Annotated in this window: 54 protein-coding genes (2 of these 54 cut by a window edge); 23 read left to right on the forward strand and 31 right to left on the reverse strand. The window is 68.7% G+C overall.

Annotated features, from left to right (window positions below; genetic code table 11):
• Window positions 1-39 carry the 3' end of a DEAD/DEAH box helicase gene (locus LGM42_RS12150; RefSeq protein WP_226232304.1) on the forward strand. 1,533 nt of this gene lie to the left of the window's left edge, so only the last 39 of its 1,572 coding nucleotides appear in the window; the start codon falls outside the window, past its left edge; its stop codon occupies window positions 37-39.
• Between the two features lie 268 nt (window positions 40-307).
• Here LGM42_RS12150 and gluQRS read toward each other — a convergent pair whose 3' ends face one another.
• Together gluQRS and LGM42_RS12160 are read right to left on the reverse strand one after the other, a co-directional pair.
• Window positions 308-1,204, reverse strand: a complete 897-nt coding sequence (gene gluQRS / locus LGM42_RS12155) for a tRNA glutamyl-Q(34) synthetase GluQRS (protein WP_060312142.1) — start codon at window positions 1,202-1,204, stop codon at window positions 308-310.
• A 40-nt stretch (window positions 1,205-1,244) separates the two neighbouring features.
• Window positions 1,245-2,099 carry a sulfurtransferase gene (locus LGM42_RS12160; RefSeq protein WP_104011986.1) on the reverse strand — a complete coding sequence of 285 codons (855 nt, stop codon included), beginning with the start codon at window positions 2,097-2,099 and terminating at the stop codon, window positions 1,245-1,247.
• A 215-nt stretch (window positions 2,100-2,314) separates the two neighbouring features.
• On the opposite strand from LGM42_RS12160, the gene dnaE reads away from it, so the two are divergent.
• The 3 genes from dnaE to LGM42_RS12175 all read left to right on the forward strand — a co-directional run bounded on the left by dnaE (window position 2,315) and on the right by LGM42_RS12175 (window position 8,573).
• Window positions 2,315-5,848: a DNA polymerase III subunit alpha gene (gene dnaE / locus LGM42_RS12165; protein WP_226232305.1), complete on the forward strand. Its 3,534-nt coding sequence runs from the start codon at window positions 2,315-2,317 to the stop codon at window positions 5,846-5,848.
• Between the two features lie 309 nt (window positions 5,849-6,157).
• Window positions 6,158-7,243, forward strand: coding sequence for a glycosyltransferase family 9 protein (locus LGM42_RS12170; protein WP_060312002.1), 1,086 nt, complete (start codon window positions 6,158-6,160; stop codon window positions 7,241-7,243).
• 151 nt (window positions 7,244-7,394) lie between these two features.
• Window positions 7,395-8,573: a glycosyltransferase family 9 protein gene (locus LGM42_RS12175; RefSeq protein WP_226232306.1), complete on the forward strand. Its 1,179-nt coding sequence runs from the start codon at window positions 7,395-7,397 to the stop codon at window positions 8,571-8,573.
• A 127-nt stretch (window positions 8,574-8,700) separates the two neighbouring features.
• On the opposite strand, the gene LGM42_RS12180 is transcribed toward LGM42_RS12175, so the two are convergent.
• The 3 genes from LGM42_RS12180 to LGM42_RS12190 all read right to left on the reverse strand — a co-directional run bounded on the left by LGM42_RS12180 (window position 8,701) and on the right by LGM42_RS12190 (window position 11,830).
• Window positions 8,701-9,981 (reverse strand): O-antigen ligase family protein, encoded by a 1,281-nt coding sequence (locus LGM42_RS12180; RefSeq protein WP_089465021.1) that lies wholly within the window; start codon window positions 9,979-9,981, stop codon window positions 8,701-8,703.
• 133 nt (window positions 9,982-10,114) lie between these two features.
• Window positions 10,115-10,957 (reverse strand): glycosyltransferase family 2 protein, encoded by an 843-nt coding sequence (locus LGM42_RS12185; RefSeq protein WP_060312008.1) that lies wholly within the window; start codon window positions 10,955-10,957, stop codon window positions 10,115-10,117.
• 120 nt (window positions 10,958-11,077) lie between these two features.
• Window positions 11,078-11,830 carry a glycosyltransferase family 2 protein gene (locus LGM42_RS12190; RefSeq protein ID WP_226232307.1) on the reverse strand — a complete coding sequence of 251 codons (753 nt, stop codon included), beginning with the start codon at window positions 11,828-11,830 and terminating at the stop codon, window positions 11,078-11,080.
• Window positions 11,831-12,054: 224 nt separating this feature from the next.
• Here LGM42_RS12190 and msbA point away from each other — a divergent pair, with 224 nt between their 5' ends.
• Window positions 12,055-13,806 carry a lipid A export permease/ATP-binding protein MsbA gene (gene msbA, locus LGM42_RS12195; protein ID WP_059646519.1) on the forward strand — a complete coding sequence of 584 codons (1,752 nt, stop codon included), beginning with the start codon at window positions 12,055-12,057 and terminating at the stop codon, window positions 13,804-13,806.
• 94 nt (window positions 13,807-13,900) lie between these two features.
• Window positions 13,901-14,290, forward strand: coding sequence for an RcnB family protein (locus tag LGM42_RS12200; protein ID WP_059583685.1), 390 nt, complete (start codon window positions 13,901-13,903; stop codon window positions 14,288-14,290).
• An 80-nt stretch (window positions 14,291-14,370) separates the two neighbouring features.
• On the opposite strand, the gene LGM42_RS12205 is transcribed toward LGM42_RS12200, so the two are convergent.
• From LGM42_RS12205 to upp, 13 genes are all read right to left on the reverse strand, one after another.
• A complete protein-coding gene (locus LGM42_RS12205; RefSeq protein ID WP_060312012.1) occupies window positions 14,371-14,937 on the reverse strand; it encodes an FUSC family protein in 567 nt (188 codons plus the stop codon).
• 41 nt (window positions 14,938-14,978) lie between these two features.
• Window positions 14,979-16,238 (reverse strand): MFS transporter, encoded by a 1,260-nt coding sequence (locus tag LGM42_RS12210; RefSeq protein ID WP_059583682.1) that lies wholly within the window; start codon window positions 16,236-16,238, stop codon window positions 14,979-14,981.
• Window positions 16,235-17,200 carry a PRC-barrel domain-containing protein gene (locus LGM42_RS12215; RefSeq protein WP_059583680.1) on the reverse strand — a complete coding sequence of 322 codons (966 nt, stop codon included), beginning with the start codon at window positions 17,198-17,200 and terminating at the stop codon, window positions 16,235-16,237. The genes LGM42_RS12210 and LGM42_RS12215 overlap by 4 nt, the downstream gene beginning before the upstream one ends.
• 383 nt (window positions 17,201-17,583) lie before the next feature.
• Window positions 17,584-17,919 (reverse strand): YggL family protein, encoded by a 336-nt coding sequence (locus LGM42_RS12220; RefSeq protein WP_059583676.1) that lies wholly within the window; start codon window positions 17,917-17,919, stop codon window positions 17,584-17,586.
• Between the two features lie 125 nt (window positions 17,920-18,044).
• Window positions 18,045-19,514 carry a ribonuclease G gene (rng, locus tag LGM42_RS12225; RefSeq protein WP_059583675.1) on the reverse strand — a complete coding sequence of 490 codons (1,470 nt, stop codon included), beginning with the start codon at window positions 19,512-19,514 and terminating at the stop codon, window positions 18,045-18,047.
• 8 nt (window positions 19,515-19,522) lie between these two features.
• Entirely contained in the window at window positions 19,523-20,170 is a 648-nt protein-coding gene (locus tag LGM42_RS12230; protein WP_226232308.1) for a Maf family protein, read from the reverse strand.
• A 51-nt stretch (window positions 20,171-20,221) separates the two neighbouring features.
• A complete protein-coding gene (gene rlmH, locus LGM42_RS12235; RefSeq protein ID WP_048249282.1) occupies window positions 20,222-20,692 on the reverse strand; it encodes a 23S rRNA (pseudouridine(1915)-N(3))-methyltransferase RlmH in 471 nt (156 codons plus the stop codon).
• Between the two features lie 19 nt (window positions 20,693-20,711).
• Window positions 20,712-21,155 (reverse strand): ribosome silencing factor, encoded by a 444-nt coding sequence (gene rsfS / locus LGM42_RS12240; protein WP_006484266.1) that lies wholly within the window; start codon window positions 21,153-21,155, stop codon window positions 20,712-20,714.
• Window positions 21,156-21,159: 4 nt separating this feature from the next.
• Entirely contained in the window at window positions 21,160-21,936 is a 777-nt protein-coding gene (locus LGM42_RS12245; RefSeq protein ID WP_373453012.1) for a nicotinate-nucleotide adenylyltransferase, read from the reverse strand.
• Entirely contained in the window at window positions 21,902-22,825 is a 924-nt protein-coding gene (hemF, locus tag LGM42_RS12250; RefSeq protein WP_226232309.1) for an oxygen-dependent coproporphyrinogen oxidase, read from the reverse strand. Before hemF ends, LGM42_RS12245 begins: the two co-directional genes overlap by 35 nt.
• A 118-nt stretch (window positions 22,826-22,943) precedes the next feature.
• Window positions 22,944-24,224 carry a phosphoribosylamine--glycine ligase gene (purD, locus tag LGM42_RS12255; RefSeq protein ID WP_060312050.1) on the reverse strand — a complete coding sequence of 427 codons (1,281 nt, stop codon included), beginning with the start codon at window positions 24,222-24,224 and terminating at the stop codon, window positions 22,944-22,946.
• Between the two features lie 104 nt (window positions 24,225-24,328).
• Window positions 24,329-25,057, reverse strand: coding sequence for a YebC/PmpR family DNA-binding transcriptional regulator (locus LGM42_RS12260; protein WP_059583669.1), 729 nt, complete (start codon window positions 25,055-25,057; stop codon window positions 24,329-24,331).
• Window positions 25,058-25,284: 227 nt separating this feature from the next.
• On the reverse strand, window positions 25,285-25,935 hold the full coding sequence (upp, locus tag LGM42_RS12265; RefSeq protein WP_006481871.1) for a uracil phosphoribosyltransferase: 651 nt from the start codon (window positions 25,933-25,935) through the stop codon (window positions 25,285-25,287).
• Between the two features lie 209 nt (window positions 25,936-26,144).
• Between upp and LGM42_RS12270 the strand changes: the two genes are divergently transcribed.
• Both LGM42_RS12270 and LGM42_RS12275 read left to right on the forward strand, forming a co-directional pair.
• On the forward strand, window positions 26,145-26,924 hold the full coding sequence (locus LGM42_RS12270; protein WP_059583667.1) for an SDR family oxidoreductase: 780 nt from the start codon (window positions 26,145-26,147) through the stop codon (window positions 26,922-26,924).
• Window positions 26,925-26,976: 52 nt separating this feature from the next.
• Window positions 26,977-27,369 carry a methylglyoxal synthase gene (locus LGM42_RS12275; protein ID WP_060312056.1) on the forward strand — a complete coding sequence of 131 codons (393 nt, stop codon included), beginning with the start codon at window positions 26,977-26,979 and terminating at the stop codon, window positions 27,367-27,369.
• A gap of 287 nt (window positions 27,370-27,656) precedes the next feature.
• On the opposite strand, the gene LGM42_RS12280 is transcribed toward LGM42_RS12275, so the two are convergent.
• Both LGM42_RS12280 and LGM42_RS12285 read right to left on the reverse strand, forming a co-directional pair.
• A complete protein-coding gene (locus LGM42_RS12280) occupies window positions 27,657-28,088 on the reverse strand; it encodes a hypothetical protein (protein ID WP_226232310.1) in 432 nt (143 codons plus the stop codon).
• Between the two features lie 105 nt (window positions 28,089-28,193).
• On the reverse strand, window positions 28,194-28,547 hold the full coding sequence (locus tag LGM42_RS12285; protein ID WP_059583664.1) for a Rap1a/Tai family immunity protein: 354 nt from the start codon (window positions 28,545-28,547) through the stop codon (window positions 28,194-28,196).
• A 502-nt stretch (window positions 28,548-29,049) separates the two neighbouring features.
• Between LGM42_RS12285 and LGM42_RS12290 the strand changes: the two genes are divergently transcribed.
• From LGM42_RS12290 to LGM42_RS12355, 14 genes are all read left to right on the forward strand, one after another.
• On the forward strand, window positions 29,050-30,024 hold the full coding sequence (locus LGM42_RS12290) for a quinone oxidoreductase family protein (RefSeq protein WP_226232311.1): 975 nt from the start codon (window positions 29,050-29,052) through the stop codon (window positions 30,022-30,024).
• A 306-nt stretch (window positions 30,025-30,330) separates the two neighbouring features.
• Complete coding sequence (gene kdpF / locus LGM42_RS12295) at window positions 30,331-30,423, forward strand: K(+)-transporting ATPase subunit F (protein WP_006752209.1); 93 nt, start codon at window positions 30,331-30,333, stop codon at window positions 30,421-30,423.
• The gene (gene kdpA, locus LGM42_RS12300; RefSeq protein ID WP_060312062.1) at window positions 30,420-32,225 is read left to right on the forward strand and encodes a potassium-transporting ATPase subunit KdpA; all 1,806 of its coding nucleotides are present in this window, start codon (window positions 30,420-30,422) and stop codon (window positions 32,223-32,225) included. The genes kdpF and kdpA overlap by 4 nt, the downstream gene beginning before the upstream one ends.
• Before the next feature lie 61 nt (window positions 32,226-32,286).
• Entirely contained in the window at window positions 32,287-34,371 is a 2,085-nt protein-coding gene (gene kdpB, locus LGM42_RS12305) for a potassium-transporting ATPase subunit KdpB (RefSeq protein ID WP_060312065.1), read from the forward strand.
• A gap of 25 nt (window positions 34,372-34,396) precedes the next feature.
• A complete protein-coding gene (gene kdpC / locus LGM42_RS12310) occupies window positions 34,397-34,978 on the forward strand; it encodes a potassium-transporting ATPase subunit KdpC (RefSeq protein ID WP_226232312.1) in 582 nt (193 codons plus the stop codon).
• 152 nt (window positions 34,979-35,130) lie between these two features.
• Window positions 35,131-37,974 (forward strand): DUF4118 domain-containing protein, encoded by a 2,844-nt coding sequence (locus LGM42_RS12315; protein WP_226232313.1) that lies wholly within the window; start codon window positions 35,131-35,133, stop codon window positions 37,972-37,974.
• Window positions 37,967-38,665: a two-component system response regulator KdpE gene (gene kdpE / locus LGM42_RS12320; RefSeq protein WP_059583654.1), complete on the forward strand. Its 699-nt coding sequence runs from the start codon at window positions 37,967-37,969 to the stop codon at window positions 38,663-38,665. The genes LGM42_RS12315 and kdpE overlap by 8 nt, the downstream gene beginning before the upstream one ends.
• Window positions 38,666-38,797: 132 nt before the next feature.
• The gene (locus LGM42_RS12325) at window positions 38,798-39,079 is read left to right on the forward strand and encodes a DUF333 domain-containing protein (protein ID WP_059583653.1); all 282 of its coding nucleotides are present in this window, start codon (window positions 38,798-38,800) and stop codon (window positions 39,077-39,079) included.
• 136 nt (window positions 39,080-39,215) lie between these two features.
• Window positions 39,216-39,536 (forward strand): quaternary ammonium compound efflux SMR transporter SugE, encoded by a 321-nt coding sequence (gene sugE / locus LGM42_RS12330; protein WP_034190777.1) that lies wholly within the window; start codon window positions 39,216-39,218, stop codon window positions 39,534-39,536.
• Between the two features lie 217 nt (window positions 39,537-39,753).
• On the forward strand, window positions 39,754-40,371 hold the full coding sequence (locus LGM42_RS12335; RefSeq protein ID WP_059583651.1) for a DUF4126 domain-containing protein: 618 nt from the start codon (window positions 39,754-39,756) through the stop codon (window positions 40,369-40,371).
• On the forward strand, window positions 40,368-42,983 hold the full coding sequence (locus tag LGM42_RS12340) for an ABC transporter permease (RefSeq protein WP_226232314.1): 2,616 nt from the start codon (window positions 40,368-40,370) through the stop codon (window positions 42,981-42,983). Before LGM42_RS12335 ends, LGM42_RS12340 begins: the two co-directional genes overlap by 4 nt.
• Window positions 42,984-43,026: 43 nt before the next feature.
• A complete protein-coding gene (locus LGM42_RS12345) occupies window positions 43,027-43,437 on the forward strand; it encodes a group II truncated hemoglobin (RefSeq protein WP_059583648.1) in 411 nt (136 codons plus the stop codon).
• A gap of 104 nt (window positions 43,438-43,541) precedes the next feature.
• Window positions 43,542-44,273 carry an alanyl-tRNA editing protein gene (locus tag LGM42_RS12350; protein ID WP_226232315.1) on the forward strand — a complete coding sequence of 244 codons (732 nt, stop codon included), beginning with the start codon at window positions 43,542-43,544 and terminating at the stop codon, window positions 44,271-44,273.
• Window positions 44,270-44,887, forward strand: coding sequence for a DUF924 family protein (locus LGM42_RS12355; protein WP_226232316.1), 618 nt, complete (start codon window positions 44,270-44,272; stop codon window positions 44,885-44,887). The genes LGM42_RS12350 and LGM42_RS12355 overlap by 4 nt, the downstream gene beginning before the upstream one ends.
• Window positions 44,888-45,058: 171 nt before the next feature.
• Here LGM42_RS12355 and LGM42_RS12360 read toward each other — a convergent pair whose 3' ends face one another.
• The 11 genes from LGM42_RS12360 to LGM42_RS12410 all read right to left on the reverse strand — a co-directional run bounded on the left by LGM42_RS12360 (window position 45,059) and on the right by LGM42_RS12410 (window position 54,544).
• Window positions 45,059-46,951, reverse strand: a complete 1,893-nt coding sequence (locus tag LGM42_RS12360) for an ArnT family glycosyltransferase (RefSeq protein ID WP_226232317.1) — start codon at window positions 46,949-46,951, stop codon at window positions 45,059-45,061.
• A gap of 226 nt (window positions 46,952-47,177) precedes the next feature.
• Window positions 47,178-47,939: an SDR family oxidoreductase gene (locus LGM42_RS12365; protein ID WP_226232318.1), complete on the reverse strand. Its 762-nt coding sequence runs from the start codon at window positions 47,937-47,939 to the stop codon at window positions 47,178-47,180.
• Window positions 47,940-47,961: 22 nt separating this feature from the next.
• Window positions 47,962-48,543, reverse strand: coding sequence for a TIGR00730 family Rossman fold protein (locus tag LGM42_RS12370; protein ID WP_006497020.1), 582 nt, complete (start codon window positions 48,541-48,543; stop codon window positions 47,962-47,964).
• Window positions 48,540-49,298, reverse strand: coding sequence for a TetR/AcrR family transcriptional regulator (locus LGM42_RS12375; RefSeq protein WP_060312084.1), 759 nt, complete (start codon window positions 49,296-49,298; stop codon window positions 48,540-48,542). Before LGM42_RS12375 ends, LGM42_RS12370 begins: the two co-directional genes overlap by 4 nt.
• A gap of 201 nt (window positions 49,299-49,499) precedes the next feature.
• Window positions 49,500-50,036, reverse strand: coding sequence for a diacylglycerol kinase (locus LGM42_RS12380; protein ID WP_059583636.1), 537 nt, complete (start codon window positions 50,034-50,036; stop codon window positions 49,500-49,502).
• Complete coding sequence (locus tag LGM42_RS12385; protein ID WP_059583634.1) at window positions 50,033-51,067, reverse strand: glycosyltransferase family 4 protein; 1,035 nt, start codon at window positions 51,065-51,067, stop codon at window positions 50,033-50,035. Before LGM42_RS12385 ends, LGM42_RS12380 begins: the two co-directional genes overlap by 4 nt.
• Window positions 51,068-51,095: 28 nt before the next feature.
• Window positions 51,096-52,034 (reverse strand): UDP-2,3-diacylglucosamine diphosphatase, encoded by a 939-nt coding sequence (locus tag LGM42_RS12390; protein WP_060312086.1) that lies wholly within the window; start codon window positions 52,032-52,034, stop codon window positions 51,096-51,098.
• Window positions 52,035-52,248: 214 nt separating this feature from the next.
• On the reverse strand, window positions 52,249-52,755 hold the full coding sequence (locus LGM42_RS12395) for an RDD family protein (protein WP_226232319.1): 507 nt from the start codon (window positions 52,753-52,755) through the stop codon (window positions 52,249-52,251).
• Window positions 52,756-52,761: 6 nt separating this feature from the next.
• Window positions 52,762-53,523 (reverse strand): DUF3106 domain-containing protein, encoded by a 762-nt coding sequence (locus tag LGM42_RS12400; RefSeq protein WP_060312088.1) that lies wholly within the window; start codon window positions 53,521-53,523, stop codon window positions 52,762-52,764.
• 26 nt (window positions 53,524-53,549) lie between these two features.
• Complete coding sequence (locus tag LGM42_RS12405; RefSeq protein ID WP_226232320.1) at window positions 53,550-53,984, reverse strand: DUF3619 family protein; 435 nt, start codon at window positions 53,982-53,984, stop codon at window positions 53,550-53,552.
• Window positions 53,981-54,544 (reverse strand): RNA polymerase sigma factor, encoded by a 564-nt coding sequence (locus tag LGM42_RS12410; protein ID WP_059583625.1) that lies wholly within the window; start codon window positions 54,542-54,544, stop codon window positions 53,981-53,983. Before LGM42_RS12410 ends, LGM42_RS12405 begins: the two co-directional genes overlap by 4 nt.
• Window positions 54,545-54,899: 355 nt before the next feature.
• On the opposite strand from LGM42_RS12410, the gene LGM42_RS12415 reads away from it, so the two are divergent.
• Window positions 54,900-56,410, forward strand: the 5' portion of a protein-coding gene (locus LGM42_RS12415) for an acetolactate synthase 3 catalytic subunit (RefSeq protein ID WP_059583623.1). 253 nt of this gene lie beyond the right edge of the window; only the first 1,511 of its 1,764 coding nucleotides appear in the window; the start codon lies at window positions 54,900-54,902; its stop codon lies off the right edge, out of view.

Below are 56,410 nucleotides of genomic sequence, written 5' to 3' on the forward strand. Positions count from 1 at the left end.
CTCGGCGGGTTCGGGATGCCGCGCAAGCCGTCGGCGTAAGCCGGGCGGAGCGGCGGGGGCGGCGCGTGAGCGCTGCCGGCAAGCGGGCACATGCGACGAGCATGTGCCCGTTTTTCATTGGGTGACGCGATCGGGGCGGGGGGAGCGTGCGAGGCGGGGCTATTGCTTGCCGCGCGGGGCGGATCTTTTGATGCCGTGTCGCCGCCAGGCGTGACGGTCACGCTTCCGTCACGTCGTCACGCGATCGGATTAGCGGCCGACGGACGCACGAGCGTAGTCGGGCACGCGCCGGTGTCCCGCAGGCGACTCAACCCGCGCGCGGGCCGAAGCGACGCGCCCACGCATCGGTCGCGGCCGCGTAGAAGGACGCCATCGTATTGCCCGGTAGATCGCCATCGTCCGCCAAACCGAGATGCGCGGCCGCGGCCCGCAGCGCCGGAAGCGGATCGTTGCGTTCGAGCGCCGTCGCGCCTGTCTGCTTGCTGAGCTTTTCGCCGTTCGCATCGACCACGACGGGCACGTGCAGATACGCGGGAGTCGGCACGCCGAGGCAGCGCTGCAGGTAGATCTGGCGCGCGGTCGAATCGAGCAGATCGGCGCCGCGCACGACATGCGTGATGCCGGCATCGGCATCGTCGACGACGACCGCGAGTTGATACGCCCATTGGCCGTCCGCGCGTTTGAGCACGAAATCGCCGACGTCGGTCGCGAGGTTCTGCGCTTGCGTGTGCTGCCAGCGATCGTCGAACGTGACGAGCGCGTCGCTGCCGTCGGGCACGCGCAGCCGCCATGCGCGCGCGGGCTTGCCGTGCAGGCCGGTGCGGCAGGTGCCCGGATAGGCGAGCGTCGTGTGGCGTTCGTGGGCCGCGCGCAGCGAATCGGCGATCTCCTTGCGCGTGCAGCCGCACGGATAGACGAGCCCCGCCGCGACGAGCCGCTCGAGCGCGGCCGTGTAGGCCGCATCGCGCGTGCTCTGCCAGACGGGCGGCGCGTCAGGCGTCATGCCGAAATGGGCGAGGGTCGCGAGGATGTCGTCGGCCGCGCCGGGCACCGTGCGCGGGCCGTCGAGATCCTCGATGCGCACGAGCCACGTGCCGCCGTGCGCGCGCGCGTCGAGCCAGCTCGCGAGCGCGCCGACCAGCGAGCCGAAGTGCAGCGGGCCGGTGGGCGACGGCGCGAAGCGGCCGCGATAGCCGTGATTCATCGGCGGGGCGCGACGAGACGTGGCGAGGCGAGGCGCGCCGTTACGCGGCGCTGGCTGCCTGCACGCAGGCCGGGCACGACTTGCCGGGCACGTAGCTCGGCGACTGTTGCGCTTGCGGCGTGACGACCGCGCGGCACGCGAAGCACGTGACGTTCGCGGTGGGCTGGAGCTGCGGATTCAGCGCGGTGCGGTAGTCGAACACGAAGCAGTCGCCGTGATAGTGCGCGCCGCCGACTTCCTCGAAGTACTTCAGGATCCCGCCTTCGAGCTGGTACACGTTCTCGATGCCGATTTCCTTCATGTGGATCGCGGCCTTCTCGCAGCGGATGCCGCCGGTGCAGAACGACACGACCGTCTTGCCTTCGAGGTCGGCGCGGTTCGCGTCGATCACTTCCGGGAATTCGCTGAACTTGTCGATCCGGTAGTCGAGCGCGTTGTCGAACGTGCCGACGTCGACTTCGAACGCGTTGCGCGTGTCGAGCATCACGACCGGGCGGCCCGCATCATCGTGGCCGCGGTCGAGCCACGCCTTGAGCGTGCGCGCGTCGACGAACGGCGCGCGGCCGAGTTCCGGCTTGATCGCGGGCTTCTTCATCGTGATGATCTCGCGCTTCAGGCGCACGAGCATGCGGCGAAACGGCTGCGAGTCGGACAGGCTTTCCTTGAACTGCAGCGTCGCGAACTTGCCTTCGAACAGCGGATCGTGGCGAATGTATGCGATGAATGCGTCGGTGGCTTCGCGCGTGCCGGCGATGAACAGGTTGATGCCTTCCGGCGCGAGCAGGATCGTGCCGCGCAGGCCCAGTTCGTTGCAGCGCGCGGTGACGAGCGGGCGCCATTGCTCGTTCGCGTCGAGCGATACGAAGTGGTAGGCGGCGAGGTTGACGATGGTCATGATGGTCCGACGGGAAAACGGCCGCACGCGGCCCGCAAAAAAGGGTGCGAAGCCGGGGCGTTGATTCGAAAAGCCGTATTATCCCGCAAACGACGCCGGCATCGGTATCTGGCCGAACGGCCGGCCGCGCGACGCGTCGCCGCGTGCATCGGCCGAACGGCCAACGCGGGCATTTTTTGGGCAGCCCGCGCGGCGGGGCGGCTACAATAGCGCCCATGTCAGATCCTCGCTTCGTCCATCTTCGCGTTCACTCCGAGTTCTCGATCGCCGACGGCATCGTGCGCATTGACGACATCGTCAAGGCGGCGGCCGCGGACGGTCAGGGCGCGCTCGCGCTCACCGATCTCGGCAACGCATTCGGTCTCGTCCGTTTCTACCAGGAAGCCCGCGGCAAGGGCATCAAGCCGATCGCCGGCTGCGACGTCTGGATTGCCAATCCGGACGACCGCGACAAGCCGTCGCGGCTGCTGCTGCTGGTCAAGGACAAGGTCGGTTACCTGAATCTCTGCGAGCTGCTGTCGAAGGCGTGGCTCACGAACCAGTACCGCGGCCGCGCGGAACTCGACGCGAGCTGGCTCGACGGCGAGTTCGCGCAGGGGCTGCTCGCGCTGTCGGGCGCGCAGCAGGGCGACATCGGGCTCGCGCTGGCCGCCGGCAACGAAGAAGCCGCGCGCCGTCACGCCGCGCGCTGGGCGAGCGTATTCCCGGGCGCTTTCTACATCGAGCTGCAGCGTTACGGCCAGCCGGGCGCCGAGGCGTACATCCAGCAGGCCGCGACGCTCGCCGCGTCGCTGAAGCTGCCGGTCGTCGCGACGCACCCGACGCAGTTCATGACCGACGACGATTTCACCGCGCACGAGGCGCGCGTGTGCATCTCGGAAGGCGACATCCTCGCGAACCCGCGGCGGCAGAAGCGTTTCACGACCGACCAGTATTTCCGCACGCAGGACGACATGGTCGCGCTGTTCGCTGACCTCCCGTCGGCGATCGCGAACACGGTCGAGATCGCGAAGCGCTGCAACCTGAAGCTCGAGCTCGGCAAGCCGAAACTGCCGCTGTTCCCGACGCCGGACGGCATGTCGCTCGACGACTACCTGGTCCAGCTGTCGAAGGAAGGGCTCGAGACCCGCCTCGCGCAGTTGTATCCGGTCGAAGCCGAGCGCGACGCGCAGCGCGACACGTACTACAAGCGCCTCGAATTCGAGTGCGGGACCATCACGAAGATGGGCTTCCCCGGCTACTTCCTGATCGTTGCGGACTTCATCAACTGGGCGAAGAACAACGGCGTGCCGGTGGGGCCGGGCCGCGGCTCGGGCGCCGGCTCGCTGGTCGCGTACGCGCTCGGCATCACCGACCTCGATCCGCTGCGCTACAACCTGCTGTTCGAGCGCTTCCTGAACCCGGAGCGCGTGTCGATGCCCGACTTCGACATCGACTTCTGCCAGCACGGCCGCGATCGCGTGATCCAGTACGTGAAGGAGAAATACGGCGCGGACGCCGTGTCGCAGATCGCCACGTTCGGCACGATGGCCGCGAAGGCGGCCGTGCGCGACATCGGCCGCGTGCTCGACCTCGGCTACATGTTCACCGACGGTGTCGCGAAGCTGATTCCGTTCAAGCCCGGCAAGCACGTGACGATTGCCGACGCGATGAAGGAAGAGCCGCAACTGCAGGAGCGCTACGACCACGAGGACGAAGTCCATCAGTTGCTCGATCTCGCGCAGCGCGTCGAGGGCCTCACGCGTAACGTCGGGATGCACGCGGGCGGCGTGCTGATCGCGCCCGGCAAGCTGACCGATTTCTGCCCGCTGTACACGCAGGGCGACGACGGCGGCGTGGTCAGCCAGTACGACAAGGACGACGTCGAAGCCGTCGGCCTCGTGAAGTTCGACTTTCTGGGGCTCACGACGCTGACGATCCTCGACTGGGCCGAGCGCTACATCCGCCGCCTCGATCCGTCGAAGGCCGACTGGTCGCTCGCGCAGGTACCGCTCGACGATCCGGCCTCGTTCCAGATCCTGAAGAAGGCCAACACGGTCGCGGTGTTCCAGCTGGAAAGCCGCGGGATGCAGGGCATGCTGAAGGATGCGCAGCCCGACCGCTTCGAGGACATCATCGCGCTCGTGTCGTTGTACCGTCCGGGCCCGATGGACCTGATCCCGAGCTTCTGCGCACGGAAGCACGGGCGCGAGAAGGTCGACTATCCGGATCCGCGCGTCGAACCCGTCCTGAAAGAGACCTACGGCATCATGGTCTATCAGGAGCAAGTGATGCAGATGGCGCAGATCATCGGCGGCTACTCGCTCGGTGGCGCCGACTTGCTGCGTCGCGCGATGGGCAAGAAGAAGCCCGAGGAGATGGCCAAGCATCGCGAGATCTTCGCCGAGGGTGCGGCGAAGAACGGCCTCACGCGCGAGAAGTCCGACGAGATCTTCGACTTGATGGAGAAGTTCGCGGGCTACGGCTTCAACAAGTCGCACGCGGCCGCGTATGCGCTGCTCGCGTATTACACCGCGTGGCTGAAGGCGCACCATCCGGCCGAATTCATGGCGGCCAACATGACGCTCGCGATGGACGACACCGACAAGGTGAAGATCCTGTTCGACGATTGCGTGTTGAACAACCTCGTCGTGCTGCCGCCGGACATCAACGCATCGCATTACCGGTTCGAGCCGGTCGCGGAAGCCGACGGCAAGCGCTCGCGCACGATCCGCTACGGCCTTGGCGCGGTGAAGGGCAGCGGCCAGAACGCGATCGAGGAAATCCTGCGGGCCCGCGAGGAAAAGGCGTTTACCGACCTGTTCGACTTCTGCGAACGGATCGACCGGCGCGTCGTCAACCGCCGCACGGTCGAGGCGCTGATCCGCGCCGGCGCGTTCGATTCGCTGAACCCGAACCGAGCGCAATTGATCGCGTCGGTGCCGCTCGCGATGGAAGCGGCCGACCAGGCCGAGGCGAACGCGATGCAGGCCGGCCTGTTCGACATGGGCGCCGAGTCGCCGCATGCGCACGCGCTCGTCGACGAACCCGCGTGGGACGACAAGCGCCGTCTGCAGGAAGAAAAGGGCGCGCTCGGCTTCTACCTGTCCGGCCACCTGTTCGACGCGTATCGCGACGAAGTGCGCCGCTTCGTGCGGCAGAAGGTCGGCGACCTGAAGGAAGGTCGCGACAAGCTCGTCGCGGGCATCATCGCGTCGCTGCGCACGCAGATGACGCAGCGCGGCAAGATGCTGATCGCGCTGCTCGACGACGGCTCGGGCCAATGCGAGATCACGATCTTCAACGAACAGTTCGAGGCGAACAAGGCGCTGTTCAAGGAAGACGAGCTGCTGATCGTGCAGGGGCAGGCGCGCAACGACGCGTTCACCGGCGGCATTCGCTTCACGGCCGATACCGTGATGGATCTCGAGCGCGCGCGCAGCCGCTATGCGCAGGCCGTGCGGCTGACGATGAACGGCAACGCCGACGCGCTTGCGCTGCGCCGCGTGCTCGAGCCGCATGTGGCGAAGGACGAGCCGGCTGCCGCGAACGCGGTCGAAGCGCCCGCGCCGCGCGGTGGCGGACGCGATGGCGGTCGCCGCCCGCAGGCGCCGCTGCCGAACGGGCTGGCGGTGCAGATTCACTACAGCAATGCGCGCGCGCAAGGCGAAATGCGTCTGGGCGACGCATGGCGCGTGAAGCCGAGCGACGTGCTGCTGGCGGAGTTGCGAGCGGCGTTCGACGGCAGCGTCGTCGAAATCACGTACTGATCGCGTTCCACTTCGACGGCTGTCGCCTATGCACGGCCCGTCGCATCGCCATCGTGCGGTGCGGCGGGCCGTTTTGACGAGCGCGGGCAGGCGGGTCTTGGGCTGCCCATCCGGACGCTATACAATCCCGCGCTGACCGGATGAACTCGGCGCTGGCGCAGGTGTGCGCGGCGGCGAAGCCGGCAGCATGCGCGCAAACGGGGGCGAATTCACGCGCCGTGCGGCAGTGCGCGACAGGGCCGCTCTGGGCAGGATGCCGGGGCAGGGCTCGTCGCGACGATAAAAACTGATTGTCACCACCACAAGACCATGGCCAATGGGAACCCGATGCAGCGGATCCTCGTGATCCGGATTGATTTTCTGGGCGACATGCTGTGCACGACGGCGTTTCTCCGCGCGCTGAAGGCGCGCTGGCCGGGCGCGGAGCTGCATGTGGTCGCGAACCGATACAACGCGGCCGCGCTGGCCGGCAACCCGGACGTGCACGCCATCCACACCTACGTGTACAGCCGCCAGTGCGAGCGCAACGACCGTCCCGGACGGATGCGCGCATTCTTCGACCGGCTGCGCCTCGTGCGCCGTCTGCGCCGCTTGCGGTTCGACCTCGTGATCGTGCCGAACGGCGGCATGCACCGCAGCAGCATGCAGTTCGCGCGCCAGCTTCGCGCGAAGGATTGCCGCTGGCACGATGCCGAGACGGAATTCGACGATCGCAAGCCCGAGCATGTCGCGCAGCGGCCGATGTGCCACGAGGCGTTGTCGGGTTTTCGCCTGGTGCCCGAACTCGGCTGCGCCGATCTCGACCGTCTCGAGCTGTCGGTTCATCCCGACCGCGCGCTGCAGGAAGTGTGGCATCGCCTGCTCGGCGCGCGCACGAAGCCGCGCGTCGGGCTATTCGTGTCGAACAAGGCGGTCGAGCGCCGCTGGCCCGCCGAGCGCTGGCGCGACCTCGGCGAGCGGCTCGCCCCCGTCGCGGATGTCATCGTGTTTCGCGATCCGGCCATCGGCCATGCTGCCGAAGGCGACCTGTGGCGCGACGTGAATGCACGGCATGTCGCGCCGGCCTCGGTCGCCGAGCTGGTGGCGGCCGCGAGCCTGCTCGATGCGATCGTCTCGGCCGACAGCGCGCCCGTCCACCTTGCGTCGGCGCTCGGCGTACCGGTGGCTGCCCTGTTCGAGGACCGTCCCGAGAAATACCTGCGCTGGCATCCGCTCGGTGTGCCGCACGTGGTCCTGCGCGCGGGCCCGACCGTCGATGCGATCGGCGTCGATGCGGTCGAGCGCGCGGTGCGCCACCTGCTGCCGCAGGCGAGCCACCGCGACGAAGCGCCGGCCGGCACGGCGCGCGCGCGGCCGGCCGCGGCGGCGCCTGCGACCGTGACGATCGCTTCGTAGCGCCCGGCGGGCCGTACCAGCCGCACATACTGCCATGCCCGGCTGCGCAGGGACGTATCGCGGCCGCCCGCACGACCGGTGTGCGGCGCCGCGCCGGCGGCTGGAAAATCCTGTACATTGCCAGCCTTGTTCAGCCAGCCAGACGATTGCCGTGGCCCTGTTTTCTTCCGCCCGTCCGCCCAGAACCATCCTCGTCGCCGCGCCTCGCCGTATCGGCGATGTACTGTTGACGACACCGCTCGTACGGTCGCTGAAGGCCCGCTGGCCGGACGCGCAGATCGACATGCTGGTGTTTCGCGGCACCGAGGGCGTGCTCGAGCACAATCCGGACGTGCGGCGCGTGATCGTCGTCGCGCAGCGCGCGGGATTGGGCGAGCGGCTGCGCGACGCGCTGTCGATATGGCGTCGCTACGATCTCGCGTGCGCGGCGCTGAGTTCCGACCGGCCGCGTTTCTATAGCTGGTTCGCCGGCCGCAAGCGGGTCGGTCTCGTCGATCCGGATCGCGTCACGTGGCTCACGCGGATGATGCTGCACGGAATCGCGATCAATCACCACGAATCGGCGCATACGGTCGTCAGTACGCTGGCGCTCGCGCCGGTGATCGGCATCGAGCCGGTGTCCGAGGTCGTCGCGCCCGGCATCGGCGACGATCCCGCGCGGCGCGCGCGTTTCGACGCGTGCCTCGCCGAGTCGCCGGCGATCCGCGCCGGCAAGCCACTGGTCGTGCTGCATCCGTATCCGATGTTCCGTTACAAGCAATGGCGGCTCGACGGTTGGGTCGAAATGATCGGCTGGCTGCGCGAGCAGGGCTTCGCGGTGGCGTTGTCGGGCGGCCCGGCCGACCGCGAGCGCGAATATGCGGAGCAGGTCGCGACCGAGGCGGGCGGTGACGTGCTGAACCTGGTCGGCCGCCTGACGTTCGGCGAGAGCGCGGAACTCGTGCGGCGCGCGCGGCTCTTCATCGGCCCCGACACCGGCGCGACCCACGTCGCGGCCGCGACGGGCACCGACACGATCGCACTGTTCGGGCCGTCCGACCCCGTGCGCTGGGGGCCGTGGCCGCAGCACTGGCCGGCGACCGAGAATCCGTGGGCGCTGCGCGGCTCGGGCCGGCATGGGAACGTGTGGCTGTTGCAGGGGGACGGGGATTGCGTGCCGTGCCGGCACGAAGGCTGCGAGCGTCACGTCGACAGCCGCAGCGACTGCCTCGCCCATCTTGGCGCGCAGCGCGTGAAGGCCGCGGCGGCCGAGATGCTCGGGCTGACTCCGCCGGGCCCGGCCGACATCGTCGTCGACACGTCACGGCTGCGCCGCACCGGATCCGACTGAGGCGTGCCTTTTTTCGTTCGCGGAAGGGTTGTTTCGCGAAGCGCCACGCGGCGCGACCGCATCGATGGCGGACATCCGCTGCCGCCGTCGCTGGTCGGCAGGGCAGCGGAACGTATGCCGGCGTGCGTTACACGCTGCGTCGGATCGCCGACGTTTCGCGCGGCAGCGCTTCGCTGCGTTCGCCGCAGCCGAGCAGAATGCCGGCCAGCAGCACGATCAGGTGCCCTTCGGCGAAATCCAGCAGCAGCGAATTCGCGAGACTGCCGATCGCGAAGATCGCGAGCCACGCGAGCAGCAGGTGCCGCGAGCGCGGATCGAGCGCACGGCTGCCGCGCGCGATCTGCACGATCAGGTTGACGAACAGCAGCAGGCCGAGCGTGCCGAGCTGCACGGCCATCAGCAGATATTCGTTGTGCGGATTCGACGTGAGCTGGCCTTCGGCGGCCGTCTTGCCGGCCGTGAGCTTCTCGAATTCGGATTCGAGGCCGCCCGCGCCGTAGCCGATCACAGGGCGCTGGCGATACAGCTCGAGCCCCTTCTTGTACCACTCGAGGCGCAGCCCGGTCGACGTGGCTGCATCGCTCTGCCGATATTGCTGCACTTCCGTCACGACCTTCGTCAGACGGCCGTTGTGAACCGTGCATGCAGCGACCACGAGCGCGACGCCCGCCAATACGAGCACGCCGGCGGCGAGCCCCGCGCGCAGCGCGGACTGCCGGCGCAGCAACAGCACGAAACGCACCGCGACGACGAGGATCAGCAACAGCGCGATGACCTGCCCGGTGCGCCCCTGCAGCATCACGAACACGTTGACGAGCGCCAATGCCGCGACGAACGCATAGGCGGCGCGCGACAGCGTCGTGCGGGCCGCCAGCGCGAGATCGGCCGCCTGGTAGAAGAGCAGTGCGCCGAACATGCCGGCGGCGATGTGGTTCTTGAACACCCACGCGCGCGACAGCGGCAACTGGGTCGCATACGCCGGCCCAATTGAGGTCAACCCGAGATAGTTGGTCGTCGACAGCAGCAGGACCACGCACAGCGTGCCGAACCAGCAGCGCCGCACGATCGGCGCCCAGTTCGAATGACGGAACGCGAGCACGGCGAACGGCAGCAGCAGCAGCTTGTCGTACTTCGCGACCCAGTTCCACGCCTTGTTGTGCGGCGCGACCGTATAGGCGACGCTCGCGGCCAGCGCGGCCAGGATCAGCAACGCCGCGAGCGAAGCCGGATCGGTGACGAACGAGCGCAGGTCACGCCAGAATTCGGGGGAGATCACGAGCGCGGCGGCGAACAGCCCGCAGAACACGTTGGTCAGCGCGGTCGAGACGGGCACCATGCACAGCGCGGCGACGGCGAATGCACGGGCGGCGGTCAGGCGCCGCGTGGCGGGAGTGGAAAACGAAAGCATTGGAACCTGTCGTATGGACGAATGCGGCTCGCGGACATCGCGCCCCGCGCCGCGTATCCCGGCGAGCGATCCGGGACGAACGGCGCAGTATACGCGAAGCACGACAGGTTTCTGCGCGGTTTTCGGGGTCCGATCAGCTGAACGCGCGCTTGATTCGCGAGCGCAACAGCGCGCGCTTGAGGCGACCTTCCACGACCGGCGTGTCTAGCGCGATCTGCGTGCCGACCGGCTCGCCGCGATGCAGGTAGTAGCGGTCGAACGTCGCCTGGGTCATGCCCCATTTGTTCAGGAACTGGCGACGGCCGTCGTTCTTGACGATCTTGCCGGTGCTCTTTTGCTGGAAGTGGTACACGAGGCTGTCGCCGACGCCGATGAAGATCCGGCAGCCCGCATCCCAGAATTTCATCGAGAAGTCGTTGTCGCTGCTCATGCCCGGCGACAACTCGCTGCTGTAGCCGCCGATGCGGTTCCACCAGTCGCGGTGCACGAGCGTCGGCGGCCACGTCGAGCCGAGCCAGTCCGCGCGCGCGAGCTTCGGCGACGCGGCGATCAGGGCGGCGGCGTCGAACTGTTCGGCGTCGCGGCCGAAATTGCTGACGACGACGCACGGGTTGCGCGTGTCGACCGGCTCGATCATCGTGCCCGACAGCATGAACAGGTCGGTCGGCATCCGTTCGATGCGGCGCACGAGCGCCGTATCCCAGCCCGGGCAGCAGAACATGTCGTCGTTCATGTAGACGACGTAGTCGCGCGTGGCGCGCGCGGCGGCCAGGTTGACCGCATGGCAGATGCCGATGTTGGCCGGCGACGCGGTGTGCTCGATCCCTTCGTTGCGCACCCAGTCGAGCGTGCCGTCCGAGCCGTCGTTCACGTGCACGATGATCTGGTGGTCGTACGCGGAATGCCGGCGCAGGCTGTCGACGACGAGCTTGAGGTACGGCAGATTGTTCCAGGTCGGGATGATGATGGAGAACATGGCGGTCGGATTCGGTAGTCGTCGTGGCGGGCGGCGCGTGGCGCCGCCGGTCGGACGGGCACGCGCGGCGCGGGCAGGCCGGCATTGTAACGCCGGGCCGGCTGCATGCCGGGCGGGCGCTCAGCGGGCCCGTTCGTGACCGAGCTTCAGGAAGCGGTAATACACGGTTTCCGCGTTGAACACGGCGATCATGAAGCCCGCGCGACCGTCGAGGAAGCCGCGCCGCAGCACGTAGGTGCGCACGAACGCCCACGCGCCGCGGCCGAGCGCCTTGCCGAAGCCGCCGCGCTGGCCAGCCGCGCGGCGCTGGCGCGCGCCGGCCGTCGAATACGCGTCGAGCTTGCGCACGACCGTTTCGAAATCCTCGTACGAGTAGTGCATCAGCTTGCCGGCCAGGCGCTGTGCGGCGGTATCGAATACGAGGCGCTCGTGCACGAGATCGTCCGAGAACCGCGCGGCGCCGCGCCGGAACAGCCGCGGCACCCAGTCCGGATACCAGCCGCTGTGATGGATCCACTGGCCGCAGAAGCTGGACAGCCGGTCGAGCGCATAGACCTGCGCGGCCGGCGCGCGGATTGCGTCGCGGATCGACCGCGCGAGTTCCGGCGTGACGATTTCGTCGGTATCGAGCGACAGGATCCAGTCGGTGTCGAGCGCGTCGACCGCACGATTCTTCTGCGGGCCGAAGCCCGGCCAGTCGCGCTCGACGAGCACGCGCGCGCCGTGCGCCTGCGCGATCGCGACGGTATCGTCGGTGCTGCCGCCGTCGATCACGACGACGTCGTCGGCGAACGACAGCGCATCGAGGCACTGCGCGAGCCGCGCGGATGCGTTGAGGGCGATGAGGGCGACGCCGAGGGTGGGTTCTGCCATGAAATCGTCGAAAAGGCGGAGAAAACGGTGAGCGGCAGTATACCCGCGCGCCGGTCGGCGGCCGCTGCGGCCACGGCCGTGCCGGCGGGGGCGGTACGGCTATAATGTTGGGCCTTTTTCGGCACCCGCCGGACGGGGGCGAATCCCGGGCAGCCACGCTCCGGGCGCCGCGTCGCGGCTCAAGAAGGATTGCCTTGGAAACCCAGAACACTCTTCGCAAACCGATGGACGGCACCGGTACGTCGCCGATCACGGTTCTCAAACGCCTGTGGCCGTACATCCGGCCGCTCATCGGCATCGTGGTGCTCGCGGTGATGACGATGGGCGTCGTCGCGGCTACCGAGGCCGGGATTCCGGCGCTGCTCAAGCCGCTGCTCGACCACGGCTTCGGCGCGCACGGCAGCGACCGCGCGAAATGGTACGTGCCGATCGCGGTGATCGGCCTCGCGCTCGTGCGCGGCGTGTCGCAGTACACGTCCAACTACCTGCTCAACTACGTATCGAACCGCATCCTGCTGCAACTGCGGCTCGAGATGTTCCAGCGGATGATCCATACCGGCGCGTCGTTCTTCCAGCGCGAAACCGCGAGCACGGTGATCAACGCGATCGTGTTCGAGGTCAACCAGATCCTGTCGGTGCTGACGGGCGTGATGGTCACGCTCGTGCGCGATTCGCTGACGGTGATCTTCCTGCTCGGCTACCTGTTCTACCTGAACTGGCGGCTCACGCTGATCGTCGCGGTGATCCTGCCGGGCATCGGCTGGCTCGTCAGCAAGATCAATCGCCGGCTGCGTCGCCTGAACCGCGAACACCAGACGCTCACCAACGAGCTGTCGTACATCGTCGAGGAGACGGTCGGCGGCTACAAGGTCGTCAAGGTGCACAACGGCGAAGCGTACGAGATGGACCGCTTCACGACGATGAGCAAGCGCCTGCGCGGCTACGCGATGCGCATGACGATCTCGGGCGGCCTCGCGCAGCCGCTCACGCAGTTTCTCGCGTCGATCGCGCTCGCGGTCGTGATCACGATCGCGGTCGTGCAGTCGTCGAACGACCAGACGACGGTCGGCGGGTTCGTCGCGTTCGTCACGTCGATGCTGCTCGTGATCTCGCCGCTCAAGCACCTGATCGACGTCAACCAGCCGCTGCAGCGGGGGATGACGGCCGCCGAGCTGATCTTCGGGCTGATCGACGAGCCGGCCGAGCCGCAGGGCGGCGGGCGGCCGCTGTCGCAGGCGCGCGGCGAGATCGAGTTCCGCGCCGTGTCGTTCGACTACGGCGCGGCCGAGCGGCCGACGCTCGACCGCATCTCGTTCAAGGTCGCGCCGGGCGAAATGATCGCGCTGGCCGGCCCGTCCGGCAGCGGCAAGACGACGCTCGTGAACCTGCTGCCGCGCTTCTTCGACCCGACGGACGGCACGATCCTGGTCGACGGCGTGTCGGTATCCGACTACGACCTCCACGCACTGCGCAGCCAGATGGCGATGGTCAGCCAGGACGTCGTGCTGTTCAACGACACGATCGCCGCGAACGTCGCCTACGGGCAGACGCCCGACCGTGCGCGCGTGCAGGCCGCGCTCGAGGCCGCGAACCTCGCCGACGCGGTCGCCGCGATGCCCGACGGGCTCGACACGCTGGTCGGCGGCAACGGGATGCGGCTGTCCGGCGGCCAGCGCCAGCGGCTCGCGATTGCGCGCGCGATCTACAAGGACGCGCCGATCCTGATCCTCGACGAAGCGACGTCGGCGCTCGATTCCGAGTCGGAGCGCCACGTGCAGGCCGCGCTCGAACGGCTGATGGAAGGTCGTACGACGCTGGTGATCGCGCACCGGCTGTCGACGATCGAGCGCGCGGACCGCATCCTCGTGCTCGAGGCCGGCAAGATCGTCGAAGAGGGCAGCCACGACGAACTGCTGCGCCACGGCGGCCTCTACGCGCATCTGCACCGGATCCAGTACCAGCAGCAGGCGGCGTGACCCAGGGTCATGCGGCCACGCGATGCCGTGTGCTATCTTCATCGGGCAGTCCTGGTCGTTTCTTGTTCGACGTGACACCACGGAGGGAAGGACAATGAAGAGGATGCACGGCATGATGCTGGCCGCACTGATCGCGGCGGGCTGCGCCGCGACGGCGGCGATGGCGCAGGATCACGGCAACCACGGCGATCGCGATGACCGCGGCGGCCCCGGCATGCATCGCGGGCATGGCCCGAAACACGTGCCGCCCGGCCACGCGATGCATCGCGACGACGTACCGCCGCGCTGGGCCGACGGGCCGCGCCGCGACTGGCACAAGGGCGACCGGCTGCCGGACGAATTCCGCGATCGTCAGTACGTGGTCGACGACTGGCGCGGCTACCACCTGAGCGCGCCGCCGCGCGGCTATCACTGGGTCGGTGTCGGCGGCGACTACCTGCTCGTGCAGATCGGCTCGGGCATCGTGCTGCGGGTCGGTCCGTAACCACCCGGTCCGTCACCCGTCACCGTCACGCAGCGTTCCGATCGTTCATCCGGCTGCCGGGCGCGTCGCCCGGCGCCGCATCACCTTGCCGCCGCGCGGCGGAACCAGCGCCGCTCGATTCTCGACATCACCCAGCACACGCCGAGCGCGCACACCGTGCCGAGCGTCACTTCGCCGAGCCGGATCAGCGGAACGTCCCACAGCGGGCCGTTGCCCGGGAACAGCAGCACGATCGTCGCGGTCACGCCGCCGAGCCGTGCCGCGCTGCCGATGTTCAGGCACCAGCAGCAGACGATCACGACCGCGACCGTGATCGCGTACGCGACGAGGCGATCGCCGCCCAGCGCCGCACCGGCGAAACCGAGTACGCCGCCGACCATCGCGCCGATGAACTGGTCGCGCGACAGCGACATCGTGTCCGAGTAGTTGTGCTGCGTGACCGCGATCGCGGTGATCGCCGCCCATACGGCCTGCTCGGTATGCATCGCGCGGCCGATCGCATACGCGAGGCACGCGCCGCACACCGCCTGCAGCGCCATCAGTCCGCCTTGCGCGAGCCGCTCGCTGAATGACAGCCCCTTGAACAGATCGAAGATCGACTGCTGGATCTGCTGACGGGCTTCGTTGAGTGTCCTGATCGTATCCATCGTGCGTCGGTCAAGAAGCGGGTAGCGGCGGTGCGCCGCCGTCAATGCGCCTGTTCGGGCGACGCGGCCGCCGGTTCGTCGGCCGTCGCATCGCCGTTCCCGACGCGCGTTTCGGGCATCACGAGCCACACCAGCAGCACCGCGAGCGCGCCGGCGGCCGCGAGCCCGAAGAAGCTGACCGCGTTGCCGAAGTGATCGGCGACGTAGCCGGCCACCGCCGTGCTGAGCGTCGCGCCGATCCCGGCCGCGAGCCCGAACAGCCCGATACACAGGTTGTAGCGGCCCTTGCCGCCCGCGACGTCGGCCGCGATCAGCGGCAGCATCACGCCGAACACGGCCGCGCTGATGCCGTCGAGCATCTGCACCGGCACGAGCAGGTACGGACTGCTGACGCCGGCGAACAGCAGCGCGCGCACCGGCAGCGCGGAGAAGCCGAGCAGCAGGATCGGCCGGCGCCCCCAGCGCTGCGCGGAGCGGCCGACCCATGGCGACAGCATCGCGACGATCGCCTGCGGCACGATGATGCACGCGGCGATCACGAGCTGCACGTTCTCGCCCATCCCGGCCGTGACTTCGCCGGCCGCGAGGTTCAGCATCGCGGCGTTCGACAGATGGAACAGCACGACGCAGGCCGCGAAGATCAGCATCCGGCGATCGCGCAGCAGTTCGAGCAGCGTTTCGCGCTCGCCGGCTTCGTCGACGTCGTCAGGCTTCGACGACTGCGGAATCACCTGATGCGTCGGCTGGATCATCGCGAGCGCGAACAGCGCGGGCAGCGCCAGCACGGCGGTCAGCCAGAACACCGCGCGCGCGGAGAAGTATTCGCCGGTCAGCCCCATCAGGCCGGCCGCGACCGCGCTGCCGATCGACGCCCAGCGCGCGTTGCGGCCGAGCCGGTCGCCGAGGTCGGCGCGGCCGACGAGCGAGAACGAGATCGCGGCCATCGCCGGCACCAGCATGCAGCTGGCAAAACCGTGGAACACCTCGGCGGCGATCACCGGCACGATCGTCGGGCTCGACGCGAGCAGCACCGCAGACAGGATGATGGCCGCGATCGCCCACGCGGCCGCGCCTTTCTTGTTTTTCAGCGCATCGACGGCGGCGCCGCCCGGCACCTGGCTGACCATCGCGCTGATCGTGCCGATCGACAGCACCATGCCGATCTCGCCCTGCGTCCACTTGTGCGACGCGAGGTAGGACGCAATGAACGGACCGAACCCGGTTTGAACGTTTGCAACGAAAAAGTTGAGCCAGTCGAGGGCCCGGAGACTGCGAACGCTGACGGAATGCTTGATCGTCATCGGGTGGCACTCGCAGACGAAGCCGGCGCCGCCGGGGCAACGGGCGGGAAGACGGCGACGATCGGTTTGTCGGCCGCGTACGGCGGCGACGCCTTGATCTGCGCGTCGTTCAGGTCGAGTTGCGCGCGCAGCGCCTTGTCGCGCGTGACGAAGCGCAGCGCGCCCCAGCTCGCGGCGATCGAACGCCGGTCGGTATTGACGAGCCCGCCGAGGTCGAGCACGACGGCCTGCGGCTGGGCGCCGCGGTCGATCAGCACGTCGACGATCCGGCCGATCTTCGTGCCGTTCGGGCGCTCGACGTCGCTGTCGAGCATCGGCAGGCGCGTCGCCGGCGACGCCGCGGCCGAGCCGGACAGCGGCACGGCCTTCGGCCGCGCGGCCGGCGGCAGGTCGCCCGACGGCACGTCGAGCACGATCGGCTCCTGCTTGCCGCCCGGCGTGAAGCGGAACACGTTCCACGGGAAGATGACCTTGCGGTCGCCGATGCCCATGAAGCCCTGCAGGTTGACGATCATCTCGCGCGGCTTGCCGCTCGCGTCGACCACCATGTCGACCGCGCGGCCGACCACCTTGCCGTTGCGGCGCGCGACCTCGCTGTCGAGCAGCGCATGGATCTGGGTACGGTCGAGCGGGCGCGTCGCGACGATCGGCGGGGGCGGAGGCGGCGGCGGGGTCGGCGATTCGGGGCGCTGCACGGGCTTCGGCCGAGCGACCTCGCGGTGCGGCTTCTTCGGCGCTTCCGGCGTCTCCGGTTGCGTCGGCGCGGGCACGGGCGGCATCGTCAGCGGCTCGCCGGCTGTCTCCTCGACCGGCTCGACGAGCGCCTCGCTGATCGGTGCGGGCGGGTTCTGGACCGGCAGCAGTCCGCAGCCGGACAGCAGCGCGGCGGCGGCGAGAATCAGGAAGACCGTCGACGACGGCAACGACTTGCGGGATGCGGGAAACGGGAGTCCGCCGCTCATTGACACTCACTCCATGGGTCGGGGGCGGCCCGAGGGCACGCGGCTGGCGATGGATGGCGGGTGCGGGCGGCGCACCACGCGAGGTGAGAGTTTAACGTGTCTTGCTTTCAGGACCGATTTCGATGGCGGGTTGCAGGCCGGCCGTCGGGAAAAGGAAGGGATCGAAGGCCGGCCGGCGGTTCGGCGGCGGCGCCGGATCGTCGACAACGACGCGGGCGCCGCCGGTGCGTCGGCTCGGTGAGCCGAGCCGACGCCCGCGGACAGCGACTTCAGCGTCGCAACGCCCGCCGCGATCATGACCATTCGGAAAAGCGACGCCAGCGTGGCCGGCCGTCGTGGCGGGACGGCGCGAGCGCCGTCTTAAGCCGCGTGAAATCCCGAAATCAGGCGTCCGGATACCACGCGTCGGTGAATTCGCTGACCTTGACGTCGGTCAGTTCCGGGCGGGCGGCCAGCCACCCGCGCACGCGTTCGCGGTCGGCGTCGGTCGTCGTGCCGCGCGGCGCGCCGGAGATCACGTACGCGCCGATGCCTTCGTCCGCGGACGCGACGGTCAGCAGCCCGTTCGCTTCGACGAAGTCGATGAACGCATCGATCAACTGGCCGCGCTCGAGGTCGGTCATGTCGTTGCGGTAATGCGCGGTCGCGTTGAACGCGAGTTCCTGGAATTCGCCGATGTGGAGTTTCTTGCGCTGGCGGCGGTTGTGGCCTTGGCTCATGGTGTGTGGTGAATGCGAAAAGGGTCAATGAAAGGGCGGCGGCGGGGCCGGCGCGGCATGCGCGAACAGCCCGGACGCCGCATCGGGGCACCGCCCGGCAATGCTGGCGGCGGATGGGCGAAAGGTTACATCAGCACGATGTCGTACTGCTCCTGGCTCAGGTTCGATTCCACTTGCAGCGACACCGGCTTGCCGATGAAATCGATCAGCATCGCCAGATGCTGCGACTCCTCGTCGAGGAACAGGTCGATCACCTGCTGCGCGGCGATCACGCGGAACTCGCGCGGGTTGAACTGCCGCGATTCGCGCAGGATCTCGCGCAGGATGTCGTAGCACACGGTGCGCGACGTCTTCACCTGGCCCTTGCCCTGGCAGGTCGGGCACGGTTCGCACAGCACGTGCGCGAGCGATTCGCGCGTGCGCTTGCGTGTCATCTCGACGAGGCCGAGCTGCGAGAAGCCATTGACCGTCACGCGGGTGCGGTCGCGCGACAGCGCCTTCTTCAGCTCGGACAGCACCGCGTCGCGATGCTCGGCGTTTTCCATGTCGATGAAGTCGATGATGATGATGCCGCCGAGGTTGCGCAGCCGCAGTTGCCGCGCGATCGTGTGCGCGGCCTCGAGGTTGGTCTTGAAGATCGTGTCGTCGAAGTTGCGCGCGCCGACGTAGCCGCCCGTGTTCACGTCGATCGTCGTCATCGCCTCCGTCTGGTCGATCATCAGGTAACCGCCCGACTTCAGGTCGACGCGGCGCGATAGCGCGCGCTGGATCTCCGTCTCGATGTTGTACAGATCGAAGAGCGGCCGCTCGCCCGTGTAGTGATGCAGCTTCGGGCTCACGGCTGGCGTGAACTCGCCCGCGAATTCCGCGAGACGCGTGTACGTCTCGCGCGAATCGACCTGGATGCGCGTCGTGTCGTCGTTCGCGAAATCGCGCAGCACGCGCTGCGCGAGATCGAGATCCTGGTACAGCAGGCTCGTCGCCGGCAGCCGCTGCGCTTGCGCGACGATCGTCGCCCACGTCTTGCGCAGGTACGTGACGTCGCCGGCCAGCTCCTCGGAGGTCGCATCCTCGGCGATCGTGCGCACGATGTAGCCGCCTTTCTCGTCCGGCGGGATCACGGCCGTCAGGCGCGCGCGCACGGCCTCGCGCTCGGCCTCGCTCTCGATCTTCTGCGAGATCCCGATGTGCGGTTCCTGTGGCAGATACACGAGCGTGCGGCCCGCGATGCTGACTTGCGTCGACAGCCGCGCGCCCTTCGTGCCGATTGGATCCTTGATCACCTGGACCATCAGTGTCTGGCCTTCGAACACGATCTTCTCGATCGGCTGGTGCGGCGCGCCCGACTGCGGCTCGCCGGCGAGGCGCGGATGCCAGATGTCGGCGACGTGCAGGAACGCCGCGCGCTCGAGGCCGATGTCGATGAACGCCGACTGCATGCCGGGCAGCACGCGCACGACCTTGCCCAGATAGATGTTGCCGACCCGCCCGCGCGACAGCGTGCGCTCGACGTGAAGCTCCTGCACCGCGCCTTGCTGGACGAGTGCGACCCGCGTTTCCTGGGGCGTGAGGTTGATCAGGATTTCTTCGTTCATGGTGGGATTCAGAAGGCGAGGCGCGCGGTGCGCAGCAACGCGGCAGTCTCAAAAAGGGGCAGACCCATGATACCCGAATGGGAACCGTCGATTCGCTCGATGAATTCAGCGGCGCGCCCCTGGATCGCATACGCGCCCGCCTTGCCGAACGGCTCGCCGGTTTCGACGTAGCGCGCGAAGGCGTCGCGCGGGGCAGCCGCAAAGCGCACCGACGAGCGCGACAGCGCGGGCTGCAGCAGTTCGCCGTCGGCGCCGATCACGGCAACCGCGGTGAGCACCTCGTGTTCGCGGCCCGCGAGGCGGGTCAGCATCGCGAGCGCATCGTCGGCGTCGGCCGGCTTGCCGAGGATCGCACCGTCGATCGTCACGGTGGTGTCGGCGACGAGCACCGGCGCGGCCGGCTTGCCGCTCGCGACGAGGCGCGTCCGCGCGGCCTCGGCCTTCGCGACGGTCACGCGCCGCACGTAAGCGTCGGCGGCTTCGCCGGGAAGCTCGGCTTCGAGCGCCTCGGCGTCCTCGTCGGGGCGCGGCAGCAGCAGCTCGAAGCGTACGCCGATCTGCCGCAGCAGTTCCTGGCGGCGCGGGCTTTGCGAAGCGAGGTAGAGCGTCTGGAAAAGCGGGGTCGGGGAAAGTGCGGGGGGCGTGCTGGACGGCATGGTGTCGTTATCTCGTTGAGCGCGCGCGGCGCGCGTCTCGAGGACGGCACGTCATGCGCGGTGGTAGGGGTGATTCTGCGTGATGCTCCACGCCCGGTAAAGCTGTTCGGCGAGCAGCACGCGCACCATGCCGTGCGGCAGCGTCATGCTCGAGATGCGCAGCAGCACGTCGGCGCGCGCTTTCAGCTCCGGATCGAGCCCGTCGGCGCCGCCGATCACGAACGCGACGTCGCGGCCGTCCTGCTGCCAGCCGGGCAGCGCCTGCGCGAGCTGCATCGTGGTCCAGTCGCGGCCGCGCTCGTCGAGCGCGACGAGCCGCGCGCCCTTCGGCAGCGCGGCCTCGATCTTCTGCCGCTCGGCCGCCATCACGCTGTCGGCGCTGCGGCCGCCCGAGCGCAGTTCAGGCTTGATTTCGCGCAACTCGATGCGCAGCTCGGGCGGCATCCGCTTCGTGTATTCGTCGAAGCCGGATGCGATCCAGCCCGGCATCTTGTGGCCGACCGCGAGGATGAAAAGCTTCATCGGGGAGACGCGCCGCGACTCAGCGGCGGCGGGCGGCCGTCTTGCGCGCCGGGCGGGCGGGCGCTTCTTCCTCTTCCTCGTCGTCTTCGCTCGCCGTCGCGAAGCCGTTGCCCTTGCCGCCGCCGAGCTTCATCCGCACGGGCTTGTCGCCCCAGATTTCCTCGAGGTTGTAGTACTGGCGCAGCGCCGGTTGCAGGATGTGCACGACCGCGTCGCCGCAGTCGACCAGTACCCATTCGCCGGTGTCCTCGCCTTCGGAGCTGACGACGTCGCCGCCGGCTTCCTTGACCTTGTCGCGCACGTTCGACGCGAGGGCCTTGGTCTGGCGGTTGGAAGTGCCCGAGGCGACGACCACGCGGTCGAACAGTTCGGTCAGGTGGCTGGTGTTGAACACCTTGATGTCTTGCGCCTTGACGTCTTCGAGGGCGTCGACGATCACGCGCTGCAGTTTGCGAATATCCATGGGTTCAGGAATGGTAGAGGCGATGTTGAAGAATATAGGCCCATACGGCGGCCGGCACATGTTCGGCCGACGCGTCGGGCATTTGCGCATGGCGTGCGATGCATTCGCGCAGGTGCGCGCGGATGTCGGTCGCGGCGATGTCGAACGAAAGGGTCGTATCGATCAGCAGGCGGCCTGCCGGCGTGGCCTTGAGCACGTCGGCGCCGGCTTGCCGCGCGGCGATTTCCCGCGCGACGTCCGGCGGCGCGGCGCCGAGCTCGAAGCCCGGGCGCGTCGACACGCCGATGTGCGCGTAGTCGAACAGCGTGCGCCAGTCGCGCCACGTATCGAGGCGCACGAGCTGGTCGGCGCCGATCAGCAGCGACAGCGACGCATCCGGGCCGATCCGCTCGCGCCAGCGCGCGAGCGTCTCGACGGTGTAGGTCGGGCCGGTGTGCTCGATCTCGTCGGTGGCGACGGTCACGGTCACGCCCGGCACGGACAGCGTGCCGGCGGCCGCGCGCGTCATCGCGAGCCGGTGCTCGGCGGCCGACACGTCGCGTTTCTGGTACGGCTGCCCGGCGGGCAGCAACACGAGTTCGGTCAGGTCGAGCAGTTCGGCGAACCGGCGCGCGAGTGCGAGATGGCCGTCGTGGATCGGGTCGAAGGTGCCGCCCAGCAAGCCGATACGGCGCGGCAGCGGGGCGGGGCGGGTGGTGGTGTCCAGAGAAACGCGTCCTTTCGTTGGGGCAGCGGGGCGGGCGGGTTCAGACCCAGTCGCGCGGCACGAGGAAGTCGCTATACAGGCGCGCTTCCGGCGAGCCCGGCTCGGGCTGCCAGTTGTAGCGCCAGTTCGCGACCGGCGGCATCGACATCAGGATCGACTCGGTCCGGCCGCCGCTTTGCAGCCCGAACAGCGTGCCGCGGTCGAACACGAGGTTGAATTCGACGTAGCGGCCGCGCCGGTATGCCTGGAAGTCGCGCTCGCGCTCGCCGTACGGCAACTCGGCGCGGCGCTCGACGATCGGCAGATACGCGTGCAGGAACGCATCGCCGACGCTTTGCATCAGGTCAAACGAGCGTTCGAAACCGGGCTCCGAGAAATCGTCGAAGAAGATCCCGCCGATGCCGCGCGTTTCGTTGCGGTGCTTCAGGAAGAAATATTCGTCGCACCATTGCTTGAAGCGCGGGTAGAGCTCGAGGCCGAACGGGTCGAGCGCATCCTTGCAGGTCTGGTGGAAATGCCGCGCATCGTCCTCGAAACCGTAAACCGGTGTCAGATCCATGCCGCCGCCGAACCAGAACACGGGCGCCTCGCCCGGTTTCGTCGCGATCAGCATCCGCACGTTCATGTGCACGGTCGGGCAGTACGGATTGCGCGGGTGCAGCACGAGCGACACGCCGAGCGCCTCGAAGCCGCGGCCCGCGAGCTGCGGGCGCGCCGCGCTCGCCGACGGCGGCAGCGCGTCGCCCGCGACGTCGGAAAAGCCGATTCCCGCGCGTTCGAACACGCGGCCGCCTTCGAGAATCCGCGTGCAGCCGCCGCCGCGCAGGCGTTCGGCGGGCCCGCGCTGCCACGTGTCGGTCGCGAGCGGCGTGCCGTCGAGCGCGCCGAGCGCGTCGGCGATCCGTGTCTGCAGGCCCTGGAGGTACGTGCGCACGCGCACCACGTCGTAGGTCGAATCGGTCATGTCTGGACTGGCTGCCCCCGCCTGACGCGGGGGCCGTAAAAAAAGCGTCTGCCGGGCATTCTATCGAACCCCGGCAGAGGGGCCGCCGCCGCGAGCGCGCGGGGCGGCGACGGCGACGTCACGCGCTCTTGCGGTTGAGCGCGCGAAAGCCGATGTCCCGGCGGTACTGCATGCCTTCGAAGTTGATCTGGTTGATCGTGTCGTATGCATGCTGCTGCGCTTCGCGCACCGAATCGGCGAGGCCGACCACGCACAGCACGCGTCCGCCGGACGTCACGAGCTTGTCGCCGTCGGCGAGCGTCGTGCCCGCATGGAACGTCACGGCCTGTTCGGTTTCGGCCGGGATGCCGTTGATGCGGTCGCCCTTGCGCGGCGCGTCCGGGTAGCCGTGCGCGGCCAGCACGACGCCCAGCGCGGTGCGGCGATCCCAGTCGAGCTCGACGGTGTCGAGCGTGCCCGCGATCGCCTGCTCGACGACCTTCGAGAAATCGCTCTTCAGGCGCGCCATGATCGGCTGCGTTTCCGGGTCGCCCATCCGGCAGTTGAACTCGAGCGTGCGCGGATTGCCGTCCTTGTCGATCATCAGGCCCGCGTACAGGAAGCCCGTGAAGCGGATGCCGTCCTTCTCCATCCCGCGCACGGTCGGCATGATGATCTCGCGCATCACGCGTGCGTGCATCTGCGGCGTGACGATCGGCGCGGGCGAATACGCGCCCATGCCGCCGGTGTTCGGGCCGCGATCCTCGTCGAGCAGGCGCTTGTGGTCCTGGCTCGAAGCCAGTGCCAGCGCATGCTTGCCGTCGACCATCACGATGAAGCTGGCTTCCTCGCCATCGAGGAATTCCTCGATCACGACGCGCGCGCCGGCATCGCCGAGCTTGTTGCCCGACAGCATCATGTCGACGGCCGCATGCGCTTCTTCCAGCGTCATCGCGACGACGACGCCCTTGCCGGCCGCGAGGCCGTCGGCCTTCACGACGATCGGCGCGCCCTTCGCGTCGATGTACGCATGGGCGGCGGCCGCGTCGGCGAAGGTTTCGTAGTCGGCGGTCGGGATGCCGTGGCGCTTCATGAACGCCTTCGCGAAATCCTTCGAGCTTTCGAGCTGCGCGGCTTCGCGGGTCGGGCCGAATACCTTCAGGCCGCGTGCGCGGAACAGGTTGACGATGCCGGCCGCGAGCGGCGCTTCCGGCCCGACGAGCGTGAACGCGACGCCTTCGCGTTCCGCGAAATCGGCGAGTTCGTCGAGCGCCGTGATGTCGACGTTCTTCAGACGCTCGTCCCGCGCCGTGCCGCCATTGCCGGGCGCGACGTAGACCATCTGGACGCGCGGCGACTGCGCGAGCTTCCACGCCAGCGCATGTTCGCGGCCGCCGGAACCGACGACGAGTAGTTTCATGGGATTCCCCGCAGACTAGAAAACAGGGCGGCCGGCACGCTCAGGCGCGCCGGCCGCGGAATCGGTCGGGCCGCCGCCGCGACAGGTGCGCGGCGGCCGGCATCTCATTCCTCGACGATGACGGCGTTCGTGTACACGTCCTGCACGTCGTCGAGGTTCTCGAGCGCGTCCAGCAGCTTCTGCATCTTCGCCGCGTCGTCGCCGGTGAATTCGACTTCGTTCTGCGGCTTCATCGTCACTTCGGCGAGTTCGGCCTTGAAGCCCGCGGCTTCGAGCGCGTCCTTCACCGCCGAGAATGCCTGCCAGTCGCACAGCACTTCAATCGAGCCGTCGTCGTTCGTGTTGACGTCGTTCGCGCCGGCTTCGAGCGCGGCTTCCATCAGCGCGTCTTCCGACGTGCCGGGCGCGAACAGGAACTGGCCGACGTGATCGAACATGAACGCGACCGAGCCGTCGGTGCCCATGTTGCCGCCGAACTTCGAGAATGCGTGGCGCACTTCCGCGACCGTGCGCGTGCGGTTGTCGGTCAGCGTGTCGACGATGATCGCCGCGCCGCCGATGCCGTAGCCTTCGTAACGGATCTCTTCGTAGTTCGCGCCGTCCGCGCCGCCGACGCCGCGATCGATCGCGCGCTTGACGTTGTCCTTCGGCATGTTCGCGTCGGCTGCCTTGTCGACCGCGAGACGCAGGCGCGGGTTCGAGTTGACGTCGCCGCCGCCGAGGCGCGCCGCCACCTGGATTTCCTTGATCAGGCGGGTCCAGATCTTGCCGCGCTTCGCGTCGGCCGCTGCCTTCTTATGCTTGATGTTGGCCCATTTCGAATGACCAGCCATACCTTTCTCCGTGCCCGGGCGCGCGGCGCGGGCGATTGTTTCAGTGTGTCGTTGAATCGGCGGCCGTGTCGGCGGGCATGAAGCCGCGGGGCCGCGCGTGTCGAGTGGAGCGTGATTTTATCACGCGGCGACCGCCGGTTCGGGGCCGCCGCGCATGGCCGAACGGCCGGGCGGCCGTCGCGGCGCGCCGGGCCGCGCGGCACGGCGGCGCCGGACGCCTGGTGCGGTCAGTTCTTGGTGCCGAACAGGCGGTCGCCGGCGTCGCCCAGGCCCGGCACGATGTACGCGTGCTCGTTCAGGTGCGAGTCGAGCGACGCGACGAACAGCTTCACGTCGGGGTGCGCGTCCTGGAACACCTGCACGCCCTCGGGCGCGGCGACGAGCGCGACGAACATGATGTTCGCGGCCGGCACGTTGCGGCGCTTGAGCACGTCGACCGCGTGCACGGCCGAATAGCCGGTCGCGACCATCGGGTCGCACAGGATGAAGATGCGATCTTCCAGGTCCGGCAGGCGCACCAGGTATTCGACCGGGCGATGGTCGTCGGCGCGGTACACGCCGATGTGGCCGACGCGCGCGGACGGCACCAGGTCGAGCAGGCCGTCCGACATCCCGATGCCCGCGCGCAGCACGGGCACGATCGCGAGCTTCTTGCCCGCGATCACCGGCGCGTCGACCGCCACCAGCGGGGTTTCGACCCGCTTGGTCGTGATCGGCAGGTTGCGGGTGATCTCATAGCCCATCAGCAGCGTGATCTCGCGCAGCAGTTCGCGGAACGTGCGCGTGGACGTGTCCTTGTCGCGCATGTGCGTGAGCTTGTGCTGGATCAGCGGGTGATCGGTGATGAAGAGGTTCGGGAAACGGCTGTCCTGTTTCATGACGGGGTGCCTTGACGGCAAAAGGGGATCGGGGGCGGCGGCGGGCGTGGGCCGACCGTCGCTCATGGCCGCAATTTTACCAAGGCGCGCCGCGCGATCCGGATATTATCGACGTCTCACGACAATCCGCGTGCCGCGCCCGCCCGTTCGCCCGCCTGCCGGCGGCAACGCGGGGCCGCGCCGGCACGCGCGCCACCAGGGAAACGACGATGGATCTCGGCATCGAAGGAAAGACCGCGCTCGTGTGCGCGGCCAGCAAGGGCCTCGGGCGCGGCTGCGCGGAAGCGCTGGCCGCCGAGGGCGTGAACCTCGTGATCGTCGCGCGCACGCGCGACACGCTGGAAGAAACCGCGGAAGAGATCCGCGCCGGCGCGAACGTGTCGGTCACGGCGGTCGCGTGCGACATCACGACGCCGGACGGCCGCGCGGCCGCGCTCGCCGCGTGCCCGCAGCCGGACATTCTCGTGACGAATGCCGGCGGCCCGCCGCCCGGCGACTTCCGCGATTTCTCCCACGACGACTGGATCCGCGCGCTCGACGCGAACATGCTGACGCCGATCGAGCTGATCCGCGCGACCATCGACGGGATGATCGGCCGCGGCTTCGGCCGGATCGTCAACATCACGAGTTCGGCGGTGAAGGCGCCGATCGACGTGCTGGCGTTGTCGAACGGCGCGCGCTCGGGGCTGACCGGCTTCGTCGCGGGGCTGTCGCGCAAGGTCGCGGGGCAGGGCGTGACGATCAACAACCTGCTGCCGGGGCTGTTCGATACCGACCGGATCGCGACGACGCTCGCCGCGTCGGCGAAGGCGCAGGGCGTGACGGTCGACGAGATGCGCGCGCGCCGCACGAAGGACATCCCGGCCGGGCGCCTCGGCACGCGTGCCGAATTCGGCGCGGCCTGCGCGTTCCTGTGCAGCGTGCACGCGGGCTACATCACCGGGCAGAACTGGCTGCTCGACGGCGGCGCGTATCCGGGCACGTTCTGACCCGCGCTTTTCGATTCACGACGACGACAACCGAACGACGAAGGAACTGGAGATGAGCAAACCCCGTATCGCACTGATCGCCCATGACGCGAAGAAGGACGAGATCGTCGCGCTCGCGGGTCAGTTTCGCGAGACGCTCGCGCAATGCCGGCTGGTCGCGACGGGCACGACGGGCGGCCGCATCGCGGCCGCGCACGGGCTCGAGGTCGAGCGCAAGCTGTCGGGGCCGCTCGGCGGCGACTTGCAGATCGGCGCGGAACTGGCCGACGGCCGCGTCGACCTCGTCGTGTTCCTGCGCGACCCGATGACCGCGCAGCCGCACGACCCCGACATCACCGCGCTGGTGCGCGCATGCGACGTGCACGACGTGCCGGTCGCGACCAACGTCGCGACCGCGCGGATGCTGCTCGACGATCTGGCGAGGAGCATGCAGGACGTGTGCTGACGAGCTGTTCTGGAGTGCTCCGCATTAACGGTCGGGTTCTGTCTGAAAGGGTGCCGTATCCGATCGGCGGTTGTGCCGCGTGCTTCGCTGTCGTGCGAGCCGGTCGGTGCGTTGTCACGCAACGACCGGCTCGGTGCTTCAGCGCGCCGCGCCTGTCGGCACAGCGTGTTGGCGCGATCACGCGACACGCAATCGAGCGGACGAGCGCGCTTGCGCGTTCGTCGAAGCCGTCGCGGGACAGGTCACGGCGCCGGCCAACTCGCGGACCTCGCGCGATAGCGCCTGGACTATGGCGAACTGCCCGTTCCGGCGAACGATAGAAGGGATTCAACTCCTTGAAGCAGTTCGGGCAAGAAGGACTGATCCAGTCCGCAATGCCCTGTAATGCACGCGCCGTCGGGAGGAGTTGGCTGAAAGCGCCAGTCGCCCACGATTGCGCCTCGATCAAGTGTTCGCAATGTCAGCTCAAACCCCGGCTCAACGCCTGTTAACTCCGCTCGTTGCCCGGCTTGAAGCAGCATTTGAACAGATCGAATCTGTTGCCGAAATTGTTGCAACTCGTCGGGCATGACACTCCATTGCCCTTCCGCCTGGATACCCGGTACCGTCAATTGGATTCGTACATCGATCCATTCAAGATACGGCCCTCCCGGTTCGTCGCGTCGCGCAGCAACGGGCTCCATCTGAAGTCGAAAGTCATTTGTGTCGATGATCAGCATGGGTTCAACGCTAAAAACGCAACCTTCCGAGACGTGATGAACAATTGCCCACCTAGCCGTTCGTTTCGTTCCGGTGAGAGGCAATGTCCGGTATTTCAGGCGCTGCTAACGGCACGGGTATTTTTGTCGCAAGACGTATGTGACCAGGACTGCCGCATTCGCCTTCAGCGCATCTCTTGGCCGTTTCCCGAGATCGTGGAGCACTTCCGAATCGATTTCCCCCGGTTTGACGCGACCGTTGTCGCACCAGTCCTTGCCTTCGGTCGCATCGGCGACGCCCGCCAGATATCCGGCCATCGCGTGGCGCTCCGCGCCGCCATACGGCGTGTTGTCGAAACGGCTCAGGCCGTCGAGCAAACGGACGCCGTCCGCACGCGGTACCGGGGCCGCGGTTGCGCTGCCGATACTTGCGGACAACGACGCGAAAACAAACACGTTCCGGGCAAGAGCGAGCTTCATGGCGTGGACTGGGCGAATTGGGCAGCAGGCAAATTAGCACGGTCGTCATCTCGTAAACGACCTTGGCGACAACCGGTTTCCGGCCCGATCGACGTCGGCATTCGCCGGTGCGGGAAAAGCGCGTCGACGCCGCGCGGCAGATCCTTTGCGCACGGGGCGCGAGGCGAGAAATGGCCGACCGGCCGGGTCCGGCCATCGCGGCGCGAGCGACGTGACGTCAACGTTACGAAGTGTGCCGAATATCATTGACTGCGCAAGCGGGGGAAACGAACGGCAGCGACCGGTCTCATACCGCACCGTCTTCCGCACGCGCGGCTCATGCGATCCGTTTCCCGCGAAAACCCTACCGATATGAAGGATTTGCGACGACGCGCTGCACGACCGCGCACGACGCGCGAGAATCGTCCGCCATGACCCGCGTTCACACGCATCGCCGTTGGGACGACGTCGATGCATTCGCCGAACCGGATTTCCAGATTCCAGACAAACGAGGAGCGAAACGATGCCGAAAGCAATCCGATACGACCAGCCGGGTGGCCCGGACGTGATGAAGTGGGTCGACGTCGAGGTCGGCGCGCCGAAGGCGGGCGAAGTCCGCATCCGGCAGCACGCGGTCGGGCTCAACTACATCGACGTGTATTTCCGCACGGGCCTGTATCCGCAGCCGCTGCCCGGCGGCCTCGGGATGGAGGCGGCGGGCGAGGTGACGGCCGTCGGCGATGGCGTGACCGCGTTCAAGACCGGCGACCGCGTCGCCTATGTCGGGCAGCCGCCCGGCGCATATGCGCAAGAACGCGTGATGCCGGCCGAGCGGCTCGTGAAGCTGCCTGACGGGATCAGCTACGACGACGCGGCGTCGGTGATGCTGCAGGGGCTGACCGCGCACTACCTGCTGCGCCGCACGTACCCGGTGAAGGCCGGCGACACGATCCTGATCCACGCGGTGGCCGGCGGCGTCGGCCTGCTCGTGTGCCAGTGGGCGAAGGCGCTCGGCGCGACCGTGATCGGCACGGTCGGCTCCGACGAAAAGGCCGAACTCGCGAAGGCGCACGGTTGCGATCATCCGATCGTCTATACGCGCGAGAACTTCACGCAGCGCGTGAAGGAGATCACGAGCGGCGCGGGCGTACCGGTCGTCTACGATTCGATCGGCAAGGACACCTACGTCGGCTCGCTCGACAGCCTCGCGCCGCTCGGCTACTTCGTCAGCTTCGGCAACGCGTCGGGCCCGCTGCCGCCGATCGACTCGAAGGAATTCTCGTCGCGCGGCTCGCTGTTCTTCACGCGGCCGACGCTGTTCTCGTACATCGCGAAGCGCGCCGATCTCGAAGCCGCGGCCGCCGAGCTGTTCGACGTGATCCTGTCGGGCAAGGTGAAGACGAGCATCAACCAGCGCTATCCGCTCGCCGAAGTCGGTCGCGCGCATGCCGATCTGGAAGCACGCAAGACCACCGGTTCGACGATCCTCGTTCCCTGATCCGCTCCCGCGTGCCGGCGCCGCGCCGGTACGCGCCTGTCGCGGGCGGCGCCGCCGCGCCGTCCGTCCCGCCTCGATTCGCTCCGGTCCCGCCCCGCGCGTTTACGCGTTTTTTACACCCGCCCCGATAGCTTTGACCCGCCCTTTACGCGCGTTCCCATAAGGTTCTAGTCGTCCGATTTCGACGACGGAGAACATAAAAATGGATGGGGTTTTCATCGGCGCACTGGTGCTCTTCACCGCGCTGATCCTCGGTTTGCTTGCCGGTTGCGACAAGCTCGTGCAATACGGTCGCGGGGGGCGCGCATGACCTGGATGCTTTGGCTGGCGGGCGCCTCGACGGCCCTGCTGTTCGCGTATCTCGTCTTTGCGCTGCTGCGCGCGGAGGACATCGAATGAACGCGAACAACCTGTTGCAGACGCTGCTGTTCATCGTCGTGCTGCTGGCGGCGGCCGTGCCGGTCGCGCGCTACCTGAGCGCCGTGATGGACGGCAGTTCGCGCATCGTGCGCGTGTTCGCGCCGCTCGAACGCGTGCTGTACCGCATCGCCGGCGTCGATGCGGGCACGGAAATGAACTGGAAGCAGTACACGATCGCGACGATCGCGTTCAACGCGCTCGGCGTGCTGTTCCTTTACGCGCTGCTGCGCGTGCAGGGCTTCCTGCCCGGCAACCCGCAGCAGTTCGGCGCGATGACGCCCGACGGCGCGTTCAACACGGCCGTCAGCTTCGTCGCCAACACGAACTGGCAGGACTACGCGCCCGAGCAGACCGTCAGCTATCTGTCGCAGATGCTCGGCCTGACCGTGCAGAACTTCCTGTCGGCGGCGACCGGCATCGTCGTCGTGATCGCGCTGATCCGCGGCTTCGCGCGCCACACCGCGCAGACGATCGGCAACTTCTGGGTCGACCTCACGCGCGTGACGCTGTACGTGCTCGTGCCGATGGCGGCGCTCGTCGCCGCGCTGCTGATGAGCCAGGGCGTGCTGCAGAACATGAAGGCGTACCAGGACGTGCCGGTGTTGCAGGCGAGCACCTACGCGGCGCCGAAGCTCGACGCGCAGGGCAACCCGGTGAAGGACGACAAGGGCAACCCGGTCACGGTGACGACGCCGCTCACGAAGCAGACGCTCGCGATGGGCCCGGTTGCCTCGCAGGAAGCGATCAAGATGCTCGGCACCAACGGCGGCGGCTTCTTCAACGCGAACTCCGCGCACCCGTTCGAGAACCCGACGCCGTTCGCGAACTTTCTGCAGATCTTCTCGATCCTGATCATCCCGGCCGCGCTGTGTCTCGTGTTCGGCCGCATGATCGGCGACCGCCGGCAGGGCGTCGCGGTGCTCGCGGCGATGACGGTCGCGTTCGTCATCGCGATCGGCGTCGAGGTGAGCGCCGAGCAGGCCGGCAACCCGACGCTCGCCGCGCTGCGCGTCGACCAGTCGGCCGGCGCGCTGCAGCCGGGCGGCAACATGGAAGGCAAGGAAACGCGCTTCGGGATCGCGCAGACCGGCATCTTCACGGTCGCGACCACGGCCGCGTCGTGCGGCGCGGTCGACGCGATGCACGATTCGCTGACCCCGCTCGGCGGCCTCGTGCCGATGCTGCTGATGCAGCTCGGCGAGGTGGTCTACGGCGGGGTCGGCTCGGGCCTCTACGGGATGCTCGTGTTCGCGCTGCTCGCGGTGTTCGTCGCCGGCCTGATGATCGGCCGCACGCCGGAATACGTCGGCAAGAAGATCGAGTCGTACGAGATGAAGATGGTGTCGATCGTCGTGCTGCTCACGCCGCTGCTCGTGCTGGTCGGCACGTCGATCGCCGTGCTCGCCGACGCGGGCAAGGCCGGCATCGCGAACCCCGGCCCGCACGGCTTCTCGGAAATCCTCTATGCGTTCAGCTCCGCCGCGAACAACAACGGCAGCGCGTTCGCGGGCCTGACGGTCGGCACGCCGTTCTACAACTGGATGACCGCGATCGCGATGTGGTTCGGCCGTTTCGGCACGATCGTGCCGGTGCTGGCGATCGCAGGTTCCCTCGCCGCGAAGAAGCGCATCGCGGTGACGAGCGGCACGCTGCCGACCCACGGCCCGCTGTTCGTCGTGCTGCTGCTCGGCACGGTGATGCTGGTGGGCGCGCTGACGTACGTGCCGGCGCTCGCGCTGGGCCCGGGCGTCGAGCACCTGATGATGTGGCTGGGCGCGTGATCCACCCGTGACGCGCCCGCATGGCGACACATAAAAGACTGAAGAGCTTGAAGAGATCGCAATGACTCAACATTCCGCAACACGGTCCATGTTCGATCCGGCGCTGCTGCGCCCGGCGATCGTGGATTCGTTCAAGAAACTCACGCCGCGCACGCAGTTCCGCAACCCGGTGATGTTCTGCGTGTACGTCGGCAGCATCCTCACCACGATCCTGTGGATCGCGGCGCTCGCCGGCCAGGCCGAGGCGCCCGCGGGCTTCATCCTCGCGATCGCGCTGTGGCTGTGGTTCACGGTGCTGTTCGCGAACTTCGCCGAAGCGCTCGCCGAAGGGCGCTCGAAGGCGCAGGCCGCGTCGCTGCGCAGCGCGAAGAAGGACGTGATGGCGAAGAAGCTGAACGAGCCGCATCCGAAGTCGCCGATCCGCATCACCACCGCGTCCGATCTGCGCAAAGGCGACGTCGTGCTGGTCGAGACGGGCGACGTGATCCCGGCCGACGGCGAGGTCGTCGACGGCGTCGCGTCGGTCGACGAGTCGGCGATCACCGGCGAATCCGCGCCGGTGATCCGCGAATCGGGCGGCGACTTCTCGTCGGTGACGGGCGGCACGCGCGTGCTGTCCGACTGGATCGTCGTCAAGGTCACCGCGAACCCCGGCGAGGCGTTCCTCGACCGGATGATCGCGATGGTCGAAGGCGCGAAGCGCAAGAAAACGCCGAACGAGGTCGCGCTGACGATCCTGCTCGTCGCATTGACGATCGTGATGCTGCTCGCGACCGCGACGCTGCTGCCGTTCTCGATGTTCTCGGTCGAAGCGATGAAGGCCGGCCACGTGGTGACGATCACCGCGCTCGTCGCGCTGCTCGTGTGCCTGATCCCGACGACGATCGGCGGGTTGCTGTCCGCGATCGGCGTGGCCGGGATGAGCCGGATGATGCAGGCGAACGTGATCGCGACGTCGGGCCGCGCGGTGGAAGCGGCCGGCGACGTCGACGTGCTGCTGCTCGACAAGACCGGCACGATCACGCTCGGCAACCGTCAGGCGTCCGCGTTCGTGCCGGCGCCGGGCGTGACCGAGGAAGCGCTGGCCGATGCCGCGCAATTGTCGTCGCTCGCCGACGAAACGCCGGAAGGCCGCAGCATCGTCGTGCTCGCGAAGGAGCGCTTCAACATTCGCCAGCGCGACATGGCGCAACTGCACGCGACGTTCCTCGGCTTTTCCGCGCAGACGCGGATGAGCGGCGTCGACCTGCCGGGCCGCGAGATCCGCAAGGGCGCGGCCGACGCGATCCGCCGCTACGTCGAGACGCACGGCAGCCGCTTTCCGGACGAAGTGCGCCGCGCGGTGGACGACGTCGCGCGCCGCGGCAGCACGCCGCTCGTCGTGGCCGACCTGCAGGACGGGGTGGCGCGCGTGCTCGGCGTGATCGAGCTGAAGGACATCGTGAAGGGCGGCATCAAGGAGCGCTTCGCGGAGCTGCGCAAGATGGGCATCAAGACCGTGATGGTGACGGGCGACAACCGGCTGACGGCCGCGGCGATCGCGGCGGAAGCGGGCGTCGACGATTTCCTCGCGGAAGCGACGCCGGAAACCAAGCTCGCGACGATTCGCGAGCATCAGGCGGCCGGGCGTCTCGTCGCGATGACGGGCGACGGCACCAACGACGCGCCGGCGCTCGCGCAAGCCGACGTCGCAGTGGCGATGAACACCGGCACGCAGGCGGCGAAGGAAGCCGGCAACATGGTCGACCTCGACTCGAACCCGACGAAGCTGATCGAGATCGTCGAGATCGGCAAGCAGATGCTGATGACGCGCGGCTCGCTGACGACGTTCTCGATCGCGAACGACATCGCGAAGTACTTCGCGATCATCCCGGCCGCGTTCGTGACGACCTACCCGCAACTGCGCGTGCTCGACATCATGCACCTGACGTCGCCGGCGTCCGCGATCCTGTCCGCGGTGATCTTCAACGCACTGATCATCGTCGCGCTGATTCCGCTCGCGCTGAAGGGCGTGACCTACCGGCCGCTCGGCGCCGCGTCGCTCTTGCGCCGCAACCTGCTGGTCTACGGCCTCGGCGGCGTGCTGCTGCCGTTCCCGTTCATCAAGCTGATCGACATGACGCTCGCCGCGCTCGGCTGGGCCTGAGCCCGCCGCACTTGAAGGAACCATCATGAAATCGTTGATTCGCCCGCTCGTCGTGCTGTTCGTCATCCTGACCGCCGTGACGGGGCTCGCTTACCCGGCCGTGATGACCGTGTTCGGTCAGGCCGTGTTTCCGTCGCAGGCCAACGGCAGCCTGATCGAGCAGAACGGCAAGGTCGTCGGCTCCGCGCTGATCGGCCAGCCGTTCGACGCGCCGAAGTATTTCTGGGGCCGGCTGTCGGCCACCGCGCCGATGCCGTACAACGCGGCCGGCTCAGGCGGCTCGAACCTCGGCCCGCTGAACCCGTCGCTCGCCGATCAGGTGAAGGCGCGCATCGCCGCGCTGCGCGATGCCGGCACCGCCCTGTCGAAGCCGGTGCCGGTCGACCTCGTGACGGCGTCGGCGAGCGGCCTCGATCCGGAGATCACGCCGGCCGCCGCCGCGTACCAGGTCGAGCGCGTCGCGAAGGCGCGCAATCTGGCGCCGGACGCGGTCGCGCAACTCGTCGCCGCGAACACGACGGGCCGCCAGTTCGGCGTGCTCGGCGAGCCGCGCGTGAACGTGCTGAAGCTGAACCTCGCGCTCGACGCGGCGCAGGCCGCGCACTGATCGGTCGCGCGGGCTGACCGGCATCCGGCGCGGCCTGAACCGTGCCGGATGCGCTTTTCCCGACGGCGCGCGCGCCGTCTTTGCCTTTTGCGGCGATTTGGAACCACAATGCTCGTACCCGCGCGCATCCGGGCGCTCCGCTTTCCTCACGCATGAATCGTCCCGATCCCGACCAACTCCTCGACAAGCTGCAGCGAGACGAAGAAAAGCAGCGGCGCGGCCAGCTCAAGATCTTCTTCGGCGCGTCCGCCGGCGTGGGCAAGACCTACGCGATGCTGCAGGCCGCGCGTCAGCGCGTGCAGGAAGGCGTCGACGTCGTCGTCGGCATCGTCGAGACCCACGGCCGCGCCGAGACGGCCGCGCTGCTCGACGGCCTCGACGTGCTGCCGTCCGCCCGCATCGACTATCGCGGCCGCACGCTCGCCGAATTCGATCTCGACGGCGCGCTCGCGCGGGCGCCGCAACTGATCCTCGTCGACGAACTCGCGCATTCGAACGTGCAGGGCGCGCGGCACCTGAAGCGCTGGCAGGACGTCTACGAGCTGCTCGACGCGGGCATCGACGTATATACGACCGTCAACGTCCAGCACCTCGAAAGCCTGAACGACGTGGTCGGCGCGATCACCGGCATCCGCGTGTGGGAGACCGTGCCCGATCGCGTGTTCGACGCGGCCGACGAAGTCACGCTCGTCGACCTGCCGGCCGAGGAGCTGCTCGAGCGGATGCGCGACGGCAAGGTCTATCTCGCGCAGCAGGCCGAGCGCGCGGTGCGCAACTTCTTCCGCAAGGGCAACCTGATCGCGCTGCGCGAGCTGGCGCTGCGGCGCACGGCCGATCGCGTCGACGCGCAGATGCGCGAGTACCGTGCCGACCGTTCGATCCAGCGCATCTGGCAGGCGCGCGAGCGGCTGCTCGTGTGCGTCGGCCCGGGCGCCGAGGCGCCGACGCTCGTGCGTGCGGCCGCGCGCCTCGCCGCGAGCCTGAAGGCCGACTGGATCGCCGTGTACGTCGAGACGCCGCGCCTGCAGCGGCTGCCCGACGCGCGGCGGCAGCGCACGCTCGACGCGCTGAAGCTCGCGGCCGAGCTCGGCGCGGAGACGGCCACGCTCGCCGGCGCCGACGCGGTCGCCGCGCTGATCGGCTATGCGAAGGTGCGCAACGTGTCGAAGCTCGTCGCGGGCGGCTCGCCGAAGGTCGGGCTCGCGCGCCGCTTCGCGCGGCCGTTCGGCGAGCGACTGGCGGAACGCGCGGGCGACGTCGACCTGATGCTGATTCGCGCGTCCGCGAGCGACGAGGCACGCGCCGCGCCGCTCGACGCGCGGGCGCGCGACTGGCGCGATGCATTCGCGCAGTTCGGCACGCACCGCTCGCCGCCGCGCCACTACGCGTATGCGGCCGCGATCTGCGCGGCGATCACCGTCGTCGCGAGCGTCGTGTCCGCGCGGCTCGACCTCACGAACCTCGTGATGCTGTACCTGCTCGGCGTGGTGTTTTCGGCCGTCCGGCTCGGGCGCGGCCCGGGCGTGCTGCAGTCGTTCCTGTCGGTGGCCGCGTTCGATTTCTTCTTCGTGCCGCCGCGCATGTCGTTCTCGGTCAGCGACACGCAATACCTGCTGACCTTCTTCGGGATGCTGCTGACGTCGCTCGTGATCAGCCACCTGACGTCGACGCTCACGCGCCAGGCGAGCGTCGCGCAGCGCCGCGAGCGCCGCACCGGCGCGATCTACGCGATGGCGCGCGAGCTCGGCGCGGCGCTGACGACCGAGCAGATCGTCGAAATCGGCAGCCGCCACGTCGGCGAGGTGTTCCGCGCGCGCGTCGCGATCCTGCTGCCCGACAGTGCCGACCAGGTGCGCCAGAAGATCGAGGAGCCCGATGCGGCCGTCACGCTGACGGGCGCGGAGCTCGACAGCGACGTCGGCCAGTGGGTGTACGACCAGCAGAAGCCGGCCGGGCGCGGCACCGATACCTTGCCGGCGACGGCGGCACTGTACCTGCCGCTGAAGGCGCCGATGCGCACGCGCGGCGTGCTCGCGGTCGCATCGCGCGAGCCGCGCGAACTCGAGGTGCCCGAGCAGCAGCGGATGCTCGACGCATTCGCCGCGCAGATCGCGCTCGCGCTGGAGCGCGTGCACTACGTCGAGATCGCGCGCGACGCGCTCGTCAACATGGAATCCGAGCGGCTGCGCAACTCGCTGCTGTCGGCGATCTCGCATGACCTGCGCACGCCGCTCACGACGATCGTCGGCTTTTCGTCGATGCTCGCGAACGGGCGCGCGGCCGCGCAGGCCGGCGACGCCGCGGCGGCCGCGCGCCTCGCGCAGCGCGAGGGGGAGCTCGTCGACGCGATTCACGACGAGGCGCTGCGCATGACGGGCATCGTCACGAACCTGCTCGACATGGCGCGGCTGCAGGCCGGCAGCCTGCAGCTCAAGCGCCAGTGGTCGCTGCTCGAGGAAACCGTCGGCGCCGCGCTTGCCGCCTGCCGGCGCGTGCTCGCGCGCCATCCCGTGCGCGTCGCGCTGCCGGCCGACCTGCCGCTGCTGCAGATGGACGCGGTGCTGATGGAGCGGCTGTTCACCAACCTGTTCGAGAACGCGGCGAAGTACACGCCGCCCGATACGTCGCTCGACATCGGCGCGGAGCGCGTGACCGACGACGGGAGCCCGTTCGTGCGCGTGCACGTCGACGATCACGGCCCGGGCCTTCCGGCCGGCATGGAGGCGCGGATCTTCGACAAGTTCACGCGCGGCGAGAAGGAATCGGCGACGCCGGGCATCGGGCTCGGCCTCGCGATCTGCCGTGCGATCGTCGAGGCGCACGGCGGTAAAATCGGCGCACTCAACCGCACCGCGCCCGACGGCCGCGTGACGGGTGCGCGCTTCTGGTTCACGCTGCCGGTCGACACGCCGCCGGCCGCACCCGCCGTGCCCGACGACGAGTCCGACGTGCCGGACGCATCGCCCCCATCCGAGTCATTGCCCGACCATGAGTGAACCGACCCTGACCGTCGTCCTGATCGAGGACGAAAAGCAGATCCGCCGCTTCGTGCGCGCCGCGCTCGAAGAGGAGGACATCGCGGTGTTCGAAGCCGAGACGGGCAAGCAGGGGTTGATCGACGCGGCGACGCGCAAGCCCGACCTCGTGATCGTCGACCTCGGGCTGCCGGACACCGACGGCCTCGACGTGATCCGCGAGCTGCGCGGCTGGTCCGAGGTGCCGGTGATCGTGCTGTCGGCCCGCACGCAGGAAGAGGAGAAGGTCGCGGCGCTCGATGCGGGCGCCGACGATTACCTGACCAAGCCGTTCGGCGTGTCCGAACTGCGCGCGCGGATTCGCGCGCAACTGCGCCGGCGCAACCAGGGCGGTGCGAACGAGTCGCCGAAGGTGACCTTCGGCGCCGTGAGCGTCGATCTCGCGCTGCGCCAGGTGTGGCGCGACGACGCGATCGTGCACCTGACGCCGCTCGAATACCGGCTGCTCGCGACGCTCGTGCGCCACGCGGGGCGCGTGCTCACGCATCGCCAGCTGCTGCGCGACGTGTGGGGGCCGTCGCACGTCGAGAGCCATCACTACCTGCGCATCTACATGGCGCACCTGCGCCAGAAGCTCGAGGCCGACCCCGCGCAGCCCGAGCACATCGTCACCGAGACGGGCGTCGGCTACCGGCTCGTCGGCGCCGTGTGACGGGCGGTGCGCGGCCGCGCGCCGGCAGGGTTGCGCCGGCGCGACAGTTTCGCGACCGCGGCCGGCCTTGCACACCGGCCGCGCAATCCCCGCTATCCTGACCGTTCCCCGAACGAAAACGAGGAGCGTGCAATGTCCGTCCGTCTGGTCGTCATCTGTGCGCTGGCGCTGGCTGCGCCCGGCGCGTTCGCCCAGCCGCTGCCGCCCGGGCAGCAGCCGCCCGCGCGGGCGGCGCTGGCCAATCCCGCGTCGGTCAACTGCGAGAAGCTCGGCGGTCGCCATGTGATCCGTAACCTGTCGAGCGGGCAGGTCGGCATGTGCGTGTTCAAGGACGGCCGCGTGTGCGAGGAGTGGGCGCTGTACCGCGACGACCGCTGCGTCGGCGGGGGCGCGCCCAAGCGCGTGGCGAACTGACCGTGCGGCCCGCTGCGCCCCCGCACCGGCCGCCGGCAAGCCTGTAAGCCGCTTGTTATACTCGGCGCCGCCCGGGGACGACCCCGGGTCATTCGCTTCAACGGGGACGGCCCCATCCGGTACGGAGTACGTCGAGATGGCGTGGGTATGGTTGTTGATCGCCGGTTTGCTGGAAGTGGCCTGGGCGGCCGGCTTGAAATCGTCGGACGGCTTCACGAAGCTCGGTCCGTCGGTGTTCACGATCGTGACGGCGCTGGCCAGCTTCGGGCTGCTCGCGGTCGCGATGCGCCAGTTGCCGCTCGGCACCGCGTACGCGGTGTGGACGGGCATCGGCGCGGTCGGCGCGTTCGTGTTCGGCATCGTGATGATGGGCGAGGCGCTGACCGCCGCGCGCGTCGCGAGCGCGGCGCTGATCGTCGCGGGGCTGGTCGGCCTGAAGTTGTCGTCGGCCGCCTGACGACGGTATCCCCGGCGCGCCTGTGTCCGGGCGCCGCGCCGCCTCGCGCAATTGCGCCGGTTGCCCGTCCAGCCTGTCTATAATGGAACGTATTCGGGCCTGAATACCGTCGTGCCTGTCGCGGCACGCGGTGCCGGTCGCCACGCGCCGCGCGGCCAGTCTGTCCGACCCGATGCGGTCAATCGGCAAAACGCACGGAAAGTGCAAGGAGAGGGCCATGATCGAAGCCATTTCCCTCGGCGCGGGGCTCGCGTGGGCGAGCGGCCTGCGCCTGTACCTGACGGTGCTGATCGCCGGCGTGCTGGCGCGGTTCGGCTGGCTCCATCTGCCCGACACGCTGGCCGTGCTGATGTCGCCGTGGGTCATCGGCGCCGCTGCCGTGCTCGCCGTGACCGAATTCCTTGCCGACAAGATCCCCGCGTTCGACTCGCTGTGGGATGCCGTGCATACCTTCATTCGCATTCCGGCCGGCGCCGTGCTCGCGGCCGGCGCGCTCGGCCATGCCGATCCGACCATGCTGGCGGTCGCGGGGCTGGCCGGCGGCTCGCTCGCCGGCGCCGCGCACGTGGCGAAGGCCGGCACGCGCGCGCTGATCAACCTGTCTCCCGAACCGATTTCGAACTGGTTCGCGTCGTCGACCGAGGACGGTCTCGTGGTCGGCGGGCTCGCGCTCGCCTTCTTCGTTCCACTCGCGTTCCTCGTGCTGCTTGCCGCGTTCATCGCGGCGTCGGCGTGGGCGCTGCCACGCCTGTGGCGCGGCGTGTCCGGCGGCTTCCGCGGAATGGCGAACCACATGGTGTCGCGGCTCAATTCGATCGGAGGGAAACGCGATTGAAGGGGCCGCAACACGCGGCACAGCCGCCGGCCGGGCCCTCCGGCCATGACGGGCGCGTGCATGGCGGCCGTTTCGGCCTGCGCGACCTGATCCACCAGGCTGCCCGGATGACCGCGCGCGACTGGCGCGCGGGCGAACTGACGCTGCTGGTCCTCGCACTGGTGCTCGCGGTCGCGGCGCTGACGAGCGTCGGCTTTCTCGCCGACCGCCTGCGCCAGGGGCTCGAGCGCGACGCGCGCCAGATGCTCGGCGCCGATTTCGTCGTGCGCGCCGATCGTCCCGTCGATCCGTCGTTCGACCGGCAGGCCCGCGCGCTCGGTCTGCGTACCGCGACGACCGCCATCTTCCCGAGCATGATCGCGTCCGCCGCGGGCGGGCAGGCCGCCGATGCCGCGCCGTCGCGCCTTGCGGCCGTGAAGGCCGTGTCGCCCGGCTATCCGCTGCGCGGCGCGGTCGAGATCCTGCCGGCCGGCGCGGCCGTCGCGCACAAGGCGGCCGCGATTCCCGCGCCCGGCACCGTCTGGGCCGATCCGGCGCTGCTCGACGCGCTGCACCTGAAGGCGGGCGATACGGTGCGCGTCGGGCTGCGCACGTTCACGGTCGCCGCGGCGATCACCCGCGAACTCGATCGCGGCTTTTCGTTCGTCAATTTTTCGCCGCGGCTGATGATGCGTGCGGACGAGCTCGCCGCGACGGGGCTCACGGGCTACGGCAGCCGCGTCACGTACCGGCTGCTGGTCGCCGGCGACGCACCGGCCGTCGCGCGCTTCGAAACCTATGCGCATGCGCGCGTCGACGGCGGGAAGCTGCGCGGCGTCGGGCTCGAATCGTTGCAGGAAGGGCAGCCGCAGGTGCGGCAGACGCTGGATCGCGCACGTCATTTCCTGACGCTCGTCGCGTTGCTGACCGCGCTGCTCGCGGCGGTCGCGATCGCGATGGCCGCGCAGCGCTACATGCGGCGCCATCTCGACGGATGCGCGACGATGCGCTGCCTCGGCGTGAGCCGCCGCACGCTCGGCGCGCTGTTCGCGCTCGAATTCGCGGGCGTCGGCATCGTGTCGGGCGCCGCGGGCGCGGTGCTCGGCTATGGCGGGCACTGGGCGTTGCTGGCCGCGCTCGGCAGCCTGATCGACGTCGTGCTGCCGCCGCCGACCTTGTGGCCGGCGCTGATCGGCATGGGCGCGGCGCTCGTGCTGTTGCTCGGTTTCGCGCTGCCGCCGCTCGTGCCGCTCACGCGCGTGCCGCCGGTGCGCGTGCTGCGGCGCGAGTGGGGCGACGCGTCGCGCACCGCATGGGCTGCGTATGCGGTCGGCGTCGTGCTGTTCGCGGCGCTGCTGATCGTGGCCGCCGGCAACCTGAAGCTCGGCCTGATCGTCGCGGGCGGCTTTGCCGGCGCGCTGGTCGGGTTCGCGCTGATCACCCGGCTCGTGCTGTTCGCCGCCGCGCGCGCGGTGCGTAACGCACGCGTGGCCGCGGGCGTCGGCTGGCGTTACGCGCTGGCGTCGCTGCACCGGCGCGGCACGGCCAGCGCGCTGCAGATCACCGCGCTCGCGCTCGGCCTGATGTGCCTGCTGCTGATCGCGATCACGCGCAACGACCTCGTGGCGGGCTGGCGGCAGTCGACGCCGCCCGATGCGCCGAACCAGTTCCTGATCGACATCCAGCCCGACCAGCGCGCCGATGTCGCCGCCTATCTGGCCGCGCACGGCGTGCGCGACGCGGTGCCCGCGCCGATGGTGCGCGGCCGCCTCGTCGCGATCAACGGCAAGCCGGTGAATCCGGACGCGTACCCGTCCGAAGAGGCGCGCCGGCTCGTCGATCGCGAATTCAACCTGTCGTACACGACCGAGTTGCCGTCCGACAACCGGATCGTCGAAGGCGACTGGTTCGGCACCGCGGCCACGCCGCAGATCTCGATCGAAGCCGGCCTCGCGAAGACGCTGCACGTGAAACCGGGCGACACGCTGCGCTTCGACGTGACGGGGCTGACGGTCGACGCGCCGATCACCAGCGTGCGCAAGCTCGACTGGGGCTCGTTCCGCGTCAACTTCTTCGTGCTGATGCCGCCGCCGGTGCTGAAGGATTTCCCGGCCGTCTACCTGACGAGCTTCCATCTGCCCGCATCGAATGCCGCGCTGCTCGATCCGTTGATCGCGCGCTACCCGAACCTGACCGCGATCGACGTCGCGCCGATCCTCGCGCAGTTGCAGCGCATGATGCTGCAGGTGGTCGGCGCGGTGCAGTTCCTGTTCGCGTTCACGCTCGCGGCCGGCGTACTGGTGCTGTACACGGCGCTTGCCGGCTCGCGCGACGAGCGCGTGCGCGAGGCCGCGCTGCTGCGCGCGCTCGGCGCGTCGCGCGCGCAGGTCAATGCGGTGCAGCGCGCCGAATTCGTCGTGGTCGGCACGCTGGCCGGCGCACTCGCGTCGGCGGGCGCGATCGCGGTCGGCTGGGTGCTCGCGTCGCGCGTGTTCGACTTCCAGCTCGCCGTCGATCCATGGCTCGTGCCGGCCGGCGTCGCGGCCGGTGTCGTCTGCGCGGCTGCGGCCGGCTGGCTGAGCCTGCATAATGTGTTGCGGCGCCCCGCGCTGCAGTCGCTGCGCGACGCCTGAGCGTCGTCCGCGGCCCCGAAGATTCCGTTTCCCGACTATCCGTATGACCGATGTGAATGACGACGCGCCGTCGCAGCCGACGGCGTTCGAGCTCGTGGGCGGCGAAGCCCGCGTGCGCGAAATGGTGGACCGCTTCTACGACCTGATGGACCTCGAGCCCGAGTTCGCGCAGATTCGCGCGCTGCACCCGCCGTCGCTCGATGGGTCGCGCGACAAGCTGTTCTGGTTCCTGTGCGGCTGGCTCGGCGGCCCCGACCACTACATCGGCCGGTTCGGCCATCCGCGGCTGCGCGCGCGGCACCTGCCGTTCCCGATCGCATCGGTCGAGCGCGACCAGTGGCTGCGCTGCATGGCGTGGGCGATGGAGGACGTCGGGCTGGCGGAGCCGCTGCGCGAGCGGCTCATGCACTCGTTCTACGACACGGCGGACTGGATGCGCAACCGGCCCGGTTGATCGACCGGTACGCCGCTGCCCGCGCGCGGGACGATCTGCGTCTGGGCGCCCGTGCGGCCCGGCGCGACACTGGCCGTTTCCCCCATCGATTCGAGGCTCGCCCGATGACGACACAAGCGCTGTTTCGCGAAGACGCGTACCTCACACAATGCGAGGCGATCGTCCAGGCCGTCGGCGACGACGGCATCCGGCTCGACCGCACGGTGTTCTATCCGCTCGGCGGCGGCCAGGCCGGCGACGCCGGTACGCTCACGCTGCCCGACGGCAGCACGCTCGCGATCGCCGATACGCGCAAGGCGAAGTTCGACGGCGCGACGCCCGACGACGCCGTCCATGTGCCGGCACCGGGCCAGGCGGCGAGCGTCGCGACGCTCGCTCCCGGCACGCGCGTGGTCGCGCAGATCGACTGGCTGCGCCGCTACCGGCACATGCGCCTGCATACGGCCGCGCATCTGATGTGCGCGGTGCTGCCGTACGCGGTCGACGGCTGCAGCGTGACGGCCGACTACGTGCGGCTCGATTTCGCGACGTCCGAGTCGATCGACCGCGACGACGTCGAGCGGCGCCTCGCGGGCTTCGTCGCCGGTGCGCATCCGGTCACGACCGAATGGATCACCGACGACGAGATGGCCCAACGGCCCGAACTCGTGCGCACGATGAGCGTGAAGCCGCCGATGGGCCTCGGCCGCGTGCGGCTGCTGCGCATCGAAAACGTCGACCTGCAGCCGTGCGGCGGCACGCATGTGCGCAACACGTCCGAAATCGGCGGGCTGCGGGTCGCGAAACTGGAAAAGAAGAGCGCGCGCACACGGCGCCTCGTACTGGAGTTTGCATGACGATCGATACCGGGAAGGCGGGCGCGGCGGCGCTCGATCCGCAGGCACGGGAGATTCTCGATTTCTGGTTCGGCGAGCCGGGCTCGGCCGAATTCGGGCAGAACCGCAAGATCTGGTTCAACGGCGGCGCGGCGTTCGACGAGGTGCTGCGCACGCGTTACGGCGCGCTGCTCGACGCCGCGTGCGACGGCGCCTGCGATCACTGGGCCGATTCGCCGTCGGGCGCGCTGGCGTTGATCGTCGTGCTCGACCAGTTCTCGCGCAACATCCATCGCGGCACGCCGCGCGCGTTTGCCGCCGATCCGAAGGCGCTCGCGCTCGCCCGCCGCGTCGTCGCGGCCGGCTGGGACGTGCGGTTGCCCAGCGGGCATCACCGTGCGTTCGCGTATCTGCCGTTCGAGCACGACGAGTCGCTCGAGAGCCAGCGCGAGGCCGTGCGCCTGTGCGCGGGCATCCGCGACGAGGCCGGGTGCGAGAGTTATCACCGCTTCGCGTTGCTGCATGCGGCCGTCGTCGAGCGCTTCGGCCGCTTTCCGCACCGGAACGCGATTCTCGGTCGCGCGTCGACCGACGAGGAAACGGCGTTTCTGCGGGAGCCCGGCTCGTCGTTCTGACGATCCGGAGGTTGGCGGGATGAGGAGAGGGCGCGGCGAACCCTGGGACGCATGCGGGTTCGTGCCGGCGCCGGTGTCGCAAAAGGCTGCGCACCGGCCGGACGGCTGAGCGCGGCGCGCGCCGAAGAGGAAAGTGAAGGCGGGCAGGACGGCGCATCGCGCCGCCCTGTGTCACTGCGGATGCTGTTCGGGCGTGCGCACGTAGACGCGCAGCAGCTCCTCGTTGTCGCCCGGGCGGGCGCCGGCCCAGAACAGCTTCCATTCGCTGCCGGGCGCCGGATCGACGGCCCGCACGCCCTGCACGATCATCCACGTGCAGCGCGTCGTCTTCGCGTCGTCGATCGGCGTGTGCTGGATGCCGGAGAAGTAGTACAGCATCGGCGCTTCCGATTCGCCGAGCCCATGCAGGCTCGCCATGCAGTCGCCGTCGTTCCATTCGAGCGCGAGATGCGCGTTCAGGTCGTCGAACACCGAGCGGTAGCTCTTCGCGACATCGAGCCACGGCAGCAGCAGCGTATAGATGAGCCCCCACGCGACGAGCGCGCCGGCGCCCCACGACAGCGCGCCGCGCCACAGGCCGGTCGTGCGCAGCTTCGGCAACAGCGTCAGCCAGCCGACCGTCAGCGCGAGCGCGCCGGTCACGAGCGCGGGCTGGATCGGCATCGTCCAGTCGAGCGGCAGCCAGCGGCCGAGCAGCGCGAGATCGGCGCGCGACGCGGCCGGATCGGCCATCACCGCCCAGATCGCCCATGCCAGCGCGACGATCGTGCCGAACAGGATGCGGCTCAGGTAGTCCCACGCGAAATGCACGCGGCGCGGCAGGCGGTCGATCGCCTGCGCGGCGACCAGCGCGAGCGGCGCGAAGAACGGCAGGATGTAAAGCTGGCGCGACGTCGCGGACACCTGCAGCACGACGAGCCCGATGCCGGCGAACAGCACGGGCAGCGCGATGCGCGGCGCACGCCAGTCGCGCCATGCGCCGCGCGCGAGCGCGACGATCGCGAGCGGTGCGACCGGGAAGCCGACCAGCAGGAACGCGCGCAGGATAAAGAACGGCTTGTCGTTTTCCGCGCCGAGTTCGGGGACGGAGAAACCGAAGAAGCGCCCGACGTTGTTGTCCCAGAACCACGTCATGAACAGCGTTTCCGAGCGCAGGAACAGCGCGGTCGGCCAGATCAGCGCGAACGGCGCGAACACGAGCGCGGCGACGCCGAGCGCGCGTGCGAACGCGCGGGTGCGACAGGCCGGGTAGAGCGCCAGCGTGCAGACGAGCGTGGCCGCGAACACGAGCGGCACGAACAGCCCCTTCGCCATCAGCGCGATGCCGACGCCCGCGCCGAAGATCGGCGCGGCCCAGCGGCCGGCCGGATGCGGCGGCAGCCCGTGCCGCATCTGCTGCGCGCGCGCGACGTGCTGCATCACGAGTTCGAGCAGCCCGCAGAATCCCATCGCCGTGCCGGCAAACAGCGCGACGTCCGTCATCATGTCGTGCACGTGCTTGATGACGACGAGCGTGCTCGCGCTCAGCACGACCGGGCCGAGCACGCGCAGGTCGAACCACGTGTCCGACCGGCTGGCCACGCGGGCCGCGCGCGCGATGAAACCGAACGCGAGCGCGGCGAACAGGGCGCTCGCCAGGCGTGCCGCGTCGTGCAGCGGCATCACGCGCTGCAGCAGCCACGCGAGGCTCGTCGCGACCCATGCGTAGAGCGGCGGCTTTTCCATGAACGGCAGGCCGGCATTGGTCGGCACGACGAAGTCGCCGGTCTCGAGCATGTGCTGGATGATGCCGAACGTGTAGGTTTCATCCTGTTTCCACGGATCGTGCCCGAGCACGCCGGGCAGCGTGTACGCGCACACCAGGGCGACGACGAACAGCCAGGCGCGCCAGTCGAGCAGCAGCGAGCGCTCGCGTGGCGGGCTGATCGCGGCGGTCGAGGCGGCGACGGGCGTGCCGGCGGCGTCCAGCGTCGCGATGGCGTCGGTATCGGCGGTCGAGCGGGTGTGCGCGGCCGAGGCGGGCACGGGCGTGCGTCGCCGGCCGGGCGCTGCGGTTCCAGGCATGGAAAAGATCTCGGGTCGAGTCGAGCCGGTCCGGCGACATGGGCTGGACCGATTAGCGGCTACATTCGGGTAACGGACAGCGTGTTCAGGACACCTGTCTGGATGTCCGCTAGTAGAGCACGGAATTGTTACGAATGTTTACTGAAACTGTCACGGAATTGTGGAGATTTGTGGCGCCGTGACCGAGTGCGTTATCGACGGCCGTATTGTTGCGCCGCGCGTCAGCTCAGCGGCCGCCGCCGACGTCGAGCAGCGCGCCCGTCGTGTAGGACGCCGCATCGCCGAGCAGCCAGACGATCGCCTCGGCGATCTCCTGCGCTTCGCCGGCGCGGCCGAGCGGCGTCTGCGCGCCGAGGCGGGCCGCACGGCCCGGCTGGCCGCCGCTGGCGTGAATGTCGGTCTCGATCAGGCCGGGGCGCACCGCGTTGACGCGTACGCCGTGCGGGCCCAGTTCCTTGGCCAGGCCGATCGTCAGCGAATCGACCGCGCCTTTCGAGCCCGCGTAGTCGACGTACTCGTTCGGCGACCCGAGCCGCGACGCGATCGACGACACGTTGACGATCGCGCCGCCGCGTCCGCCGCGGTTGGTGGACAGCCGGCGCGCGGCTTCGCGCGCGCACAGGTACGCGCCGAGCACGTTGGTATCGAACATCCGCCGCAGCCGGTCGACCGGCATGTCGGCGAGCGGCATCGACGGCGCGACGATGCCCGCATTGTTGACGAGCGCGTCGAGCCGCCCGAACGCCCCCGCGACGGTATCGAACATCGCGACGACGTCCGCCTCGTTCGCGACGTCGCCCGCGACGATGCACGCGCGGCCGCCCGCGTCGCGCACGGCCTGCGCGGTCAGTTCGGCCGCCGCCGCGTCGCGCGCGTAGTTGATGCCGACGTCCCAGCCGCGCTTGGCGGCGAGCACGGCGGTCGCGCGGCCGATGCCGCGGCTCGCGCCGGTGATGAGGACGGCCTTGCGGTCGGACGGTGCGGTCATCGCGTGCGGTTTCCGGTGAAGGTTACTTCGCTGCGTCGGGCGCCCACTTGTCGCGGGCGGGCGGCTGGTAGCGGCGCAGCCGCTCGATCAGCGCGACGGGCTCCGATTCGACGCACAGCGCGTCGAAATAGGCCGGCCGCATGAAGCCTTCGTCGACCGTATGGCGCAACAGCGCGATCAGCGGATCGTAGAACGAATCGATGTTGTAGAGCGCGACGGGCTTGCGGTGATAGCCGAGCTGCGCCCACGTGTAGACCTCGAAGAGCTCCTCGAGCGTGCCGGCGCCGCCGGGCATCGCGACGAACGCGTCGGAGAGGTCGGCCATCATTTTCTTGCGATGATGCATGTCGGGCACGACGTGCAGCTCCGACAGCCCCGTATGGCCGACTTCCTTGTCGACGAGCAGCTCGGGGATCACGCCGACCGCACGGCCGCCGGCCGCCATCACTTCGTCGGCGATCACACCCATCAGGCCGACGCGCCCGCCGCCGTATACGAGCGTGAGACCTGCGTCGACGAGCGCGCGGCCGAACGCGCGCGCGGCATCGGCGTAGACGGGGCGCACGCCGGACGACGAGCCGCAGTAAACGCAGACCGCCTTCATTGCTTCGCGTCCTTGGCGGGGGCCTGGCCGGTGGCGACGGGGCTGCCGGGCGGGCGCGGCGAACCGTCGCGCGGGGGCAGGTAGTCGGTGAACTGGCGCTTGGGCAGCTTGCCGGAGACGAGATCGTCGAACAGCTGGCGCGAACGGCCGCGCAGGTACGGCGCCATGATCGAGATCACGTGCATGCTCACCTGGTGCAGCTCTTCGCGGATCGCGTCCTGGTCGTTGTACTTGCGCGGATGCATCACGTACTGGTACGACAGCCAGTACGTCGAGATCACCGCCATGTTGGTGGCGATGACTTCGATCTCGGCGGGCGTCGCGACCATTTCGGCATCGGAGACGAGCAGTTCGCACATGTCGTGCGCGAAGCGCACCTTGTGGCTGATGATCTGCTTGAAGTGCGTCTCGAGCGTGCGGTTGCGGGCGAGCAGGTCGTTGAGGTCGCGATACAGGAACCGGTAGGTCCACATGAAATCGGCCATGTACTGCAGGTACGACCAGGTTTCGTCGATCGTCGGACGGTGATCTTCGGGGAAGCGCAGCCGCCGTTCGATCTGCTGCTCGAACTGCGCGAAGATGCTGTTGATGATGTCGTCCTTGTTGCGGAAATGGTAGTACAGGTTGCCTGGACTGATTTCCATTTCCTCGGCGATCGTCGTGGTGGTGACGTTCGGTTCGCCGATCTCGTTGAAGAGTTTCAACGACAACTCGAGAATCCGTTCGCGGGTGCGGCGGGGAGGTTTCGCTTCCATGTCGTCCGGCCCTGTGTGTGCCGGACTGGCGGGCGCTGCAATCGATGCTGCGTGATTCGTCCGGCGCGGGTTGCTGTTCTATGTCTGGCCGACGATTATAAACCGGGGTTTCGCCCCATCGGGGCATTTCGTGAGCGCGGCCGCCGCGCGGCGCATGGTGCAGCGCCGCACGCGGGCGGCGGGAAAGAGGCCCGCCGGTTGCTAGAAGCCGAGCCAGCGTGCGACGACCGGTCCGAGCACGAAGCCCCACGTCGTCACGCATGCGAACAGCGCGACCGTCACGGCCGCGCTGCCGAGGTCCTTCGCGCGCTTCGAGAGTTCGTGACGCTCGAGCGAGATGCGGTCGATCGCGGCTTCGACGCTCGAGTTCAGCAGCTCGACGATCAGCACCAGCAGCACCGAGCCGATCAGCAGCGCGCGCGACGCGGCCGGCACCGGCGCGAACGCGCCGATCGGCAGCATCAGCGCGGCGAGCGTGAGCTCCTGGCGAAACGCGCTCTCCTCGCGGATCGCGACGCGAAAGCCATTCAGTGAATGCTTGAGCGCGAACCACGCGCGCGTGATGCCGCGGTGGCGCTTGTACGGGTTCGGCGGCAGCGGCGCGAGTCGATCGTCGGGGCCGAGCGGCTCGTGCGTGTGCGCGTCGGCGTCGGCGTGCGGCTCTTCCTCGTCGAACGGGCGGTGCCGTGGCGGCGTCGCGGCGGGGGGCGGAATCTTGTCGTTCAGGTCTCGTTTCAAACGGCGGCACCTTCGGCTGGCGAGTACGCGGTCTTCGGCAGCGGCTTCAGATGCGACGCGAACTGCTCGGATGCCGCGCGCCACGAGAAGCGTTCGGCCCACGCGCGCGCAGTCGTGCGTTCGATCTTCAGCGCCTCGAGGCAGGCTTCCTGCAGGTCCTCGTGCATCGCGCCGGCATGGCCTTCGCCGAGCACGTCGATCGGGCCCGTGACGGGATACGCGGCCACCGGCGTGCCGCAGGCGAGGGCTTCGAGCAGCACGAGGCCGAACGTGTCGGTGCGACTCGGAAACACGAACACGTCGGCCGCAGCATACACCTTCGCGAGCTCCGTCTGTGACAGCACGCCGAGATAGTTCGCTTCCGGGTAGCGCGACTTGAGCTCCGCGAGCGCGGGGCCTTCGCCCGCGACCCATTTCGAGCCTGGCAGGTCGAGGCGCAGGAACGCCTCGACGTTCTTCTCGATCGCGACGCGGCCCACGTACAGGAAGATCGGCCGCGCGGTGTTGAGCACCTTCGACTCCATCGGCCGGAAGATGTCGAGATCGACGCCGCGGGTCCACAGCACCACGTTCGTGAAGCCGAATTTCTCGAGGTCCTGCTTGACGACCGGCGTCGGCGCCATCACCGCGAGCGACGGGCCGTGGAACCAGTGCAGGAAGCGGTAGGTCGCGGCGAGCGGAATGCCGAAGCGCGCCTGCACGTATTCCGGAAAGCGCGTGTGGTACGCGGTCGTATACGGCAGCTTGCGGGCGCGCGCATAGCGCCGTGCGGCGAGGCCGAGCGGGCCTTCGGTCGCGATGTGCAGCGCGTCGGGCGCGAACGCATCGATCCGTGCGCGCAGCTTGCGGTACGGCAGGATCGACAGGCGGATCTCGGGGTAGGTCGGGCAGGGCACCGTGCGGAATTCCAGCGGCGTGAGCAGTTCGACGCGGTGGCCGAGCGCCGTGAGTTCGCGTGACGTGCTCTTCAGCGTGCGCACGACGCCGTTGACCTGCGGTTCCCACGCGTCGGTGACGATCATGATCTTCATCGCGGCATGTCCTGTAAGTTGGGTTGTGTCAGGCAGCGGCCTTGGCCTTGCGCGACGTGGCTTCCGACGGCGCGGTGCGCATCACCGTCCAGTAGACGATCTTCAGTTCGCCTTCCATCGTTTCGACGAGCGCGGACAGGCTTTCGACCCAGTCGCCGTCGTTGCAGTACAGCACGCCGTCGATGTCGCGGATCTCCGCCTTGTGGATATGGCCGCACACGACGCCGTCGCAGCCGCGGCGGCGCGCCTCGTCGGTCATCACGGTCTCGAACTGCGAGATGAAGTTGACCGCGTTCTTGACCTGGTGCTTCAGGTACTGCGACAGCGACCAGTACTGGAAACCGAGCCGGCTGCGGATCCGGTTGAACCAGCGGTTCAGCACGAGGATCAGCGTGTAGAGCGTGTCGCCGAGGTAGGCCAGCCATTTCGCGTGCTGGATCACGCCGTCGAACAGGTCGCCGTGCACGATCCACAAACGTTTGCCCGCGAGCGTCGTGTGGAACGCCTCGCCGCGCACCTGGATGTCGCCGAACGCGAGATCGCAGAACTGCCGCGCGCCTTCGTCGTGGTTGCCGGGGATGTAGACGACCTGCGTGCCCTTGCGCGCCTTGCGCAGGATCTTCTGCACGACGTCGTTGTGCGCCTGCGGCCAGTACCAGCCTTTCTTCAACTGCCAGCCGTCGATGATGTCGCCGACGAGGTACAGGTATTCCGAGTCGTTGTGACGCAGGAAATCCAGCAGGTAGGGCGCCTGGCAGCCGCTCGAGCCGAGGTGGATGTCGGACAGCCAGATGGTGCGGTAGCGGTGGGCGGACGGCTCGGGATCCTCGTGTTGCGTGGTGTGCGCGACGGGCGGTTTTTGGGACGCCACGCCGTCGGTTGCCCCCGTGCCGGACAGGAACGCAGTGGCGGCGCGGGCGCCGATGGGGTGGCGAAACAGTGAGGTCGCGGACGTTTTCTGGCCCATGCATGACTCGCGCCGGTTGACATTACCGGCATTCCGCCATGCGGGCGTGACTGTGCCGTGACAGTCACGAGACGTTCTTATTACGACCGTCGACGGGTGTTTAGCCGTGAATGAACGGACGTTGCGTGATCTGCCGCACTGAACGGCTGAGGCTTGTCCGGTCAGGCCGGCCCGGGTGCCGGACGAACGGCTTTCGTCTGCTGAATGCGGCGCGTCAGCGCGGCAGGGCGACGACGCGCGTGCGGGCGATGCGGTCGTGCGGGAACTGGCGGCCAGCGTGCAGCCGCGCGGCGCCGGCCCACACGACGATCCACGCGGCGGTGAGCGCGAGCGTGACGGGTACCGACAGGCCGAGGAGCGGGTGCAGCGCGAGCGGCGGCAGGAACCACAGCCAGCCGAGCACGTAGCGGACGAGCGCGTGGCCGGTGCTCAGCGGCCGGCCGCTCGACGATTCGAGCCGCAGCCGCCAGGTTTTCATCGGCAGCGTCTGGCCGCCGTGCGTCCAGAACCACACGAAATACGCGCCGACGACGAGCGCGATCCAGGCGGCAAGCAGGTTGTGATGGACGAGGCCGTTGCGTTGCTGCGTCGCGAGGCTGAACGCGAGCCCGGCGAAGAATACGACGCCGAACAGCAGCACGCCTTCGTAGAGCAGCGCGGCGAGGCGCCGCCGTACGGACGGCGCGGCGGCCGGGGGCTCGGGCGCGCGGACCTTCGCCACGGCCGCTCAGGAGCCCTTGAACAGCGACGGCGCATCGGCCGGCGACACGGGCGCCACGGCAGGCGGTGCGGATGCGGCGCCGGACGTCGACGATGCAGGCGCCGGCAGCGCGACCGCGCTGGCCGAGGCGGGCGCCGGGGCGGCGGCCGCGCCGCTGGCCGGATGTTCGTGCGCATTGACGAGGCGGCGGACGTCGCGGTCGGCGACGGTCGGCGGCGCGCTGACGACACTCGGCCTGCGGCGGCGCTCGGCGGCGGCCAGCCGTTCCTTCTGCTCCTCGGGGAGCTGCTGGTAGGCCTTCCACGCGCGCTCGCGCGCCTGCGCCGACAACTCCTTCGCGCTCTGGTAGTTCTCGCGCGCGACGCGGCGTTGCTCGGGCGTCATCTTCGCCCATTCGGTCATCCGTTCCTGCAGGCGCTTCTGGTCATCCGGCGACAACTTCGCGAAACGTGATGCGATCTTCAGCCATTTTCGTTTGCGGGCGTCGCTGAAGCCGTCCCACTGGTCGGCGAACGGGGCGAGGGCCGCGTGCTGGGCCGGCGTGAGGCGCGCCCACGACAGCGGGCCGGCGGCGGCCGGCAGCGGCAGGGGCAGCGGGGGGAGGTCGGTGGTCAGCCCGGTCGCGGCCGACGCCGGCGCGGCGGGGCTGGTGGTCGCGACGGGCGCCGTCGCCGGGGCCGGGTGGAATCGGGAATACGTGGCGACGTAGGAAACGGCGATCGCGATCACGCATCCGAAAAATACGGCCAGGCCGCGCTTCTGACTCACCCGTGCGATCCCCTCGTTATTGTCTGTCAGTGAGCGCGCGACAGATACGCGTTGAATCCGTGGTCGAGATACGCGTTGAGCGGCAGGTCGTCGCTGAGCATCGCCGCGTCGATGTCGGCGAGCTCGGCGGTGCGCTGCATGTCTTCCCAGTACGCGATGCCGACGAGCCCCGCCAGCAGCAGCGCGAGCGGCCATGCGCGCAGCAGGCGACGGGCGAACGACGTGGACGGGCGGCCGGCCGGCGGGCGGTTCGCGGGCGTCGAGCCGTAGGCGCCGGCCGCGCCGGCGAAGGCCGGCACGAACACCGGCGCGCTCGCGGCTTCGGGCTTCTTGCGCGCGAGCGCCGCCCGACGGGCGACGGCCAGCCGATCGGTGGTCGCGGCAGGCAGCGCGGCCGCGCGCTCGTCCAGCGCGCGGCGCACCTTCAGCGCGAATTCGTGTTCTCGGTTTGCGGAGCTCATAGCGTGATTCCTTTGGCCTTGAGCGCTTGCGCCAGGGTGTGAGTGGCCCGCGAGCAGTGCGTCTTGACGCTGCCCTCGGAGCACCCCATTGCGGCGGCAGTCTCGGCGACATCCATATCTTCCCAATAACGCATCAGGAACGCTTCCCGTTGACGCGCCGGAAGCTTCTGGATTTCTTCGTCGATCAGGGCCAGAACCTGCTCTCGTTCGAGGCGGTGCTCGCTGCTCTCGACGCCCGCGTTGTCGTCCGCGGATTCGAGCGTTTCGAGCGGGTCGAAGTCTTCGTCGTCGGTGCTGTTCAGCGACGAGAACAGCGTGACCCACGTGTTGCGGACCTTCTGCCGCCGGAACCAGTCGTGGATCGCGTTCTGCAGGATCCGCTGAAAGAGCAGCGGCAGCTCGGCCGCCGGCCGGTCGCCGTACTTTTCCGCGAGCTTGATCATCGCGTCCTGCACGATGTCGAGCGATGCATCGTCGTCACGCACGGCGTACGCAGCCTGCTTGAACGCGCGCCTTTCGACGCCCGCCAGAAAGTCGGCGAGTTCCTTGTCTGATGCCATTCCGTGAAGGTATGCGCTGCGGCCCGCTGCGTGGTGAAAAAGGTCGAAAAATTTCGTAAAACCCGCGGATGCTATCAAATTTTCATGCGACTTGGCACCGGATCGGGCGCCGCACGTTGCGCGCCAACCGCGCCGGTCGGGCGCCGGGCGGCGCGCATGATGCGCTGCGGGATATTTTTCTTGACGAGCCAATCACGACCCGCTATCGTCAGCGATTCGCAACATGAAGTGATGGTCTCATTTGAGGCTGGCCCAAGAAGCCCGCCCTTCAAACTGGACGCGCCGCTTGAACCCGAGCCACAAGCCCGGCAGAGAGCACCCGATCAATTTTTTGCCGAAAATTCGAAAGGTCGAAATGAACATGCCCAGCGCGGAATTCTCCACGTCGGAACCCCTTTCCCCTCCCGATAGCGACTCCATCGGCGGCACCGTGCTCATGAAGGCACTGGCCGACGAAAACGTCGAATTCATCTGGGGCTACCCCGGCGGCTCGGTTCTCTATATCTACGACGAGCTGTACAAGCAGGACAAGATTCAGCACGTGCTGGTGCGCCATGAACAGGCGGCCGTGCACGCAGCCGATGCGTATGCGCGCTCCACCGGCAATGTCGGCGTCTGTCTCGTGACGTCGGGCCCCGGTGTCACCAACGCGGTGACCGGCATCGCGACGGCCTACATGGATTCGATCCCGATGGTCGTGATCAGCGGCCAGGTGCCGACGGCCGCGATCGGCCAGGATGCCTTCCAGGAATGCGACACCGTCGGTATCACGCGTCCGTGCGTGAAGCACAACTTCCTCGTGAAGGACGTGCGCGACCTCGCGGAAACCGTCAAGAAGGCGTTCTATATCGCCCGCACCGGCCGTCCGGGCCCCGTGCTGATCGACATCCCGAAGGACATCTCGAAGACGCCGTGCCAGTACGAGCCGATCAAGAGCGTGTCGCTGCGTTCGTACAACCCCGTCACGAAGGGCCATTCGGGCCAGATCCGCAAGGCCGTGTCGCTGCTGCTGTCGGCCAAGCGTCCGTACATCTACACGGGTGGCGGCATCATCCTCGCCGACGCGTCGCGTGAGCTGAACCAGTTCGCGGACCTGCTCGGCTACCCGGTCACGAACACGCTGATGGGCCTCGGCGGCTATCGCGCGTCGGACAGGAAATTCCTCGGCATGCTCGGCATGCACGGCACCTACGAAGCGAACATGGCGATGCAGCACTGCGACGTGCTGATCGCGATCGGCGCCCGCTTCGACGACCGCGTGATCGGCGACCCGGCGCACTTCGCGTCGCGCCCGCGCAAGATCATTCACATCGACATCGACCCGTCGTCGATCTCGAAGCGCGTGAAGGTCGACATCCCGATCGTCGGCGACGTGAAGGAAGTGCTGAAGGAACTGATCGAGCAACTGCAGACGGCCGAGCACGGCCCCGACACCGAGGCGCTCGCGCAATGGTGGAAGGACATCGAGGGCTGGCGCGCGAAGGACTGCCTGAAGTACGACCGCGAAAGCGAGATCATCAAGCCGCAGTACGTGGTCGAGAAGGCGTGGGAGCTGACGGACGGCAATGCGTTCGTGTGCTCGGACGTCGGCCAGCACCAGATGTGGGCCGCGCAGTTCTACCGTTTCAACAAGCCGCGTCGCTGGATCAACTCCGGCGGCCTCGGCACGATGGGCTTCGGCCTGCCGGCGGCGATGGGCGTGAAGATGGCCCATCCGGACGACGACGTGCTGTGCATCACGGGCGAAGGCTCGATCCAGATGTGCATCCAGGAACTGTCGACCTGCCTGCAGTACGACACGCCCGTGAAGATCATTTCGCTGAACAACCGCTACCTCGGCATGGTCCGCCAGTGGCAGCAGATCGA

Origin of the sequence: Burkholderia sp. AU39826 (assembly GCF_020419965.1) — a bacterium.
In the GTDB taxonomy this organism is placed as follows: domain Bacteria; phylum Pseudomonadota; class Gammaproteobacteria; order Burkholderiales; family Burkholderiaceae; genus Burkholderia; species Burkholderia semiarida.

Bases quoted from the DNA above. Each gene is read 5' to 3' on its own strand.
- upp (WP_006481871.1), bottom strand. From the start codon at position 25,935: ATGAAACAGGACAGCCGTTTCCCGAACCTCTTCATCACCGATCACCCG.
- LGM42_RS12280 (WP_226232310.1), bottom strand. From the start codon at position 28,088: ATGCTGATCATCGACACAAATGACTTTCGACTTCAGATGGAGCCCGTT.
- LGM42_RS12385 (WP_059583634.1), bottom strand. From the start codon at position 51,067: ATGAAGATCATGATCGTCACCGACGCGTGGGAACCGCAGGTCAACGGC.
- LGM42_RS12210 (WP_059583682.1), bottom strand. From the start codon at position 16,238: ATGACGATCAAGCATTCCGTCAGCGTTCGCAGTCTCCGGGCCCTCGAC.
- LGM42_RS12230 (WP_226232308.1), bottom strand. From the start codon at position 20,170: ATGCCGTCCAGCACGCCCCCCGCACTTTCCCCGACCCCGCTTTTCCAG.
- LGM42_RS12325 (WP_059583653.1), top strand. From the start codon at position 38,798: ATGTCCGTCCGTCTGGTCGTCATCTGTGCGCTGGCGCTGGCTGCGCCC.
- gluQRS (WP_060312142.1), bottom strand. From the start codon at position 1,204: ATGAATCACGGCTATCGCGGCCGCTTCGCGCCGTCGCCCACCGGCCCG.
- kdpC (WP_226232312.1), top strand. From the start codon at position 34,397: ATGAAATCGTTGATTCGCCCGCTCGTCGTGCTGTTCGTCATCCTGACC.
- LGM42_RS12365 (WP_226232318.1), bottom strand. From the start codon at position 47,939: ATGACCGCACCGTCCGACCGCAAGGCCGTCCTCATCACCGGCGCGAGC.
- LGM42_RS12275 (WP_060312056.1), top strand. From the start codon at position 26,977: ATGAGCAAACCCCGTATCGCACTGATCGCCCATGACGCGAAGAAGGAC.
- LGM42_RS12205 (WP_060312012.1), bottom strand. From the start codon at position 14,937: ATGGATACGATCAGGACACTCAACGAAGCCCGTCAGCAGATCCAGCAG.
- LGM42_RS12370 (WP_006497020.1), bottom strand. From the start codon at position 48,543: ATGAAGGCGGTCTGCGTTTACTGCGGCTCGTCGTCCGGCGTGCGCCCC.
- LGM42_RS12285 (WP_059583664.1), bottom strand. From the start codon at position 28,547: ATGAAGCTCGCTCTTGCCCGGAACGTGTTTGTTTTCGCGTCGTTGTCC.
- LGM42_RS12270 (WP_059583667.1), top strand. From the start codon at position 26,145: ATGGATCTCGGCATCGAAGGAAAGACCGCGCTCGTGTGCGCGGCCAGC.
- kdpE (WP_059583654.1), top strand. From the start codon at position 37,967: ATGAGTGAACCGACCCTGACCGTCGTCCTGATCGAGGACGAAAAGCAG.
- hemF (WP_226232309.1), bottom strand. From the start codon at position 22,825: ATGACCGATTCGACCTACGACGTGGTGCGCGTGCGCACGTACCTCCAG.
- kdpA (WP_060312062.1), top strand. From the start codon at position 30,420: ATGAACGCGAACAACCTGTTGCAGACGCTGCTGTTCATCGTCGTGCTG.
- LGM42_RS12290 (WP_226232311.1), top strand. From the start codon at position 29,050: ATGCCGAAAGCAATCCGATACGACCAGCCGGGTGGCCCGGACGTGATG.
- LGM42_RS12220 (WP_059583676.1), bottom strand. From the start codon at position 17,919: ATGAGCCAAGGCCACAACCGCCGCCAGCGCAAGAAACTCCACATCGGC.
- LGM42_RS12350 (WP_226232315.1), top strand. From the start codon at position 43,542: ATGACGACACAAGCGCTGTTTCGCGAAGACGCGTACCTCACACAATGC.
- LGM42_RS12170 (WP_060312002.1), top strand. From the start codon at position 6,158: ATGGCCAATGGGAACCCGATGCAGCGGATCCTCGTGATCCGGATTGAT.
- kdpF (WP_006752209.1), top strand. From the start codon at position 30,331: ATGACCTGGATGCTTTGGCTGGCGGGCGCCTCGACGGCCCTGCTGTTC.
- LGM42_RS12345 (WP_059583648.1), top strand. From the start codon at position 43,027: ATGACCGATGTGAATGACGACGCGCCGTCGCAGCCGACGGCGTTCGAG.
- purD (WP_060312050.1), bottom strand. From the start codon at position 24,224: ATGAAACTACTCGTCGTCGGTTCCGGCGGCCGCGAACATGCGCTGGCG.
- LGM42_RS12185 (WP_060312008.1), bottom strand. From the start codon at position 10,957: ATGTTCTCCATCATCATCCCGACCTGGAACAATCTGCCGTACCTCAAG.
- dnaE (WP_226232305.1), top strand. From the start codon at position 2,315: ATGTCAGATCCTCGCTTCGTCCATCTTCGCGTTCACTCCGAGTTCTCG.
- LGM42_RS12200 (WP_059583685.1), top strand. From the start codon at position 13,901: ATGAAGAGGATGCACGGCATGATGCTGGCCGCACTGATCGCGGCGGGC.
- LGM42_RS12360 (WP_226232317.1), bottom strand. From the start codon at position 46,951: ATGCCTGGAACCGCAGCGCCCGGCCGGCGACGCACGCCCGTGCCCGCC.
- LGM42_RS12260 (WP_059583669.1), bottom strand. From the start codon at position 25,057: ATGGCTGGTCATTCGAAATGGGCCAACATCAAGCATAAGAAGGCAGCG.
- LGM42_RS12190 (WP_226232307.1), bottom strand. From the start codon at position 11,830: ATGGCAGAACCCACCCTCGGCGTCGCCCTCATCGCCCTCAACGCATCC.
- LGM42_RS12410 (WP_059583625.1), bottom strand. From the start codon at position 54,544: ATGGCATCAGACAAGGAACTCGCCGACTTTCTGGCGGGCGTCGAAAGG.
- rng (WP_059583675.1), bottom strand. From the start codon at position 19,514: ATGAACGAAGAAATCCTGATCAACCTCACGCCCCAGGAAACGCGGGTC.
- LGM42_RS12390 (WP_060312086.1), bottom strand. From the start codon at position 52,034: ATGGGCCAGAAAACGTCCGCGACCTCACTGTTTCGCCACCCCATCGGC.
- msbA (WP_059646519.1), top strand. From the start codon at position 12,055: ATGGACGGCACCGGTACGTCGCCGATCACGGTTCTCAAACGCCTGTGG.
- rlmH (WP_048249282.1), bottom strand. From the start codon at position 20,692: ATGAAGCTTTTCATCCTCGCGGTCGGCCACAAGATGCCGGGCTGGATC.
- LGM42_RS12355 (WP_226232316.1), top strand. From the start codon at position 44,270: ATGACGATCGATACCGGGAAGGCGGGCGCGGCGGCGCTCGATCCGCAG.
- LGM42_RS12180 (WP_089465021.1), bottom strand. From the start codon at position 9,981: ATGCTTTCGTTTTCCACTCCCGCCACGCGGCGCCTGACCGCCGCCCGT.
- LGM42_RS12215 (WP_059583680.1), bottom strand. From the start codon at position 17,200: ATGAGCGGCGGACTCCCGTTTCCCGCATCCCGCAAGTCGTTGCCGTCG.
- rsfS (WP_006484266.1), bottom strand. From the start codon at position 21,155: ATGGATATTCGCAAACTGCAGCGCGTGATCGTCGACGCCCTCGAAGAC.
- LGM42_RS12335 (WP_059583651.1), top strand. From the start codon at position 39,754: ATGATCGAAGCCATTTCCCTCGGCGCGGGGCTCGCGTGGGCGAGCGGC.
- LGM42_RS12160 (WP_104011986.1), bottom strand. From the start codon at position 2,099: ATGACCATCGTCAACCTCGCCGCCTACCACTTCGTATCGCTCGACGCG.
- LGM42_RS12315 (WP_226232313.1), top strand. From the start codon at position 35,131: ATGAATCGTCCCGATCCCGACCAACTCCTCGACAAGCTGCAGCGAGAC.
- sugE (WP_034190777.1), top strand. From the start codon at position 39,216: ATGGCGTGGGTATGGTTGTTGATCGCCGGTTTGCTGGAAGTGGCCTGG.
- LGM42_RS12375 (WP_060312084.1), bottom strand. From the start codon at position 49,298: ATGGAAGCGAAACCTCCCCGCCGCACCCGCGAACGGATTCTCGAGTTG.
- LGM42_RS12405 (WP_226232320.1), bottom strand. From the start codon at position 53,984: ATGAGCTCCGCAAACCGAGAACACGAATTCGCGCTGAAGGTGCGCCGC.
- kdpB (WP_060312065.1), top strand. From the start codon at position 32,287: ATGACTCAACATTCCGCAACACGGTCCATGTTCGATCCGGCGCTGCTG.